The 57671-nt window shown below is 38.7% G+C and carries 49 protein-coding genes (1 of these 49 running past the window's edge); 44 read left to right on the top strand and 5 right to left on the bottom strand.

The features are described 5' to 3' along the window. The 26 genes from ACFE6N_RS10760 to ACFE6N_RS10635 form a co-directional block, all read left to right on the top strand. A protein-coding gene (locus ACFE6N_RS10760; RefSeq protein ID WP_378936313.1) for a Wzz/FepE/Etk N-terminal domain-containing protein crosses the window boundary here: on the top strand, nt 1-95 show its 3' portion. The gene continues 1000 nt to the left of window position 1, outside the view; only the last 95 of its 1095 coding nucleotides appear in the window; the start codon falls outside the window, past its left edge; it ends in the stop codon at nt 93-95. 5 nt (nt 96-100) lie between these two features. Beyond that, a complete protein-coding gene (locus tag ACFE6N_RS10755; RefSeq protein WP_145858740.1) occupies nt 101-1354 on the top strand; it encodes an O-antigen translocase in 1254 nt (417 codons plus the stop codon). Between the two features lie 17 nt (nt 1355-1371). Further along, the gene (gene wecB, locus ACFE6N_RS10750) at nt 1372-2487 is read left to right on the top strand and encodes a non-hydrolyzing UDP-N-acetylglucosamine 2-epimerase (RefSeq protein WP_378936311.1); all 1116 of its coding nucleotides are present in this window, start codon (nt 1372-1374) and stop codon (nt 2485-2487) included. Between the two features lie 13 nt (nt 2488-2500). Beyond that, nucleotides 2501-3553, top strand: coding sequence for a hypothetical protein (locus ACFE6N_RS10745; protein WP_378936309.1), 1053 nt, complete (start codon nt 2501-2503; stop codon nt 3551-3553). Nucleotides 3554-3556: 3 nt separating this feature from the next. Next, nucleotides 3557-4615 (top strand): EpsG family protein, encoded by a 1059-nt coding sequence (locus ACFE6N_RS10740; protein ID WP_145858745.1) that lies wholly within the window; start codon nt 3557-3559, stop codon nt 4613-4615. Continuing rightward, the gene (locus ACFE6N_RS10735; protein WP_145858749.1) at nt 4615-5517 is read left to right on the top strand and encodes a glycosyltransferase family 2 protein; all 903 of its coding nucleotides are present in this window, start codon (nt 4615-4617) and stop codon (nt 5515-5517) included. Before ACFE6N_RS10740 ends, ACFE6N_RS10735 begins: the two co-directional genes overlap by 1 nt. A gap of 3 nt (nt 5518-5520) precedes the next feature. Beyond that, nucleotides 5521-6399, top strand: coding sequence for a glycosyltransferase family A protein (locus ACFE6N_RS10730; RefSeq protein ID WP_145858752.1), 879 nt, complete (start codon nt 5521-5523; stop codon nt 6397-6399). After that, the gene (locus tag ACFE6N_RS10725; RefSeq protein ID WP_378936306.1) at nt 6386-7660 is read left to right on the top strand and encodes a right-handed parallel beta-helix repeat-containing protein; all 1275 of its coding nucleotides are present in this window, start codon (nt 6386-6388) and stop codon (nt 7658-7660) included. The genes ACFE6N_RS10730 and ACFE6N_RS10725 overlap by 14 nt, the downstream gene beginning before the upstream one ends. Nucleotides 7661-7731: 71 nt before the next feature. Continuing rightward, nucleotides 7732-8838 (top strand): glycosyltransferase family 4 protein, encoded by a 1107-nt coding sequence (locus ACFE6N_RS10720; protein WP_378936304.1) that lies wholly within the window; start codon nt 7732-7734, stop codon nt 8836-8838. Then, complete coding sequence (locus ACFE6N_RS10715; protein WP_378936302.1) at nt 8831-9982, top strand: glycosyltransferase family 4 protein; 1152 nt, start codon at nt 8831-8833, stop codon at nt 9980-9982. The genes ACFE6N_RS10720 and ACFE6N_RS10715 overlap by 8 nt, the downstream gene beginning before the upstream one ends. After that, nucleotides 9975-10580, top strand: a complete 606-nt coding sequence (locus tag ACFE6N_RS10710; RefSeq protein ID WP_145858762.1) for a sugar transferase — start codon at nt 9975-9977, stop codon at nt 10578-10580. Before ACFE6N_RS10715 ends, ACFE6N_RS10710 begins: the two co-directional genes overlap by 8 nt. 3 nt (nt 10581-10583) lie before the next feature. Beyond that, nucleotides 10584-11222: a hypothetical protein gene (locus ACFE6N_RS10705; protein WP_378936300.1), complete on the top strand. Its 639-nt coding sequence runs from the start codon at nt 10584-10586 to the stop codon at nt 11220-11222. Between the two features lie 13 nt (nt 11223-11235). Next, a complete protein-coding gene (locus ACFE6N_RS10700; protein ID WP_145858768.1) occupies nt 11236-11466 on the top strand; it encodes an acyl carrier protein in 231 nt (76 codons plus the stop codon). 5 nt (nt 11467-11471) lie between these two features. Continuing rightward, entirely contained in the window at nt 11472-12527 is a 1056-nt protein-coding gene (locus ACFE6N_RS10695) for a ketoacyl-ACP synthase III (RefSeq protein ID WP_145858772.1), read from the top strand. A gap of 6 nt (nt 12528-12533) precedes the next feature. Continuing rightward, nucleotides 12534-13628 (top strand): aromatic ring-hydroxylating dioxygenase subunit alpha, encoded by a 1095-nt coding sequence (locus ACFE6N_RS10690; RefSeq protein WP_378936297.1) that lies wholly within the window; start codon nt 12534-12536, stop codon nt 13626-13628. Next, on the top strand, nt 13628-14377 hold the full coding sequence (locus tag ACFE6N_RS10685; protein WP_145858777.1) for an SDR family oxidoreductase: 750 nt from the start codon (nt 13628-13630) through the stop codon (nt 14375-14377). The genes ACFE6N_RS10690 and ACFE6N_RS10685 overlap by 1 nt, the downstream gene beginning before the upstream one ends. Nucleotide 14378: 1 nt before the next feature. Then, entirely contained in the window at nt 14379-15389 is a 1011-nt protein-coding gene (locus ACFE6N_RS10680) for a ketoacyl-ACP synthase III (protein ID WP_378936295.1), read from the top strand. A 10-nt stretch (nt 15390-15399) separates the two neighbouring features. Continuing rightward, nucleotides 15400-16527, top strand: coding sequence for a DegT/DnrJ/EryC1/StrS family aminotransferase (locus tag ACFE6N_RS10675; RefSeq protein ID WP_378936293.1), 1128 nt, complete (start codon nt 15400-15402; stop codon nt 16525-16527). 156 nt (nt 16528-16683) lie between these two features. Then, nucleotides 16684-17502, top strand: a complete 819-nt coding sequence (locus ACFE6N_RS10670) for a glycosyltransferase family 2 protein (protein WP_378936291.1) — start codon at nt 16684-16686, stop codon at nt 17500-17502. Continuing rightward, nucleotides 17499-19001, top strand: coding sequence for a lipid II flippase MurJ (locus tag ACFE6N_RS10665; RefSeq protein WP_378936289.1), 1503 nt, complete (start codon nt 17499-17501; stop codon nt 18999-19001). The genes ACFE6N_RS10670 and ACFE6N_RS10665 overlap by 4 nt, the downstream gene beginning before the upstream one ends. A gap of 20 nt (nt 19002-19021) precedes the next feature. After that, nucleotides 19022-19909 (top strand): glycosyltransferase family 2 protein, encoded by an 888-nt coding sequence (locus ACFE6N_RS10660; RefSeq protein WP_378936287.1) that lies wholly within the window; start codon nt 19022-19024, stop codon nt 19907-19909. A 10-nt stretch (nt 19910-19919) separates the two neighbouring features. After that, nucleotides 19920-21059 (top strand): glycosyltransferase family 4 protein, encoded by a 1140-nt coding sequence (locus ACFE6N_RS10655; RefSeq protein ID WP_378936285.1) that lies wholly within the window; start codon nt 19920-19922, stop codon nt 21057-21059. After that, nucleotides 21056-22114, top strand: coding sequence for a glycosyltransferase (locus tag ACFE6N_RS10650; RefSeq protein WP_378936283.1), 1059 nt, complete (start codon nt 21056-21058; stop codon nt 22112-22114). The genes ACFE6N_RS10655 and ACFE6N_RS10650 overlap by 4 nt, the downstream gene beginning before the upstream one ends. A 21-nt stretch (nt 22115-22135) precedes the next feature. Beyond that, nucleotides 22136-23191, top strand: coding sequence for an MraY family glycosyltransferase (locus tag ACFE6N_RS10645; protein WP_145858793.1), 1056 nt, complete (start codon nt 22136-22138; stop codon nt 23189-23191). 47 nt (nt 23192-23238) lie between these two features. Continuing rightward, nucleotides 23239-24060, top strand: a complete 822-nt coding sequence (locus ACFE6N_RS10640) for a 2OG-Fe(II) oxygenase (protein ID WP_378936280.1) — start codon at nt 23239-23241, stop codon at nt 24058-24060. Nucleotides 24061-24103: 43 nt separating this feature from the next. Further along, nucleotides 24104-25786, top strand: a complete 1683-nt coding sequence (locus tag ACFE6N_RS10635; RefSeq protein ID WP_378936278.1) for a capsule assembly Wzi family protein — start codon at nt 24104-24106, stop codon at nt 25784-25786. 106 nt (nt 25787-25892) lie between these two features. On the opposite strand, the gene ACFE6N_RS10630 is transcribed toward ACFE6N_RS10635, so the two are convergent. The 5 genes from ACFE6N_RS10630 to ACFE6N_RS10610 all read right to left on the bottom strand — a co-directional run bounded on the left by ACFE6N_RS10630 (nt 25893) and on the right by ACFE6N_RS10610 (nt 28730). After that, nucleotides 25893-26378, bottom strand: a complete 486-nt coding sequence (locus tag ACFE6N_RS10630) for a hypothetical protein (protein ID WP_378936276.1) — start codon at nt 26376-26378, stop codon at nt 25893-25895. Beyond that, nucleotides 26368-26931 carry a peptidoglycan-binding protein gene (locus ACFE6N_RS10625; RefSeq protein WP_378936274.1) on the bottom strand — a complete coding sequence of 188 codons (564 nt, stop codon included), beginning with the start codon at nt 26929-26931 and terminating at the stop codon, nt 26368-26370. Before ACFE6N_RS10625 ends, ACFE6N_RS10630 begins: the two co-directional genes overlap by 11 nt. After that, on the bottom strand, nt 26850-27224 hold the full coding sequence (locus tag ACFE6N_RS10620; protein ID WP_134204630.1) for a hypothetical protein: 375 nt from the start codon (nt 27222-27224) through the stop codon (nt 26850-26852). Before ACFE6N_RS10620 ends, ACFE6N_RS10625 begins: the two co-directional genes overlap by 82 nt. Nucleotides 27225-27283: 59 nt before the next feature. After that, nucleotides 27284-27922 carry a DUF6266 family protein gene (locus ACFE6N_RS10615; RefSeq protein ID WP_378936272.1) on the bottom strand — a complete coding sequence of 213 codons (639 nt, stop codon included), beginning with the start codon at nt 27920-27922 and terminating at the stop codon, nt 27284-27286. A 529-nt stretch (nt 27923-28451) separates the two neighbouring features. After that, on the bottom strand, nt 28452-28730 hold the full coding sequence (locus ACFE6N_RS10610) for a helix-turn-helix domain-containing protein (RefSeq protein WP_134203701.1): 279 nt from the start codon (nt 28728-28730) through the stop codon (nt 28452-28454). Between the two features lie 225 nt (nt 28731-28955). Between ACFE6N_RS10610 and ACFE6N_RS10605 the strand changes: the two genes are divergently transcribed. The 18 genes from ACFE6N_RS10605 to ACFE6N_RS10520 all read left to right on the top strand — a co-directional run bounded on the left by ACFE6N_RS10605 (nt 28956) and on the right by ACFE6N_RS10520 (nt 56751). Continuing rightward, nucleotides 28956-29117, top strand: coding sequence for a hypothetical protein (locus ACFE6N_RS10605; protein WP_378936270.1), 162 nt, complete (start codon nt 28956-28958; stop codon nt 29115-29117). A gap of 737 nt (nt 29118-29854) precedes the next feature. Further along, nucleotides 29855-30592, top strand: a complete 738-nt coding sequence (locus ACFE6N_RS10600; RefSeq protein ID WP_378936268.1) for a tyrosine-protein phosphatase — start codon at nt 29855-29857, stop codon at nt 30590-30592. A 97-nt stretch (nt 30593-30689) separates the two neighbouring features. After that, a complete protein-coding gene (locus ACFE6N_RS10595; protein WP_378936266.1) occupies nt 30690-31499 on the top strand; it encodes a polysaccharide biosynthesis/export family protein in 810 nt (269 codons plus the stop codon). Nucleotides 31500-31510: 11 nt separating this feature from the next. After that, complete coding sequence (locus ACFE6N_RS10590; RefSeq protein WP_378936264.1) at nt 31511-33883, top strand: GumC family protein; 2373 nt, start codon at nt 31511-31513, stop codon at nt 33881-33883. Between the two features lie 111 nt (nt 33884-33994). Then, entirely contained in the window at nt 33995-35536 is a 1542-nt protein-coding gene (locus tag ACFE6N_RS10585) for a lipopolysaccharide biosynthesis protein (RefSeq protein ID WP_378936262.1), read from the top strand. Beyond that, nucleotides 35529-36683 (top strand): hypothetical protein, encoded by a 1155-nt coding sequence (locus tag ACFE6N_RS10580; protein ID WP_378936260.1) that lies wholly within the window; start codon nt 35529-35531, stop codon nt 36681-36683. The genes ACFE6N_RS10585 and ACFE6N_RS10580 overlap by 8 nt, the downstream gene beginning before the upstream one ends. Nucleotides 36684-36770: 87 nt before the next feature. Next, complete coding sequence (locus tag ACFE6N_RS10575; RefSeq protein WP_378936258.1) at nt 36771-37928, top strand: glycosyltransferase family 4 protein; 1158 nt, start codon at nt 36771-36773, stop codon at nt 37926-37928. Between the two features lie 29 nt (nt 37929-37957). Continuing rightward, on the top strand, nt 37958-39046 hold the full coding sequence (locus tag ACFE6N_RS10570) for a glycoside hydrolase family 99-like domain-containing protein (RefSeq protein WP_378936256.1): 1089 nt from the start codon (nt 37958-37960) through the stop codon (nt 39044-39046). Nucleotides 39047-39048: 2 nt separating this feature from the next. Continuing rightward, nucleotides 39049-39987 carry a glycosyltransferase family A protein gene (locus tag ACFE6N_RS10565; protein ID WP_378936254.1) on the top strand — a complete coding sequence of 313 codons (939 nt, stop codon included), beginning with the start codon at nt 39049-39051 and terminating at the stop codon, nt 39985-39987. A gap of 65 nt (nt 39988-40052) precedes the next feature. Next, the gene (locus ACFE6N_RS10560; RefSeq protein ID WP_378936252.1) at nt 40053-41219 is read left to right on the top strand and encodes a glycosyltransferase; all 1167 of its coding nucleotides are present in this window, start codon (nt 40053-40055) and stop codon (nt 41217-41219) included. 5 nt (nt 41220-41224) lie between these two features. After that, nucleotides 41225-42145, top strand: coding sequence for an NAD-dependent epimerase/dehydratase family protein (locus tag ACFE6N_RS10555; protein WP_378936250.1), 921 nt, complete (start codon nt 41225-41227; stop codon nt 42143-42145). Between the two features lie 50 nt (nt 42146-42195). Then, a complete protein-coding gene (locus ACFE6N_RS10550; protein WP_378936248.1) occupies nt 42196-43293 on the top strand; it encodes a glycoside hydrolase family 99-like domain-containing protein in 1098 nt (365 codons plus the stop codon). Nucleotides 43294-43309: 16 nt separating this feature from the next. Next, on the top strand, nt 43310-44416 hold the full coding sequence (locus ACFE6N_RS10545; protein WP_378936246.1) for a DUF1972 domain-containing protein: 1107 nt from the start codon (nt 43310-43312) through the stop codon (nt 44414-44416). Between the two features lie 363 nt (nt 44417-44779). After that, nucleotides 44780-46174, top strand: coding sequence for a UDP-glucose 6-dehydrogenase (locus ACFE6N_RS10540; RefSeq protein ID WP_378936244.1), 1395 nt, complete (start codon nt 44780-44782; stop codon nt 46172-46174). 173 nt (nt 46175-46347) lie between these two features. Beyond that, nucleotides 46348-47736: an undecaprenyl-phosphate glucose phosphotransferase gene (locus tag ACFE6N_RS10535; protein WP_378936242.1), complete on the top strand. Its 1389-nt coding sequence runs from the start codon at nt 46348-46350 to the stop codon at nt 47734-47736. Nucleotides 47737-52156: 4420 nt separating this feature from the next. Beyond that, a complete protein-coding gene (locus tag ACFE6N_RS10530) occupies nt 52157-53065 on the top strand; it encodes a sugar phosphate nucleotidyltransferase (protein WP_378936240.1) in 909 nt (302 codons plus the stop codon). A gap of 133 nt (nt 53066-53198) precedes the next feature. Beyond that, complete coding sequence (locus tag ACFE6N_RS10525) at nt 53199-55139, top strand: polysaccharide biosynthesis protein (protein WP_378936238.1); 1941 nt, start codon at nt 53199-53201, stop codon at nt 55137-55139. Nucleotide 55140: 1 nt separating this feature from the next. Continuing rightward, on the top strand, nt 55141-56751 hold the full coding sequence (locus ACFE6N_RS10520; RefSeq protein WP_378936236.1) for a gliding motility protein RemB: 1611 nt from the start codon (nt 55141-55143) through the stop codon (nt 56749-56751). Nucleotides 56752-57671 lie beyond the last annotated feature (920 nt).

Genomic DNA, 57671 nt, shown 5'->3' with positions numbered 1-57671 from the left:
TATTTTTGGTATTGGGTGGGATTTTGGGTGCCTTAGCTACAACAATAGTTCTAATCGGTAAAAGAGTGATCCGTAATTTGACAGCAGACGCCTGATCAATATGAAGCTAATTAAAACTTCCATATTCTCTGGGATAATCACTTTTATAAAGATTGGCTCTGGCTTTGTAGCTTCCAAGGTTATCGCAATGATTACCGGCCCCACAGGTGTCGCTATCTTGGGTCAGTTTGTCAGTTTTCTTGCAGTCATCCTCACCGTAGCTAATGGGGCGATCAGTAATGGAGTAGTAAAATATACGGCGGAATATGAAAATGATCCAGAACGGCTCAAAATCATCTTCAGTACAGCATTTAAAATTTCAGTTTATTCTGCACTTTCCTGTGGGATTATTGTCGGATTGTTTGCCACATTTTTCTCTAAATGGATTCTTTATAGTGATGACTATGCTAATGTTTTTAGGGCTCTTGCGCTTACCTTGGTTTTTTTTTCGGTAAATACCCTCATCATTTCAATACTTAATGGTAAGAAAGAGATTAGGATATATACTTTTGTAAATACCGCAGGTGCATTGTTTGGGCTGCTTGTTACTGTCGTTTTCGTTTATTTTTTTAAAATAAGCGGTGCACTTTACGCAATGGTTGTAGGCCAGACACTAGTCTTTCTCTTAAGTATATTCTTCATCCGAAAAGTAGATTGGTTTAAATTATCCTTTTTTACCGCGAGCTTTGATATGTTCTTTGCAAAGAAGCTGGCTGGTTATGGACTGATTGCCTTGGTTTCAGCGCTTACCGTACCGGTTTCGCAAATTCTCCTCCGTAACATCATAATAGATAAGCTGGGAATTGCTAGTGCTGGTTATTGGCAGGGGATGATGAGGGTTTCTGATGGCTACCTATTAATGATTACCACCTCGATCAATATCTACTACCTTCCAAAACTCTCTTCTCTCAAGACAGATGCGGAAATCAGGAAGGAGATAAAATATGGCTTCAAGATCATTGTTCCTTTCACAATGCTTGGGTGTGCTATGATATATTTCCTGCGTTTTTTTATCATTAGAACGTTATATACTCCCGAGTTTTTAGCAATGGAGCATTTGTTTTTATTTCAGTTGCTTGGCGATGTAATGAAAGTCGCCTCCTTAATGCTCGGTTACCTATTGATTGCTAAGTCAATGTTAAAGACAGCAATGTTCACTGAAACTATTTTTTCAATATTGTGGGTTGTATTAGGATACTTTTTTATAACTTATTTCGGATTGCAAGGGATATCGATTGCATTTTTTATCAACTACGTTATTTACTTTTTGATGATGGTTTTTCTATTTAGAAAACTCTTTTTTCCGTCCTCTTAATAATTTTATAATCGAAAATGAAAAACATTTTATTAATTTTTGGAACTCGGCCAGAGGCAATTAAGATGGCGCCCCTGGTCAAGGTTTTAAAAAGTGATGGTTTAAGTTTCTGCACCAAGGTCTGCGTAACGGCCCAGCATAGGGAGATGTTAGATCAGGTACTGGATTTCTTTGAGGTCGTGCCAGACTTCGATCTGAATCTTATGAGACCAGGACAAAATCTTTTCCAGTTAACCGCTGACCTGATAACGGGGTTAAAACCTGTAATGGAAAATTTCAAGCCAGATTATGTTTTGGTACATGGGGATACCACTACATCTATGGTCTCTGCTTTAGCTGCATTCTATAGTGGAGCTAAAGTATGTCACGTAGAGGCCGGCTTACGCACGCATGATAAATGGTCGCCTTTTCCCGAAGAGATAAATCGCCAGCTTACCGGCCGCTTAGCAGATATACATTTCGCGCCTACTGAGGTTTCCCAACAAAATTTGCTTGATGAAGGATGTAAAAAAGATTCAATAAAGGTTGTGGGAAATACTGTTATTGATGCGCTCCTTTGGGCCGTTGATAAATTAAAAGACTATACGGACAATGAAATAGATTCTCTTAAGAAAATTTTATCGGTAGAGAAAAAGGTGATTTTAGTAACAGGCCATAGGCGCGAAAATTTTGGGGAAGGATTTATTAATATCTGTAAGGCAATCAAAAAATTATCGTCAAGGCCTGATGTTCAGATCATTTATCCTGTGCATCTGAATCCAAATGTACAAGGGCCGGTACATGAAATCCTCAAAGACATTCCGAACGTCAAATTGATCAGTCCGCTTGGATATCCTGCATTTGTTTGGCTAATGGAAAAAAGCTATTTGATACTCACCGACAGTGGGGGGGTTCAGGAGGAAGCACCCAGTTTGGGAAAGCCCGTACTGGTAATGAGAGATAATACTGAAAGGCCAGAAGCTTTGCAGGCAGGTACGGTTAAGTTGGTGGGAACCGTCAAGGAGCAGATTACCGGGGCTGCATTTCAGCTGCTTGATGATCAGCATGAGTATTCTTTGATGAGTAAGGCACATAATCCTTATGGTGACGGCAAAAGCTCAATACGGATTTTAGAAGTATTGAAGAATGGATAGGTCAATTCTATTTATGGCAGAATACCCAAATCAGGAAACTGCCAAAGAGGGGATGTCTCAGCGTATGATTGCTGTGGATCGACAGTTTGCCGATGATAAGCGCGCTTATCTTTTTGTCTCGCACCGGCTTTATGCGAAAAAAGAACAAAAGGAGATTTTCCCAGGTGTTATACAATATAGATGTAATCTTTTTGTCCACTTTTTCTTTATTTTACGTCTTTTCAGGAGCAGCAAACTAATCTATTTTCATTCAATCCAAAATGCCCTGCCGATCCTGCCAATACTATTGATTCTTACCCAGTCAAAATACATTCTTGATGTTCATGGCATTGTGCCTGAGGAGCACCTCTTAGCCGGTTATGCAAGCAAGTCAAAATTGTATGCCTTAACAGAACGTGTGTTGTTTAAAAGGCTTTTTTTAGCCATTTCTGTTACGGAATCCATGGCAAATCATTTTAAGAAAAAGTATCTTGGTTTGAACTACAAGAATCTGATCTACCCAATTATGCCCAACAATATCCAAAATGGTGTCAATCAGCAACCTATTGAGGAGTCAGATATGATAAATGTAGTATATAGCGGCAATCTACAGAAATGGCAAAATGTTGATCTGATGTTGGATATAATCGCTGATAATTTAAGCCCAAAAATCACGTATACCCTGCTTACGGGCAGCCCTGAAGAAATGAAAGCCAAAGCTGCTTCCAAAGGATTAGATGAGAAAAAGAATGTTTTCATCTATTCCGTAGCACCCGATGAGCTGGTCGGATATTATAACCGCGCTAATTACGGATTTATTCTAAGAGATGATATCCCTGTCAATAATGTAGCCTGCCCGACCAAGCTCGTTGAATATATGTACTACGGGATCGTACCGATAGTTAAATCGCCGAATATAGGCGATTTTGGAGCTTATGGTTTTGAATATCTTAAGGTAAATGATTTTTCATTAAATGCGCTTAAAGCGGTCAAAAGTAAAAAAAACAAGTCAATAATATCAGAAATGCTGGTCAATAGCCAGGAGACTGATATTAGGGAGTATTTAGTTAGTTTAGAACAACTGTAGCAGATGTTGATATATTATATGATCTTTTCAGTAGCTTTTACTTGCACAATCTTCGATTATGTGCAGGGTAAGCTTCTCAAATCGATTATATTTTTGCTTTTTTGTTCGATAGTGATCTGCTTCCCTGCATTTCGTACAGTTGGTGTAGATAACGATAGTATTAACTATGTCGAAATATTTAATTCAACGATAAACTATTCCTTATCAGATATCCTTGCCGGTAACTACTGGGAGAATACTGAAAGAGGGTACATGTTGCTGAACAAAGTGATTTCAATGGCCGGTGGGGACATAAATTGGGTGTTTTTTATTATGGCCGTTGCTACAGGTCTTTTCACTTATTCTTTTATCTATAAAGTAAGCCCCTTGCCCTTCACTTCAGTTTTATTTTATCTGAGTTTCTTCTATCTATATCGGGATTTTACCCAAATAAGATATGCATTAAGTGCTTCTATAGCATTTTATGCGATATATTTTTTAGCAAATAGACGATTCATACTGTTTTTGTTAAGTTTCATATTTGCCATGCTGTTCCATAATGCATCAGTGGTAATTTTATTAATTGCCCCATTTGTATTTTTGGTTAAAAACAAATATGTTTACCTGATCATGCCTGTTTTTTGTACGATTGGATTGTTTGTGAATTTTTTCCCTTTGCTTCTTTCCCTCGCAGGTGTACCTCAATACATGTCCGTATATCTGGAGGAATCAGGGGGAGCTGGGTTGGTCGTTACGGTTTTTGGTTTAGCTATTATGGCGATCTATACGCTGTTTTACAAGCGTTTGCAGGACAATGATCTTGATCTCTCATTCTATTACAGGGTTTTTGCTCTGGGAGTGTCTCTGAATATGCTTTTTTTTCAGTCTCCTATATTTCAGCGGTTTACCTATCTGTTGTTTCAGTTCGGTGTGATACTTTTACCTACTATGCTTGCGCAATTACAGAAAGGGAAAGATAAGTACTATTTTGTCCTCTTGCATTTTTTGTTTCTTTGCTTCCTTTTATATTATTCATATAAGCTGATAGACCCTCATTTGATAAGACCTTATTTTGAAATATAATGAAGAGAGTAGATATCTTAATGGCAACATATAACGGTGCAAAATATATTGAAGAACAAATTCTATCGTTGATAAACCAGTCCTATCAAGATTGGACCCTGCTTATCCATGATGACGGTTCCCAAGATGGGACAGTCGATATTCTTGAGATGTTTGTGCAGAAGGACAATCGTATAAATTTTATCCAGGATGGTATCAGATGCGGTGGAGCTGCAAATAATTTTATTCATCTTTTCAAATATTCTACCGCCGATATGATCATTTTCTGCGATCAAGATGACATTTGGCTAGAACTCAAACTTGAAAAACTGGTTGCTCTGATTGCAGACGAGGAAATGCCCTGTGCAGGCTATTGTAATGCGTTTGCTTATCGCGAAGGTAGAGTAACGGCTGAAAAAGTGAATCTGTTTGATAGGCATGATCTGAGGGATAGTTTGTTCTTAAATAGCGGTGCACAAGGTTCTTCTTTGATTTTCAATAGGGCTCTCTTAAACGAGATTATCGATCCTCCCCAGTATGTTTTCATGCATGATCATCTTGTTACCATTGCAGCAGTAACATTCGGGAAGCTTAAGTGCTTGGATGAATCGCTAATGTTGTATAGGCAACATGATAACAATGTCACTGGTAATGTTTCGGTCAAATATACCTCGAGAATCCGGACATTTTTGGATCGAAACAATCCGGTCTTGGATAGAAAACATTATCAGGCTAACTTATCTTTTTTTGATCATTATTCGGATAAAATGCCCAAAGAATCACATAGGCTGTTCAAAGCTTATCTGGAATTTCCAAAATTGGATTTGGCAGGTAGGATCATGACAATCATTCGTAACTCCTTTAGAATAGGATCGAATAGTTGGGTTCTTTTGACCAAGACGATAATTAGAAAACCAATTTAATTGATGGTAACAATATTTACTCCTACCTATAATCGGGCGAAACTTTTGCCGCGGCTCTTTGAAAGTTTGAAGAATCAGTCAGTTTCAACCTTTGAATGGATTGTTGTGGATGACGGGAGTACGGATGAAACTCAGGCATTTTTCGAGAGTATCCAATCATCAAAACTTCCTTTTAAATTGAAGTATGAGAAGCAGGAAAATGCCGGCAAACACATTGCGATCAACAGAGGTGTTCAGCTTGCGGAGACAGATATTTTTTTTATTGTGGATAGTGACGATTTTCTGGTACCTGACACGGTGGAGGTAATTAAAAAGGAATGGCTAAGGATTGATCGGGACGATTCCTTTGCAGGAATAGCGTTCAATAGATGTTTTCCCTCTGGTGAGGCTATAGGCGCTCCACAATATGAAGAGCTTAACTGCAGTCCGTTGGAATTCCGATATAAATACAAGGAGATTGGAGATAAAGCAGAAATTATACGGACCTCACTATTTAAAAAGTATCCATTTCCGCTCACGAAAGGTGAAAAGTTCTGCCCGGAAGCACTCTTTTTTAACCGTTTGAAAGATTTCAATTTGATGTATCTCAACATGAACAAATATGTATGCGATTATCAGCCAGATGGACTAACCGCTAAAATATTTTCAATAAGAATGAAAAGCCCTGTGAATACCTGCTTATGCTATGCTGAACTCGCCTCAATGCCAATCCCTCTTTTCCAAAAGTTTCGAGCACTGGTTAATTTTTACAGGTTTAAAAGGTATACTGGAAAAAGCTTAAGTTTAGACAAAACATTGCTTTTAATGAAACCTTTCGCAAAAGTGGCAGCTTCTGTGATCTATGAACTAAAAGATAAAAAATCTGTAAATGTTGAACTTTAATTTCAGCCGAAATAAAATATACCTGCTGTTATTCTTAATACTTTATATTAGTACCGGATGTGCACAACAATCAAGTACTAAGGTTCTCAATGTTAAAGATTATGGGGCCAAGGGAGATGGTAAAAGTGAAGATTATGCAGCTATACAGAAATGCCTAACAGAGGCTAAAAAATTTTCTAAAGTAAAGGTAATTGTTCCGTTTGGAACTTATAAGATTGGAAAAATGCTTGTGATGGATTTTCTTAGAGGAGACGTGAGCATCCTGGGACGGCAAAAGGGAGGGCTAAACCCAACCTTTTTATCACAATCGCAAGATCATATGTTTGTGGTGGTTGGATATCTATTTAATGAGTCTTCAGGAAATTTCCGGATTTCCAATTTAAACCTAGTCGGTAACAATACCCCGTTTAATGCACAGCACCCCAAGATTAATCAACTTAAATGGTCTGCTGGTTTAGCAATTTTCGATAAACGAGAAGCATATATTGACAATGTTACGATCAGGGATTTTTATGGCGAGGGAATTTACATCAGTACAACAAAACAGGAGGGCATTGCTGCAACTTCATGTTTTCAACGTGTGGAGATTTCCAATTCAAAGATTATCAACGTTTGGGGTTTCAATCCCAAAACTGATAATTATGGGGATGGTATTTATGTTTCCAATGCACGCTCAGGTATAATAAAAAACAATTTTGTAGAAAATAATACCCAAAAAACGCGTCAGCTTGGCCGTGCTGGCATTGTTATTGAGTATATGTGTCGCAGTTTAACTTTACAGAATAATAAGGTAATTGAGGGATATGATCGTGCATTACATGTTGAACAGACCGATGGTGGTCACAAAATATTTAATAATACATTCAATGGTAGCGATCTGGGGATGATACTTTCTGAAGATAATGCCCGGGGTGAGTACCAATCTGTATACATTGAAGGCAACTCATTCTCAAATAAAAATTTTAAAAAAAATGTGGGTCTTAGAAAAAGCTTTGCAAAGGATAGCCCTCAAGACAGGGCACTGATGTATATCACCACCAAAAATATATCCCCTACAAAAGGGATATTTATAAATGGTAATATATTCGAGATAGACGGAAATTTCACCTATGATTCTAATGCTATAATTAACAACCGCTCAGATAATTTAACACTCTCTAACAATATCATCAAAGTTATCAATACATCAAAAAAACTTTTTCTTAAGAATTTCTCAAACATTTCGAGGGGGAATGACTGGTCTAAACCTGATTATAGATAGTTTGCTTGTGAAACATATTCGTGAATTATATTCTTAGATGATAAATAGATTACCCTTATAATGATTCCGCAATGAAAGTGCTTCACATCATAAATTCACTCTATATCGGAGGGGCAGAAAAACTCATTGTGGATGCTTTGCCCATTTTTAAAGAAAAAGGCATTGAGATTTCCCTTTTAACTATTGGGTCGAGTAGAACATTTTTGGATGAGACGGTTAATCGCTATGGCATACCTTTCCATAGTTTAAATTCCCATAATGTTTACAACCCTTTAAATGCAATAAGACTGATGCGGTATCTCAAAGACTATGATCTTATCCATGTCCACCTGTTCCCGGCACAATATTGGGTTGCCATGGCGTCCTTTCTCAAACAATCAAGCGTTCCTTTAGTTTTTACAGAACATAACACTGAAAATCGCAGGTGGAACAATAGCGTGTTCAAACTTCCGGAGAAATTTGTATATAATCGCTATAATACTATCGTCTGTATAACCGAACAGGTTAAGGCTGCTCTAATTAAACATTTGCCACAGCTAAAGGGGAAAGCGATTACCATAGAGAATGGCATTGATATTTCCGTCTATACTAATGCGGATACTGCTGACCGGAAACTTTTCCCTGGGATTGAACAAAGAGATTATCTTATCTTAATGGTTGCGGCCTTTCGAGCACAAAAGGATCATGATACATTAATAAGAGCTGCAAAGATGTTGCCTAACCATGTTAAAATACTTTTTGTAGGTACAGGAGAACGGCTGAGTTTGTGTAAAGATATGGTAAGAGCGGAAGGGTTGGAAAATAGAATTTTATTCCTAGGTAATCGGAGTGATGTTCCAAGTCTCTTAAAGATGGTCGATCTTTCAGTGTTGAGTTCCCATTGGGAGGGCTTTGGTTTGTTTGCCGCAGAAAGTATGGCTGCAGGCGTACCGGTTTTAGCGTCAAAAGTCGCAGGATTGGCTGAAGTAGTAGAAGATGACAGCCTTCTATTTGATCCTGGGAATGAAGAGGAGCTGAGCAGAAAGATTTTGCAATTAATCACAAACAAGTCTTTTTTTGAGCAGGTAAAGAACCGAGCAGCACTTCGGGTAAAGGTTTACGATATTTCAAGGATGGTTGACCGCGAAATTAAATTATATGAAGAGATATTAAATAGAAAAAAGATTGGCAATGCATAAAATAGTAAGAACCTCGACGATACCAGCATCGTTAGCCGTCCTACTTAACGGCCAGTTAAAATTTCTAAACGAACATTTTGAGGTCGTTGCTTTGTCAGGAGAAGGTCCTGACTTAGACAGAGTGCAATCAAGAGAGGGTGTTCGTGTAATTAGTGTTAATATGGAGCGAAAAATATCTCCCTTCAAAGATTTAATTTCTTTAATTAATCTCTATCGTGTTTTACTGAAGGAAAAACCTTTGATCGTACATTCAATAACACCTAAAGCCGGTCTTTTAACTATGGCAGCAGGGTATTTTGCTGGAATCCCTATTCGCATGCATACATTCACAGGGCTGATCTTTCCTACTCGAAAAGGAAAAATGCAAAAACTTCTTATAGCCATGGATCGGCTTTTGTGCAAATTCGCAACTCACATCTATCCGGAAGGGCAAGGGGTAATGAATGATTTGCGCAGGTTCAATATTACGACCAAGCCTTTGAGTGTAATTGGAAATGGAAATGTTAATGGAATCGATGAGAATTATTTCGATCCAGCCATGATAGGCAATGCCCAAAAGGAAGCGTTGCGCTCTAAATTGGGCATTGGATCAGATGACTTTGTTTTTGTTTTTGTAGGCCGTCTGGTTGGTGATAAAGGTATAAATGAATTGATAATTGCGTTTCAGCAGTTTTCCAAGGATACGCCCAATGCCAGGCTTTTGTTAGTTGGTGAACCCGAGCCTTTGCTCGATCCGCTGCGTAAGGAAACCATTCAGGAGATCGAGATGAACCACTTGATAATCTGTGTAGGATTTCAAGATGACGTCCGACCCTATTATGCTATTTCTCAGGTACTAATTCTTCCGAGCTGGCGCGAGGGATTCCCCAATGTTGTACTTCAGGGCGGAGCAATGGGCCTTCCTTGCATTGTTACCGATATTAATGGTAGTAATGAAATTATCAGCAATAATGAGAATGGACTAATTGTGGAAGTAAATGATCCGATTGGCTTGAAGAGGGCAATGGACATGTTTATAAATGATCAGAATTTTTATCAAAAAGCAGCATCAAAGGCACGGATTAACATTGTTGAAAATTACCGACGAGATTTAGTTTGGAATGCTTTATTGAATGAATATAATTTATTGATTGAAAATGTATAAAACTATAATAAAAAGGGTGTTAGATTTTTTAATTTCAGTTGTAGCTTTCGCGCTTCTTTCGCCTATTTTTTTAATTGTAACGATACTTCTTCTTTTTGCTAACAATGGTAAGCCCTTCTTTTTTCAGGTAAGGCCAGGCAAAAACGAAAAGCTGTTCAGGATTATCAAATTCAAAACAATGAACGACAGGTTAGATATCAAGGGACAACTATTACCAGACCATTTACGGCTTACTGCCGTTGGCAGATTTGTTAGAAACAGTTCTCTTGATGAGCTGCCGCAATTGCTGAATGTGATCATCGGCGACATGAGCCTAATTGGTCCCAGACCCCTTTTACCGCAATATCTACCGCTTTATAGTGAGGACCAAAAAAAAAGACATGCTGTGCGTCCGGGTATAACAGGTTGGGCGCAGGTCAACGGAAGGAATGCGATCTCTTGGAAAGAAAAATTCTTACTTGATTGCTATTATGTAGATCACATCTCTTTTGGTTTAGATTTACATATTCTTTACCTTACTTTTGTCAAGGTTTTCAAAAGGGAGGGTGTGAATGCGTCCGAGAACACCACTATGGAAGCTTTTAACGGAAATAACTGATCAATGAGAAATATTATAATTTATGGTGCCGGGGGATTTGGGCGAGAGGTACACGTACTTTTGAAGCAAATTAATTTACATGAGCCGACTTTCAATATCCTGGGGTTTGTTGATGATAATCCAGCTTTGGGAGAAGGTGAGGTTAATGGTTTGCCTGTTTTAGGAAACATTGAGTATTTAAAAGGCTATGAAAGGCAGGTGGAGGTTGTCGTAGCATTGGTTCACCTGACCAAGAACCAGCTTGTTGACAAGCTAAAGTCAAACCCCAATCTCATTTTTCCAAATGTTATTCATCCTGGTATTTACTGGGATGATACCAATCAAATCGGAGAAGGCAATGTATTATGTCATGGTATGAATCTAACCTGCAATATAAAGATCGGAAATTTTAATGTCTTCAATGGAAGAGTTGGTCTCGGTCACGATGTCTCCCTTGGAAGCTATAATCTGTTCGGCCCCAATTCATTCATTGCAGGTACCGTTACTATAGGAGATTTTAATATCTTTGCAATGAACTCTTCAGTTATACAGCAGAAAAAAGTTGGAGATTTTAACAAAATAAATTTAAATTCTGTCATAATCAGAAATACTGGAAACCATGGTGTATACTTTGGTGTTCCTGCAACAAAACAATCATTTTAATAAAAAATGCACTATGGATATTAACGATTTTATAAAAAACTTTGCAGACCAATTTGATGAAACGCCTTTAGAACAATTTTCATCATCTACCAACTTTAGAGATCTTGACGAATGGGATTCATTGACCTCATTATCTATTATCGCGATGGTAGATGAGGAATATGGTGTTAAACTGACAGGTGAGGACTTCAGGAATTCAAATACAATTGAAGACATTTTCAATTTAGTGAGTTCTAGGGTATAACTATTATGGCCTGTTTTACAATACCCAATGTTAAATTAGTCGGAATCTCAGCCTGCGTTCCTGAAAAGGTGATTTCCAATCTGGATCACCCCTATTTTTCAACTGAGCAGATGACTCCCTTTGTCAATAGTACCGGAGTGAATCAAAGGTATATTGCAACAGAAGAACAAACAACTGCCGATCTGTGCTACAAAGCTGCAGAAGATCTGATAGCAAAGTTAGGTTGGGAAAAGTCTGAAATTGATTTACTGATATTGGTCACCCAAACTGCCGACTATAAACTACCTGTTACATCCGCTATACTTCAGGATCGGTTAAATTTGCCAACAACTTGTCTAGCTATGGACATTCCCCTGGGGTGTTCTGGATATGTCTATGGTGTATCCACCATTGCATCTTTAATTAATGCTGGTGCGGCACGCAAAGGGTTGCTCCTTGTTGGCGAAACGAACTCAAAAGTAGTTTCTCCGTTTGATAAAAGTACTGAGCCACTTTTTGGTGATGCAGGAACAGCATCAGCATTTGAGTTTGATGCCAATGCTGTCCCAATACCTTTTTCTTTAGGTACTGATGGTAGTGGTTATAAGGCGATTATCATCCCTGCCGGAGGAGCAAGGACTAAAACTGATGAAACATCACTAAAATTTGAGCAAGTAGAAGATGGGATAAACAGGAACCAATGTTCGCTTGTAATGGATGGAATGGATGTGTTTTCTTTCGGAATTTCAAGAGCGCCATCGGCAGTCAGGGAATTATTGGAATATACGAATAAGGAAACCGAAGAGATTGATTATTTTGTTTTTCACCAGGCTAATCTTTTTATGAATAAAAAGATCGTAAAAAAACTGAAGATACCAGAAGAAAAGGTTCCGTATACTTTAGATAAGTATGGGAATACGAGCTCAGCAACCATTCCTCTTACAATTGTCTCTGAATTGAAGGATAAACTTTCTTCCGGAAGGCATCAGACGCTTTGCTGCGGTTTCGGAGTTGGGCTATCTTGGGGTACAATGGTATTGAATACAGAAAATCTTATTGTAACAGATATTACCCAAATTTAAATTGATATGCTGAAAAAGTCATATTATTATTCTGAGGATCATCTGCAGATAGAAAATGAAAAGATATTCTCCAATACATGGATATTTGCATGTTTAACTGAGGAAATCAAAGTAAATAGCGATTTTGTAACCTTGGAGATTGGTGGCAATCCGATAGTAATTCAAAATTTCAAGGGCGAACTCAGGGCATTCCAGAATATTTGTACGCATCGTTTCAATAAGATTCAAACACAGGAGTTTGGCCGCAGGGCTTTAACATGCGGGTATCACTGCTGGTCTTTTGATAAGGAAGGCGCTCCATCGTTTATGCCTAAAAAGGAAACTTTTAGTGCCTTTAAGGGAATACAAGCAATTCCCAGTGAATTTTGTTTAAAAAAATACCAGGTTGAAGTGTGCGGGCATTTTGTGTTTGTCCTTCTCAATGAAAACCAGACTATTGATCTTAGGTCACACCTGGGTGAATTTTATAATAAGCTGGAAGAACTTTCCGCTAATATCGGCAGCCGTACCCACATAGCTGATCTACCGCACAAAGCGAACTGGAAAATGCTAATTGAAAACGTACTCGAATGTTACCATTGCTCGGTTGTTCATAAAGAAACTATATATGGAAAATTAGGTATAGGGGGGCTCGCAATTTCTGATATTGAGCACTATCAAGCTCATTCAAGTTGCCACTTTCCAAAGACGGTAAAAAAAATAGACGCTAAAAAAAACAAAATCCTTGCTTTTTTAGAGGATAGAGCATACAAACATCAGTCTTTCTATCACTTATTTATCTTTCCCAATCTGGTTATTTCTTCCACGGAGGGAGCCAGTTTTTACGTTGGCCAGTTATTTCCGTTAACAGCTACCGAAACCAATTTAAAAATCAGATTTTTAGAGCCGAACATCAGTTATGACAGTGTTAATCCGAGCCTGAGGGCTGCATTAGCTGATGAATCCGTAAGGCTGGGCATCGAAATTCTACAAGAGGATAGACAGATACTGGAAAATATCCAAAAAGGTATTAGCCATTCAAGTAGTCCAGGTATAATAAGTGATGAGGAAGTTAGAATACAATATTTTTTTGACGCATATAACAAAGCGATAGCAGAGTAATGGAAGATATTTTCTCTTTACAAGGTTTGAGGATTCTAGTGACCGGAGGGTCTTCTGGGATAGGTTATCAAACATGTAAAACAATTGCCCAAATGGGTGCCACAGTCATTGCCTCAGGCAGAAATGAGGATAATTTAAGGAAACTTATTGGTGAGCTTAAAGCGGGTGACCATAGTTATATCCGAGCTGATATCACACAGGCTTCAGACCGAAGCAAGATTCTGGACTCTATTCCTTCAATTGATGGGTTTGTACATTCTGCCGGAGTGGTGATGCTTGCACCATTGAAGTTTATCAAAGAGGAAACCATGGATACAATCTACAATGTAAATTATAAGTCGGTCGTATTGTTACTTCAAGGTATGGTGAAAGCCAAAAAGATTAACAAAGGTGCCTCTTTAGTATTGGTTTCTTCGGTGGCGGGATTATTTGGAATGAAGGGAAATGGAATGTATGCCGGAACGAAAGGCGCATTGATTTCTGCAACAAAGGTTTTTGCAAATGAGCTTGCGGCTCAAAAGATCAGAGTAAACTGCATTGCGCCGGGAATGGTGAGAACAGCGATCACAGAAGAGACGATCAATACCCTATCTGCAGAAGTTGTTGCTATGGACGAAGCTAAATATCCGCTAGGTTATGGTGAGCCAGAGGATGTGGCAAGCCCCATCGCGTTTCTGTTATCCCCGGCAAGTAAATGGATTACAGGTCAAACCATTGTTCTTGACGGTGGCAGAACAGCCATAATTTAATATGATGAAAGCATACTTGAAGGCCATTTCCTACTATTTGCCACCTCAGGGTTTAGGTAACGAAAAAATCAATGAAATGTTTCCTGAATGGTCGGCAGACAAGATATCATCTAAGACTGGAATATATAACAGATATATAGCAGATGAAACCACCTTTTCGTCTGATTTGGGTGTTTATGCAGCCAAGAAATTATTTGCAGAACACCAGATCTCACCGGGTGAGATAGATTATATACTATTCTGTACCCAGAGCCCCGACTATTTTTTGCCTACAACGGCGTGTCTTGTTCAGGAAAGACTAGGCATTCCGATCAGCGCTGGTGCACTTGATTTTAATTTGGGATGCTCCGGATACATATACGGTTTGAGTTTAGCGAAAGGTTTGATTTCCTCAGGAGATGCATCAAATGTATTGCTTATCACCGCAGAAACATATAGCAAGTTTATTCATCCAAGGGATAAGAGTAACAGGACTATTTTTGGTGATGCCGCATCTGCTACGTTAATCTCCGCTACTGAAGGCTTAGCTGAAATTGGAAAAACTGTTGTTGGCACCGATGGCAGTGGAGCGGAAAATCTAATTGTTAAAAGAGGAGGAATGCGGTTTCCAAAGGATACAGACGAAAAAGTATCTGTGGATGAATACGGGAATTCCCGTAACGAGAATTACTTGCTGATGAATGGATCTGAAATCTTCAATTTCACCTCTGAAATGGTGCCTGGTCTGGTAGATAATACCATTTCGAAAAATCAGCTTACAAAAGATGAAGTTGATCTGTTTGTTTTTCATCAGGCGAATAAATTTATGCTGAATCACCTGAGAAAGAAAATTTCAATTCCAGAGGAGAAGTTCTTTTACTTTTTACAGCATTGTGGAAATACCGTTTCCTCAACCATTCCGATTGCGCTTTACCATGCAATTAAGGAAAACAAGTTTTTAGGAAATGTTTTATTGGCTGGTTTCGGAGTAGGTTACTCTTGGGGCGCTACTGTTTTGACTGTTACTAAATGATCTAGATAAATTGAAAAATAAGATATGGTTATCCTCTCCACACATGGGGGGACGTGAACAAAGTTATATAAATGAGGCGTTCTCTGAAAATTGGATTGCTCCCCTAGGCCCGAATGTTGATGGATTTGAAGCAGACCTGCAAGCTTATGTAGGAGTAAAGTATGCTGCAGCATTAAGCTCAGGTACAGCCGCTATACATCTTGCTTTAATCCTGCTGGGAGTAGGATATGGCGATGAAGTTATTTGTCAAAGTCTAACTTTTTCGGCCTCAGCCAATCCAATTGTTTATTGTGGAGCAGATCCTGTATTTGTAGATAGCGAGCCAGAAACCTGGAACATGAGCCCTGAGTATTTGGAAGAAGCAATAAAAGATAGAGTCGCCAAAGGAAAAACAGTAAAAGCAATTATCGTCGTTCATCTCTATGGCATGCCAGCAAAGATGTCTGAGCTAACTAAGATTGCTGACAAATACAATATTGCTATTATTGAAGATGCAGCAGAGGGCTTAGGATCTAAATATAAGGGCAAACCTCTTGGTTCTTACGGGGATTTTGGCGTTCTTTCATTCAATGGAAACAAGATCATCACCACCAGTGGAGGTGGCGCATTATTGGGTAATAATGAAAATGCCATTAAAAAAGCAAGATTCCTTGCTACCCAGGCCAGAGATGATGCACCTCATTATGAACATAGTCAGATTGGTTACAACTATAGAATGAGTAATATTGCGGCAGGTATTGGAAGAGGACAGATGGAGGTACTTGATGATAGGATCAGTCAGCGGCGGGCTAACTTTAAATATTATGTTGATCATCTCAAAGATATTCCAGCAATAAGCTTTCTGGAAGAACCTTCCGGTTTTTATTCCAACAGGTGGTTAACCTGTATTTTGATTGATCCATCTCAAGGCGTTAGTCCGGAGATGATCAGGGTAGCATTAACCAATGAAAATATTGAGTGCCGTCCCCTTTGGAAACCGATGCACATGCAGCCGGTTTTTAGTAAATATTCTTTTTATGGCAACGGGACTGCGCAAGGTCTGTTTGAAAAAGGTCTGTGCCTTCCCTCCGGATCAAATCTTTCTAAAGCTGATCTTGATAGGGTGATTACATCCATTCGTGAAGCGTTTCAAGTATAAGAAAGTTTTTGAAATAATAGCATGTATCTACTAAATATCCGGCAAGGTATTCTCATGTGTTATTAAAAACTGCTTGTCGCTGTTTTTTAAGAGATTGTAATAGATGAAAGATATGGCCTGTTCTTGAAATAGTTGGATGTTTATGTAGATTTGTAAATGAGCATAGCCATTTCAATTGTATTGTATGATAACGGTGATGAACTTATTGAGGCCATCGAATCGGTACTTGCGATAGAGGCTGATTTTCAACTATATTTAATTGATAACTCTAAAACAAACGTACTCAAAAAATATGCTGTCGATCCGCGTATTACCTACATCTTTAATGCTACAAACCTTGGCTACGGCGCCGCGCATAATATTGCCTTGAGAAAATCCATTGAGCAACGCATCAAATATCATTTAATCATGAATCCCGATGTCAGTTTTGAGAAGGGAACAATGGAGAAAATAACGGGTTTTATGGATGATCATCCGGATATCGGGGCGCTGATGCCAAAAATCTACTATCCACAAGGGCATCTTCAGCGGCTTTGTAAGTTGCTGCCCACCCCTTTTGACCTGATCGGAAGAAGGTTTTTGAGTAATACCCAATGGGCTGCACATCAGAATGCAAAATACGAACTTGATCAATTCGGTTATAATAAGATACTAAACACACCCGTTTTATCCGGGTGCTTTATGTTTTTAAGAACTGCTGCACTGGAGAAAACAGGTTTGTTTGATGAGCGTTTTTTTATGTATCTTGAGGACTATGACCTGGCAAGAAGGATCAATCGGTTTTACCGGACTGTTTTTTTTCCGGGTGTCAGCATTGTGCATGGTTTTAAGAAAGGTTCCTATCAGGATCCAAAATTATTAAGGTTTCATATACAGTCTGCCGTCCGTTACTTCAATAAATGGGGCTGGTTCTTTGACCAGGAAAGACAGCGGTTAAATGACAATGTTTTAAAACAGATTTCAGCACCATATTGAGAAAACAGGCGAGCTTTATATTTGGCATCCGTGTAGTCAGACTGGCTTTTGCCATTCTGAACCTTTCTTTTTCTGCAAGGTATTTTGGCGTCAGCCTCCAGCGCGATGTCTGGCTCCTGGCCTTAAATGCTATTGTTATACTGGATATTGCCGTTTGGGCCCCGTTGAATGATACGTTCAGAGCTAAGTTTTTATTCATTAAAGCAAAGGATGGGGAAGCGAAGGCATTACTGCATACCAGGTCATTATTGTTGGTTATTAACCTGATTACCTGTGTACTTGTTGTGTTAATTATGCTTTTTCCCGGGGTAATAGGCCAGCTTCTTGCTCCGGATTATGGAGAGCATGAGCAAATCACGTTAAAGTTTATGATCCGCATAGTAGCGCCGTCTTTTCTGATTAATCAAATCACAAAAATCCTGATCAGTATTCTCAATACCTATAATTCATTTATCATTCCAGAGATTACCGGATTCATTACACAGGTATTTACGCTGGTGGTCATCATTACCCTGGCCCCATCAATAGGTATTATTTCTTTAGCCATTTCCTATTATGCTGGTTTAATACTTTTACTCATCATGCTGCTTGTGCAGTTAAAAAAACGAAATATAAACCTGTTCGCAGGAATTTTTTCGGCAAATCTCCGTATAGCCTTACCCTTTTTCGCCTTTTCCCTCCCTTTTTTCTTACCTCATTTTACTTCTCAGATTAATGTGATTGCAGAGAAATCCTTAGCTACATCTGCTGCTATCGGTTCAGTTTCCATTTTAGATTATGCGCGGAAGTTTTCCGATATTCCTCTGGATGTACTCATTGGTATTCTGGTTTCACTCCTGGTGCCTGTGCTTAGCCTTAAATTCTCCACCGGAATGATGAAGGATTTTTTTGAAGCCTTCAAAAAGATTTATCAGTTTGGCTTCCTCATTCTGGCCCTGATTATCGGGTTGTTTACAGGCTGTTCAGGCGCTATTGTAGATTTTTTGTATAAGAAAGGAAATATCAGTGCGCTGTCGCTATCCAAAATCAGCGAATTAACAATGGGCTATAGCTGGGCGGCTTTCGGGATTTTTTTGTACCATATTTATGGTTTGTCTCTCCTCTCCTCTGGCAAAGGAAAGCTATTTGCCGTTTACGGTACGATGGCTCAGCTGGTGATGATTGGCATGAATTTTTATTTTTTTAAAGATTACAGCCTCTATATTTTTCCTTTTTCACTGGGGAGTTCCCACCTGATTGCGGCCATCGTTATGGCCTTTTACTTTCCGGTCAGAAACAACGGTTTATTAATCATTACCGTTAAATATAGTTTAGTGGTTTTAGTAACTGGTTTTTTGATGTACCTCCTGCATATTTATCTAAGTGATTTCGGAACGCCAATCTTGGTCATCATTTTTAATGTTATCGCGTTAAAACTTATCTTAGTAGCTATGATATTTATTGCCCGGTTAGAGGAACGCACTATTATTCTAAAATATCTGAAAAAAATTGTTCCCTAGCCTGTTGAACGCCTTAAACTATGGATCTTTCCTTTATTATCATCAATTACAACACAACGGCTCTTACTTTAGCTTGTATAGGATCGGTTTACCGGTTTACAAAAGATAATACATTTGAGGTTATACTTATTGATAATGCTTCTGCCGACCGATCGATTCTTGAGGTGAAGGCTTTATATCCGGATGTGATCTTTCTGGAGTTATCAGAAAATGTTGGTTTTGGAGGTGCGAATAACCTGGGGATTGCACATGCAAATGGTAAATACCTTTTTTTGCTCAATTCTGATACCCTTCTCACCAGTGATGCCGCAAGTGTCTTTTTTAAATTTATGGAAGAAGAAAGGCATAAGCAGGTGGGCTGCTGTGGTGCTGCTTTAATTGATGGCGATGGCCATGATCAGATTTCGTATGGCAACTTTCCATCCTTAAAAGAAGCTTTTTCTGCTTTAGGCTTCTTGAGGTTGTATCCCGGTTATTATAGAACAAAACTGAGCAGTGGGGTAAAGAACCACTCTGAAGAGACCAGGACTGTGGATTACATCTGTGGTGCAGATATGTTCCTGCGAAAGACTGTTTTGGAGACAACAGGTTGTTTTGATCCGGATTTTTTTCTTTATTTTGAAGAGGTTGAACTCTCGTTGAGAATAAAAAAAGCAGGCTATCTTTCCGTAATCTTACCAAAAGTGAAAATTATACACTATGAAAGTGCATCCTTGGGAGGTAGCCTGCTGAATATTCAAAAAGCAAAATACCTGGCCAGGAGCAGGTATCTTTATTTTAAAAAAAGCCGTGGTATGCTTTCCGCTATGCTGATTAACAAAGTATATGCCTTGCAGGCACTTGTATTTTTTATAGTAAAGCAAAAACTGTCGTATCTGAAAATAGCAGGCATTCTGTTTAGGGCTTAACAACGTTACCATGAAAAAAATACTATTGGTCTGTACAGTTCCGGCGCTTGAGTCTTATAATATAGGGATCGTGAGTGCAGCCCTTGCTGATAAAAATATGGGTTTTTATGCGGTTGTTTTTTTAAATGGTCAGGATAAGCGGAGCAATGCGGAATTGATGGCAGACTATGCTGTTGCTATGGATCGGCGTAACAGGATAAAATTTTACCACCTGCATAAGAATAAGGTGATCAGAATTCTTTCTAGTGGTAGATACCTGGACCTTGTTGCGGAGTTTGCCTGCAGGGAGCTCATTTCCAAAATTCATTTTATATCACAGGATGTGATGCTTTCTGCTCATCTTGCTAAATTCAAAAACTTCGAATTGTACTATACCGTCCATGATTTTGTAGCACATCCGGCAAAACTCAACCTGCTTCAGCGGGCCAAACACTATTATTTCAGGATCAGGAAAGACAAATTGTTAATTAAACAGATCAATAACCTGGTTACCAATAGCCGCTCTCAGCATCAGGCTTTGCTAGCGCATTATCCGGCAAAAAAAATATCATGGCACCGAATGCCGGGTATGGTCACCAGGAAAATCCTAAATGGAAATCAGGACATTCCCGAACTTAAGGATGTGAAAGACTATGTCCTTTTTTTTGGAAGGATTGAGGTGTACAAAGGAGTCGAAACTTTATATCACCTATTTTTAACCCGATCTGAATTACGCGGAACAAACCTCGTTATTGCCGGTAAGGGGGATGTTTATTTTAAACGCAACCCGGAAAAGGAAGATCATATTATATTCCTCAACCGGTTCATTGCCGAAGAAGAGGTAGCTGCTTTATTCAGAAAAGCAAAATTCCTGGTTCTCCCCTATCTGAGTGCCACACAATCTGCAATCAGTTCGATCAGCTATCATTTTAGAAAACCGGTTATTGCCTCATGCGTTGAAGGCCTTGCCGAAAGCGTGGATCATGAACGGACAGGGCTTTTATATTCGATTAAAGAACCTGATCAACTATTAGCTGCTATTTTGAGGTTATGTTCTGATGTGTCATTAATTGAAAATATCTCTGAAAATTTAAATAACGGCAATCAGCTATATGATGTATGTAAGTTGCAGGAGGAGCTGGCCCTGGTTTATCAAAATAATGCGTTATGAGAGTTGCGTTTTTAATTACCTCACTTGCCAATAAGGGTCCGGTGATTATGTTGCGTGCATTGGTACGGCATCTGGTGCAGTATGCAGGCTATCATTGCAAGGTTTATTATTTTGATGACCTGATCGATCTGGAATTTGATTGTGAGGTAAAACAAATCAGTTTTTTTGATCCCATTGAATTTCACTCTTTTGATATCATCCATTCACACCTGTTCAGGCCCGATCTATATTGTTTGTTTCACCATCAAAAAATAAAAAAATCTAATATAAAACTGGTGTCTACAATTCACACGGCCATTTATGATGATCTGGCATTTACCTATGGAAGATTTACAGCGAATCTTCTCATCCCTGCCTGGAAGTTGGCCTGGAAAAAAATGGATCATGTGGTGGTGTTGACCCAGGCTGCAAAAGATTACTACCGCAAAACTAAATTCAAGTCGCTGAGTGTAATCAGTAATGGAATAAATATTCCCTCGCCCGCAGAAAAAATTCCCGAAGCAGATCTTGCGGAACTGCTTGCGTTTAAAAGAAATCATATCCTTTTAGGTACAGTCTGTAGTATGGATAAGAGAAAAGGGCTGGAGCAAATAATCAAATTGCTGGCCATTAAACAGGAGTATGCTTTTCTTGTTATCGGTGATGGTATGGAAAAGGCAGGTTTAATGGAACTGGCCATAGCATATAAGGTTTCTGACCGGTTTAAAATCATGGGCTTTAGAGCAGACGGCTATCGTTACATCCCCCATTTTGATATGTATGTTTTACCTTCCAGATCAGAAGGAATGCCATTGGCATTGCTCGAAGTAATGGCTTTAAACGTTCCTGTGGTTTGTTCAGCTATTCCTTCGCTGGCAGAACAGTTTGGGGAAGATTTTTTTTATTATTTTAAACTTGATGATATCGCTGAGTTGAAACTTGCATGTGAATCAGCAGAAAAAGATGCAGGGTTTAGAAGCGGGATGTCGCTTAAATTTTATAGCATTAACTTCACAGGTGAAAAAATGGGTACAAATTATTCGAATTTATACAACTCTCTGCTTAATATACCTTAATTTGCAGATAAATAGTCTTTAATGCGTTGTTTTTTTATATTCCTGAGTAGTTTTTTGGTTGTATTTACCATTATTCCCCCGCTTATCAAGGTAACAGGCAGAAGCAGATTGTTTGATGCACCTTCCGAACTGAGAAAGATTCATACCAGTGCTGTACCAAATGCAGGTGGAATCGCCATTTTTATTGGGTTCTTGTTTTCCTGTTTGATATTTATACCATTAAATCTGTTGCCTCAGGCCAATGTTTTGATGGCCTCAGCTATGCTTATCTTTATAATGGGCCTAAAAGATGATATCGATAGCCTCGAACCTTATAAAAAGTTTGTGGCCCAGTTTGCGGCAGCGCTCATGATCGTGTTTTTGGCTGATATCCGGATTACCAGTCTATACGGAACATTTGGAATCAATGAATTGTCTTATCAGGTTAGTGCGGGATTAACTGTTTTTTCATTTGTGGGGGTGGTAAATGCCTATAACCTAATTGATGGTATTGATGGTCTTGCCAGTTCCTTAGGCATATTACTCTGTACACTGTATGCCTATCTTTTTTTTCAGGTAGAACAGCTTGGCTATGCTTATCTTGCAGCCTCTTTTGCAGGTGCATTAATTGGCTTTCTCTTTTTTAATTTTTCGCCGGCAAAATTATTTCTGGGCGATTCCGGTTCTTTATTACTGGGTTTTATAGCCGCCATTCTTAGTATTAAAGTATTAAATACAGATCTTGCCGGGCGTTTTGTTTCAGTGGAACCGCATATAGCGTCTATCCCGGGTTTAGTGGCCGCGATATTAATTATCCCTGTTTTCGATACATTGAGGGTTTTTACGATACGTATCCGAAAGGGATTATCGCCGTTTACAGCAGACAGTAACCATTTACATCACCGCCTGCTTTCATTAGGACTTAATCATATGCAGGCCACTGCGATTTTACTGCTAATCAATCTGCTATTTATTATTTTAGCCTTTTTGCTACAGGAATTGGGGAACAACCTGCTTATCATCGTGATTGCTCTTATCATGCTGATCATCAACAGTCTGTTGTCACTAATGATTTATCGTGCAAAAAAAAATATTTAGTGCTATGGTTTCTTGTCTATCGGTAACAAAAAATGAGTTAAAAGAATATGGGTTTTTTAAATGCCAGAACAGATCTTTTGCAATGGGCAAAAGCAAATAAGGCTGCTTATCAGCGTGCCCTTCCTTTTCCAAATATCGTTTTTACTGATTTCTTTGATGAAGAAATGCTCAGTCATGTATTGCGTGAATTTCCGGATCTGGCGAAAGCAAAAGAAGTTCAGCATTACGATAATCATAACGAGAAAAAATACCAGGCAAAAGGAGAAGCTGTATTTGGCGACACCATGAGGCAGCTTATGCATTATTTGAATTCACAGCCCATGCTTGAATTTTTACAAGAGCTCACCGGGATCAAAGAGGTTTTATTACCAGACCCTTATTTTGTTGGCGGCGGATGTCATGAAATCAAACCCGGCGGGCTGTTAAAAGTACATGCAGATTTTAATAAACACGAGCTTACCGGATTGGACCGGAGGATTAATTTATTGATTTATTTAAATAAAGACTGGGAAGAATCTTTTGGGGGGCATTTTGAGTTATGGAACCAGGAGATGACACAGGCGGAAAAACGTGTTTTGCCGGTTTTTAATACCGTAGCAATTTTTTCTACAACTTCCTTTGCTTACCATGGCCATCCCAATCCCTTAACATGCCCGCCCCACCGCAGCCGCAAATCACTTGCGCTATATTACTATACAAATGGCCGACCAGCGGAAGAGGTAAATCCGGATATTAAAGCGCATAGCACTATTTTTGTAGGCAGAAAGGATATCGCTGATGACGTAAAAAAAATAAAAAGACCCTTTAAAACCATTTTATTAGACTATATTCCTCCAATTGTTGTTAAATTGATGAAAAAAACACGGTAACTACCTATCAGCTACGTATATTTGCCGACAAAGTCGTGTATATATGAATAAAATTTTCCTCTTTTTATCGGTCGTACTCATTTCCGCAGGCGCAAAAACCTTTGCCCAAACACTACCTGTTGGTTTGTTAGACCATATTGAAGACAACCTGAGGAGGCAACAGCTGCTGGGCAACGATACCTCTAAAAGTTCATTTCTGGCTCGGCCACTAAATATTTCATCCGGAAATAACTTTCTTCTTGATGCTGCCGATGGGATTTATTTAGATAACTTCCGCAAAAAGATACTTTCCACTCCGAATAACATTTTCGCGCTATATGTTTTGCCGGTAACATGGCAGCAGCAAATCAATACCGATCACCCCTATGGCTGGAATGACGGGTCAATGGTTCAGGCCAGAGGCTACCAGACTCAGGTTTCTGCAGGTTTTTTTGCAAAACTAGGTCCTTTAAGTATCCAGCTTAAGCCAGAATATGTATACGCGCAAAATAAAGCCTTTACTGAGCTCTATCAGGCAGATAATGGCCCTGATTTTTTAAAAAAATATGCCCAGATGGCGAATTGGATTGATAATCCAGACCGTTTTGGCACAGGAACTTACTCGAAACTTACATGGGGTCAGAGTAACGTTCGCTTAACATTTGATCCGGTTTCCATAGGCCTCTCAAATGAAAATTTATGGTGGGGGCCAGGCGTTAGAAATTCTCTTTTAATGAGCAATACCGCAAGTGGATTTAAACACCTTACGCTGAATACAACACGGCCCGTAAATACCCCTATCGGCTCATTTGAAACTCAAATTATTGCAGGGAGATTAGAAAGTTCAAAAATAATTCCAAATAATCCTCTTTTTGTTTCCAAGCCTGATGACTGGCGATATTTATCCGGAATGGTCTTTACGTATCAACCCAAATGGATTCCTAACCTGTTCCTGGGTTTCGACCGGAGTTTTATCGTGTATAGAAAAGATATGGGAAATTCTTTTGGCGATTATTTTCCGCTTTTTGCACCTGTGGAAAAAGTTAGTGTCATAAATGGATCAAACGATGAAGACAATAGGAAACGTGATCAGTACGCGTCCTTTTTTGCCAGATGGGTAATGCCTGAAAGCCATTCAGAGGTTTATTTGCAATACGGTAGAAATGATCATCCCTATAATCTACGCGATGCCCTGCAAGAGCCCGAACATTCACGTGCATATATTGCCGGTTTCCGGAAACTCATTCCATTGAGAAAAGATGATGAATTTGTTCAGGTGGGTATAGAATTAACTCAATTGGAAGGTGCACGTACAGGAGTGGGGCGTGAACAACCAACATGGTATGTTCATCATCAGGTAAAAGACGGTTATACCAATATGGGGCAGGTTCTTGGCGCAGGAATTGGCCCGGGCAGTAACCTGCAGTCTTTAGATGTAAGCTGGGTAAAAGGCATGAAAAGAATAGGTTTACAAATTGAAAGGCTGGTGAATAACAATGATCTCTATTACGCTGCCATTACGACAGATAATAGAAGGAAATGGATTGACCTGTCTTTTTCGGGTAAGTTTGATTGGACTTATAAAAACTTTATACTGAATTCAGAACTGGGTTATATCCGTTCACATAATTATCAATATGTAATCAAGGGTGACTCATTTGAAAGGGATAAATTTTGGAATTGGGACCAACAGGATCGGGGAAACTTAAATTTGAAGGTTGGTTTGGCCTATATTTTTCAAAATTGATTGTTGTCGACTAAATTACCTTACACAGTGCAATTTTTATATCAGCACCAGTATACAGTAAATGCTCCCTTGTAGTTTAAAGGGAGCATTTTTATATTCAGGTCAATCATCGTTTTTTCATCAGCCGGTGGTAGCCTAATGTCAGGCAAAATAAAATTCCCAGTCCGATCAAAAGAGATGGTGACAGGCTTTTTCTCATTTTTTCGGTATACTGTACCTTCGTTTTTAATGCCGTACTTTTCACCCTGGTTTTTTGTTGTGCCAGCTCACGTCCTTTTTGCTGTTGCCCCTGCAGCATGCGCCTGTGGCTGGCCTTTCCTTTAATCACCACCTTCTCGGCCATCCCTTCAAAACCTTTTTCCGCACTGTAGAAAAATTTCCCCAATGGGGTAATTTGCACCACATATTCGCTGTTGCTGGTATCAAGCAAAAGGGTATTGCTTTTTGCCCAGCTTTGCTCACTGCTGCTTTCCCGGCTGTTATGTTTTACCTCAAGGTCCTGTTCATGCAACACTTTTTTGCTTTTTAGCGTTGCACATGCCGAAAGCAATAGGCTAAAGGCCGCCAGGTATTTGATCAATTCAGTTTTCATCTTCCACTCCTTTCCTTTTTGCCCAGTCGGCAAAGTATTTAACGGCTTTTAAATGCCTGCGTTTACGGTACACCCCATCTCCTTCCCTGCTTCCTGCCGTGTTGGTATTGCCCTCAATGGTAACCATCCAGTCACCGGCCTGCCGTTCAACCAGGCCACAATGGGCAATGCGTTTTAACTGGCTAAAGTAAATGCCAAACACTACCGCAGGCCTGATCTCTTTGGTGCGCTTGCTTAGCGGGAATAAAGCGGGGCTCCAGGCGGTGCGTGGTACCTGGTAACCGGCCTGGCCAAAAACCCAGCTCACAAAAGCTGCACACCAGGCATTGCCCTCCGGTACATGTACATAACTGAGGTATCCGGCAATTCGCGGGCCATCGTTTTTGCCCGAACGTTCGCGCACGCCCAGTTCCTTTTCAGCCACCTGCAACAGCCTTTTCCTTTCGGCAAGCGCGGGGTCTTGCCGCAGGTTTATACTATCGCCGCCAGGCAGGCTATCGCTGCCAGCAAGAGCAAGGCAAACGATGCCCAGAAAAAACTTAACTGTTGCCATGAGGTTAACTGCTTAAATAGTGAAACCATATCTGTTAATTTATACAGGCCGAGGCTTTGCCAAAAGCGTTGCAACAGCCACCACGATAGCTGCAACAGGGCAGCATAACAGAGCAGGGCCAGCAAGATCAGCTGCCATATGCCTGCATCAAGCAGGGCCGCGGTAGGCTCAATGGTTCTTAACACTTTCGGGAGGGTATGCCAGCCCAGCACCAGTATTACGGCCAGCATCAGTTTTTCAAGGATCTGCTTTTTCGGCAACAGCGCCGTTAAAGCCGGTTTTAATGTTTTCATATCTTTTTAGTTTAATAGCCCAAACCTGGCATGGCTGGGTTTGGGCTGGTTCATATTAGTTAAGGAATGGTATAGGTACCCAGGTATTGGCTGTTTGCAACCGCAGTGGCATCGCGGTTTACCGCAAAGGCCCAGGCGTGGAAAACATCGCCGCTAAAGTTTGTACCGATTACCGCCGTGTAGGTCAGCGCAGCGCGCTGGGCTTCCTCGTACACCATATACATGTTTTTGGTGACATTAAACAGCACAACCGTCAGCACATCATCCGCAAAGGCATTATAGCGGTTTATAATGCTCTGCCAGTTCAACAGCAGATCTGACCCCTGCAGGCTTCCGTTCAGGCCGTGCATTACCGAAAGCGAACCCTTGCTCAGCACCACCTTCGAAAAATCGATCTCAAAATCAGGGTAGTCACCTGTAACGGCCTGGTTTAAGAAAATTTTTACCGCGGCATTGTAACCGGTAATCTTGTTCAGCTGTTTATCCTTAAAGCCGATATTTAAAATATCCTTGATGGGGCTCAGGTACCGGGCCGCAAGGGCAAACCTGGTGCGCTGCGCCAATTGAGGTTCGGTACTGGCTTTACTGCTTTTTTTAGGGAGTCCCCTCAGGTAATCTACACTGCGCCAGGTGCTGCCGATTACACTGCCTACCTTGCCCGAGAATGCGCCGTTGGCGCCTTTTGAATACGTTGCCATAATTTTTGTTTTTTAAGTGAAAAAAATGTTTAATTCATCGGATTTCTGCTATACCGGTATGTTCAAATCCATGATCAAACCTAGGCGCTTTGAGGTAATGGCACCTCATTTTGGACTCAAATGAGCCAAATTGAGCTGATTATGGGCCATAATGAGCTAAAATGAGCCATGCCAATGCCGGCCATCCAGGCAAAGGAGCAACCGTAAACAACCGGCCTGCCCCCGGGCAGCATGGCCATAAACCCCGTAAATGTTTACCCTGAAAAAACCCATTGTTTACCTTTTAGGTAAGCAAAAGGTAACCAATAGGTAAGCAAAGGGTAACCAATAGGTAAGCAAAAGGTAAACAACAGGTAAGCAAAGGGTAAGCCAGGGGTAAGCCTGGTACCAGGAAAGGGTAAACAACAGGTGTCCTATACTGGAATAAGTTTACAGTAAAAAGTCTTATTACTGATTTGTGTTTACTATCGAATTTGTTTTTACTGTATTGGGTTTACAATGTAATGTTTTCTTTCTGATACAGTAAAAATCAGATACGGCCTTTGCGCTGGCTCTCCAGGTAGGCAGCCAGCAGGTCTTTCAGGTAAAAACGATCGCCGCCGGGCAGTTTGATGGGCTTTAAGGTGCCATCTTTCACTTTACGTTTGTAGGTACTTTCGCTGATGTTGAGGTAATCTTTTACCTGCTGCCGGGTGAGCTGCGTTTCAGGGTCGCCAAAAAGATCAATAAAGGTAAATTTTAACTGTTCTTTGTTCAGTACAAGGTATATGTTGTACAAGATCTGTACTAGTGCATCAAGGTTATTCATAGGGCGTAGAGTTTAAAAACAAAAACATATTGCAGCATGCTGATGAGGCATGCTGCAACCATATCTGGAAAATGTTCCTGTGCCGTTATCAGGGCGGCTAACCGATGGTGCCGGAGCGACTAAAATTGGTTAGAAAATTTGGGTATCTTAAAATTTTAGCGTCAAACAGCGCCAAAAGCTGTTCAACATTCCCAATAATATGGAGGTTAATTAATCGGTATGTAGATGATCATGAATGTACAGGGCACACAATGGCCAAAGCAATGGGTCGCCCCGGCTGGGGCACACCAGCCGCGGGTTAAACAGGCTACAAGCCAGCCTTTGAGGGTAGCTTTGCTGTGCATGTGCGAGCGTTATATGCACCGGGGTAAATACAAAAATGATTAGGGATGAAAAAGCAAACAGGTAAGGTTTTTCCATATTCTGTAAACTTAATCAGTAAATAAATTAGTATTATGGTTACATGTTATGCTTTATATAACGATAATTTATTTCAAATCGTATATCAATAGGATGTGCTACCGTAACCAGCAGCTTTAAAGCTGCCTCAGCAAAGTAAGGCTGAAGACCTTCGCGCGGACAATAAAACCGCCTGTGCAGGCAGATAAAACAATTTAGCTAAAGCCTATGTATGTGCCTCAAAATGGTCTGTCAGCGCATCGATATTGCGTAAAAAAAATTCGATCAGGCTCACCCGGCAGGCAAAACAGGCATTTTTATGCAAAAAAACGATCCAAAATTTCATTTTCATTCATGAGAAGGCGCCACCGGATACGGGGCTGCCATATTAAGCTGATAATCATCCTGAAAGCACTGCATTGATGGGTAAGCTTGAGGCGGCATATTTTCATCAGCCTTAGTCATCACCCGTCATGATTCGGTTTTTCTGCGCCTTAACTATCTCAATAATCAGAATCAGGTTAATATTTTTTAACATTGGCTCATATTAGCTTAACTTTAAGCACTTCATGCAAAATTATTTCGGTTAATGAATGAGAATTGTCAATATTTCCTGTTAAGAAATAATTAAAAAACCGATCGCTTTAAATATTTCTGCAAAAAAACTGTTAACTTGCGGCGGATTTATTCCTTGATTTATTATTTGCATGCTTCTAGCTTAATTGATGTTCAGCTTTTTCAAAAATAAAAAACCTATCGTTAGAGATTTGAAGTGGTTGGGAGTTGATATTCACTCACATCTTTTGCCGGGAATTGATGATGGATCACCGGATGTTGACGAGTCGATATCGCTGATTACAAAACTTACTGCGTTAGGTATTGATCAGTTTATTTGTACACCCCATATCTTTATGGAGTTATATCCCAATACTGCAGAAACGATAAATAAGGCTTTGGAACGCACCAAAGCCGCGCTACAAAAGGCTAATCTGCAAGTGGGGATTGCTGCAGCGGCAGAGTATATGCTCGATGAAAACTTCGAAATTAGCGATGTGATGATGTCTTTGCCCAATAAGCATATCCTTGTGGAGATGTCTTACCTGAATGAAACACCAAACATCGAGCAGATTATTTTCAATCTCCAGATTAAAGGATACACGGTTATTTTAGCCCATCCCGAAAGGTATAATTTTTACCATCAGGATCATGACCGGTTTCATCGCTTTCATGATATGGGGGTATTGCTGCAATTGAATCTGCTCTCCGTAACAGGCTATTATGGCAGGGAGGTAAAAAACACCTCCGAATACCTGCTCAAAAATCAGTTGTACAGGTTGGCGGGAACAGATTTACATCATCAAAAACACTACAATGCATTAAAGTATAATGTAGAAAACGGCTATTTATTTGATAAATTAGGAAAATATCCCTTTGAAAATGATAGGTTTTTACATTTAATATAAATATAGCCTGAACGTATATGTTTTCAATGTTTAAAATGTTAAGTTTGGCCGACCGACAAACAAAATTCTTCACTTTTAAAAATTTTCTCAATCGCTTATGAAAATGCCAATATGTAAGGTAAGGTTTTCTAAATTATGCTTGTTGATAGCCATCGCCTTTTTAACTTCCTGTGTAAGTACCAAAAATGTAGCTTACTTTCAGGATATCAGTGCATTGGGGCAATCAGAACTGGCCAATACGGCTAAATTTACTGATCCCGTTATTCAGGCAGATGATATTTTATCAATATCTATCTTCACCATTGATCCGGCAACCAACATGGTGGTCAACCAGGCAGCTAGCCAGGCCATCAGTACCAATGTAGGGTCGGTGGCAACATTAGGGGCTACCCCGCCTACGGCTGGTTTCCTGGTTGATAAAAACGGAGAGATTGATTTATCCGTGGTTGGAAAAATTAAAGTACTCGGATTAACTACGTTTGAAGCCAGAGATCTGATTAAAGAAAAAGCAGCCATTGTATACACCAACCCCAATGTACAGGTGCGCTTTGCTAATTTTAAGGTAACCATTTTAGGCGAGGTAAACAGGCCCGCATCATACGTGATTCCGAATGAGAAAGTAAGTGTATTGGATGCCTTGGGGCTGGCCGGTGACCTGACCATTTTTGGGAAGCGGGAAAATGTTACCCTGATCCGTGATAATAACGGGAAGAAAGAGTTTGCCAGGCTTGACCTGAACTCAAAGGAGATATTCAATAGTCCTTATTATTATTTAAAACAAAATGATGTATTGTACATTGAGCCAAATAAAGGAAAGGCAGCTTCTTTAAATCAGGCCAGAACCCAAACATACGCCTTAGTCGGATCACTTCTTTCAGTTTTAGTAGTACTTTTTACACGCCTTTAATTAATTAATAAATGAATAATAATTCTGAAGAGGCAATGAAACAGACCTCATCAATAGACACTAAAAAATTCATTGCAAGGCTTTTAGCAAATTGGCATTGGATTGGTTTCTCTCTTATTGTATGCATTCTACTTTCATACGTTTATTACATTTATAAGACTCCTGTCTATAGCATATCGGCCAAAGTTTTGGTTAATGATGAGAAGAAAGGTGGAGGATTATTGGGGGGAGCTGATATGCTAGGAGAGCTTGGTGGGCTTCTAGGCACTAAAAGTACGGTTGATAATGAAGCTGAAATTTTAAAGACAAGACTGCTGTTAGAGCAGGTTGTCAAGGACATGAATTTAAATATTAATTATTATTCTATAAATTCTTTCAAAACACGGCCATTATATAAATCTCCTTTGATTTTTAAGATTTTAAAATCACAAGATACTATCAAAAATACAACTATTGAAGCGGAAGTACTTGCAAATAATAAGGTTCATCTGAAAAGTAAATATTTTGACTCGGTCGTTGCGTTGAATAGAAGTTTTAAATTTCCTGACATAGGCCAGGTAGAATTGATCAAGAGTTCTGAAGTTATTAGTCTAGGAGCGAAATATAAAATTGGAGTAAGCTCGGTTGATGCAGCAGTTGCAGAATTAAGTGATGTTCTGAAAGTAGATGTCGCCAACAAACTTGTTACTATCATAGATTTATCAATAACAAATTCTATCCCCAAAAAAGGAGAAGACATATTATCAAAACTAATTGAAAAATATGTTTATGCGAATATTCAAGATAAAAATCAGGTGGCTGATAGTACCGTTAAATTTATTCAGAATCGATTAGCATATATTGGTAATGAGCTAGGAGATTTAGAAGGTAATATTCAAGGTTTCAAGCAAAAGAATAATTTAGCCGACATGTCAGAACAGTCTAAGCAATTGGTGCAAGTGACAGCTGAATATGTTAAACAATTGGCTCAGGTAGAAACCCAAATAAGCATTATGGAAAGTCTCCAGTCTTATTTGAAGGATAATGAAAAAAATAAGCGGGTTTTGCCAAGTTCTCTCATTCCAGCAGATTTGGTATTTAGTGCTGCGGTAAGTAAATATAACGAATTGGCATTAGAACGAGCAAGAAGATTGATTGGCGTTACAGAAAATAATCCTAGTATTATCTTGCTAGATAAAGAAATACAAAATGCCCGGTTAGATATCGAATCAAACTTAGCCACTACGCTTGATGGTTTTTTGATTACCAAAAGAAAGATCAAAGCGCAAATGCAGCAGGCGGAGAGTCAGGTTAAAGATGTACCGAAGATTGAACGCAGTTACTTAAACCTGGCAAGGCAACAACAGATTAAACAGGAATTGTATATCTTTCTGATGCAAAAGGCTGAAGAAACAGCAATATCAAAGACTTCAAATATTGCAACTTCAAAAACTATAGATCCCCCAAAGGCTGATGTTAAGCCCTTAAGTCCTAAAAAAGCTATATCTTTAATTATAGGTTGCTTTGTAGGACTTCTAATACCGGTGGGCTTGTTGTATCTTAAAGAGTTGTTGAATACAAAAGTTCACACTAAAGAAGATATCAAGAGTATAACAGATGTACCAATAATTGGCGAAATCAGTCACAATGATAATCAAGATAATCTTATTGTTGCAAATGCTTCTAGATCTTCAGTTTCAGAACAGTTTCGAGCTTTAAGAACTAACATATCTTTTATGCAGAAGACATCAGATGACAAAATAATTTTATTAACGTCTAGCATGTCTGGTGAGGGTAAATCTTTCGTGGCAATAAATCTTGGAAATATATTAGCATTGTCAAATAAGCGGGTATTACTGATGGAGTTAGATCTAAGAAAACCCGGCTTATCAACAAAGTTAAATATTGATAATTCCATAGGATTTACGAATTATATTATTGATACGAAACTTGGACTCGACTCGATAGTCAGACCGTTAGAACTAAACAAAAATCTATATATTGTTAGCTCTGGGCCGATCCCTCCAAACCCGGCTGAATTGTTATTAAATTCAAGAACTAAACTTTTAATTGACGAATTGAAAGAGAAATTTGATTATATAATAATTGATGCTCCTCCTATTGGTGTGGTTACGGACGCACAGCTTATTGCCAATTATTCTAATTTATCTATTTATTTAGTAAGGCAGAATTATACTCTTAAAGAACAGATAAATATTATTGAGGATCTAAACAAAAATAACAAAATGCCATCTTTAGGAATTGTCGTAAACGACATTGATGCAAAGAACGGCTATGGCTATGGCTATGGTTATGGCTATGGTTACGGCTATGGATATGGCAGTTACGGTGTAACAGATGAAAGCACTAAAAGTAGTTTTTCAAGATTGAAATTTTGGAAATAGGCTTGTCTAAAAGCTAATTGATATACATTAGAGCTTTGCTCTGATATTACTTCTATTAACCAGTTCAAATTTCGTTATTTAACGTTTTGTTTTAAAAGGCCCATTAGGTAAATGAAAGAAAGTAGTAACAAAAAAATCGCAGCAAATACGATTTTGCTATATATAAGGATGTTACTTACGCTGGTAATTTCTCTTTATACCGTTAGAGTAGTTCTAAAGACACTTGGTGTTGTAGATTACGGGATAAATAACGTAGTTGGGAGTGTAGTAACTATGCTCGCTTTCCTGAGCAATACGATGGCATCTGCCTCTCAAAGGTTTTTTGCTTTTGAAATAGGGCGAAATAATGTTGAAAACTTGAAAAAAGTATTTAGCACATCATTAATGATATATGCGCTAATTGCTTTAATTGTATTTATACTAGCAGAGTCAGTAGGAATTTGGTTTTTGGACAATTATGTTAACTTACCTTCCAATAGATTTGAAGCTGCCAAATGGGTATATCAGTTTTCTATATTTTCCTTCATTCTTACTATGTTCGCTATACCTTATAATGCGCTGATTATGGCGCATGAAAAAATGAAATTCTATGCTTATGTCGGTATTGTAGAGGTCAGCTTAAAATTATTTGTTGTTTTCGTATTAGTTTACTTCTCATACGATAAATTAAAGCTTTATGGCGCTTTAACTTTCTTGGTAACTCTAGTTATAACGCTAACCTACATTTTGTTTTGTTATTATCGATTTGCCGAATCGAAGTTCAAGTTCGCATGGGATTCAAAACTGTTTAGAGAAATAGCAGGCTACTCTGGTTGGAGCTTATTTGGTGCAACAACAACAGTCTTCAATAACCAGGGATTAAACTTGTTATTAAATATCTTTTTTGGTCCTGTAATAAATACTGCACGAGGTATAGCATATCAAGTTAATTCGGCAGTCTCTGCATTCGTTACTAATTTGTTCAATGCTGTAAATCCACAGATTGTTAAATCTTATGCTGAAAATGATTTAGATAGACAACGCAGCCTGATAATGTCGTCTACTAAGATTGGCTACGCTTTATTGCTAATTCTATCTCTTCCTATTGCACTTCAGGCTCGATTTATTTTGGAACTGTGGTTAGGAAATAAGGTTGATAATCATATGATAGTTTTCACGCAGCTTGTTCTCTTGTTTACTTTAATCAATGTTTTTGAAGGGCCGTTAAGTCAGGCTGTTAGGGCTACTGGTATAATAAAATCTTATCAGCTAAATATCGGAATTGTAACATTGGCTATTTTGCCAATTTCTTATGTGATTTTAAAACTTGGTGGTTCGCCCGAAAGTCCATTTTACGTAATGATAGCCATATATTTTTTGGCTATGTTTCTTCGACTAAATATTTTGTCAAAACTAATTGAATTTCCTGTTCGTTTATATCTGAATACGGTTTTTTATCGTGCGATCATATTGTCAATAGTAGCCGCAATACTTCCAATGATCATAAACCACTTTCTGACCACTACAGGATTTATCTCATTTTTGATAACTACAGTTTCATCATCATTATCAATACTCGTCGTATTCTTTTACGGTATGCTAGATAAAAATGAAAAGAGTTTGATTATACTTTTTGTTAAAAAAAATGTATTAAAAAGAGATTCTGATGGGTAAATTATTTGTCAAACGACTATATCAAGTAGCATTATTATTGGCTTTCTTGCGATCGCTAAATGCATGGTTTACTTGGGATATTAGCAAGTCATTTTTTATTTTTTCAGCTTTAGTAAGTGTTTTATACTTTCTTGTTCACGATAGGGAATTAGAAATCAGGAAACATTTGAAAATTATCTTATTGTACATTGCGTCAATTATATCTCTGGGCTATGGTAATAATTTAACTGAGATGTTGAATACAGTTCCTATAATTATTTTCTTAACGACAACCAGAGAATTTAAAACTCAAACGTTAAATTTAATTGTAAAACTGCTGTCTTATTTTCTTATAGTCTCTCTTATATTATTTCTATTATCTTTCTTTATTTCTTTGCCGAATCTCGGACAAATTGAACATCCTAGCTGGGATGAATATGTGTATACAAATTACATATTTTTTATAAAAGGTCAATTTTACGACATAAGATTTAATTCTATTTTCTTGGAACCTGGACATCTCGGCATGGTTCTGGCATTTTTGTTATTTGCAGTTCGATTTAATTTCAAGAGATGGGAAGTCTGGGTTATGATTCTTATTGAGATTTTCACTCTTTCTTTGGCTGGTTATATTTTGGTAGCAATTGGTTATTTTTTAAATATTCTAGTAAAAAGTAAATCTGTCTACAGATTTGTATTCTATGTGATTTTAATATTTGGCTCACTATATCTTGGTGGTAAATATTATAATAATGGAAATAACCTCCTGAATACATTGATTATTGCTAGAATGGAATATGATCAGGAAAAAGGCATCGCTGGAAATAATCGTGCTACTACAAATGCGGATGAATATCTAGATAGAATTATAAATAATGGAGATATATGGATTGGAATGCCACAGAATTATATCAAAGATGAAAACTTAGGTGCTGGATGGAAAATTTTTTTAATTAGATACGGTCTTTTCTCATTAATTGTCTTTGCTCTATTTTACTATCAAGCTACTGTAACTAATCTTTATGATTCCAGGAAGTATAATTTGTTTTTTTTGATGTTGATCGCAATTGCATTTTTACAAAGATCATATCCATGGTGGGAGAGTTGGATCATACCCTTTGTTAGCGGGATGAGTTATTTAGGTAAAAAAAATAAGAATTATTTATAAAGTTACTTTATTGTTAGATCCAATTGACCATGGGGTTAAGGTTTATGAATTTATTTATTTCACATTGCTGCTCTTAATAAGATTTAAATGAACGTACTCTATATAACTCATATATCTTCTTTTTTCACTGGGGCTAATAGATCCCTCTATCACATGTTAGTTGGGCTCAAATCGAAAGGGGTCAGACCAATCGTATTGTTGTCTCCTTATGCGGACATGACTCTGAAAGCTGAACTCGACAAAATAGGTATACAAAGCTATATAATTGAATATTATATGCCTGTGTTTCCAAATAACAATAATTTTAGAGATAAATTACTGTATTTACCCAAAATTCTGAGATCGAAATTTAGAAATTTATTGGCAAGGAGGAAGATATTTAAAATTGTTCAGTCAGAAAGCATAGATATCATCCATACTAATGTTGGTCCGTTACTGTTAGGGTACGAAGTAGCAAATAAACTTAATATCCCTCATATTTGGCATTTGCGCGAATTCCAGGATCTGGACTTTGATATGAAAACCTGGTATACTAAAAAAGGTTTTCTGAGCATGCTCAATCACGAAAATAATCACCAAATAGCGATTAGTCGGGCAATTTATGAATACTTTCACCTAAAACCGCCGTCTACTGTAATCTATAACGGGATTATGAAAAGTTCAGCAGCAAGATATTGTCCTTCAAAATCTGATTATTTTCTATATGTGGGCCATTTGAGTGAAAATAAAGGAATTCAAGTTTTATTGCAGGCCTTCAGTATTTTTTGCCAGAACAACAAGTCTCATAATTTATTAATTGCTGGTGATAGTACGCTACCATCTTATAAACTATCGCTTATCGACTTTCTTAATGAAAAGGAAATTGGAGACCGTGTATCATTTCTTGGACATCGCAATGATGTAGACCAGTTGATGCAATCGGCAACAGCACTCATTGTACCGTCGTTAAACGAAGCATTTGGAAGAATTACTGCTGAAGCGATGTTTAACGGTTGTTTGGTAATTGGCAAAAACACAGGTGGAACAAAAGAAATAATCGATTTAATAGGAACGGGTTTGCTTTACGATTCTGTAGAAGAACTGGCAGATCTAATGCTAAATTTAACCAAAGTCGGAATAGAAAATTATTCAGATGAGCTTGTTTCGGCTATGAATAAGGCCAAGATTAAATTTTCTGAAGAGAGTAATGCTGAATCGGTACATCGCTTATATCTCGAACTACTAAAAAATAGGGATGACAATTAGACATTTGTAATAGAAAATTATAAACATTTATGGAGAAAATTTTAAGGGCACTGGCAATATATCTACCACAATATCATCCGATACCTGAAAACGATGAATGGTGGGGAAAAGGTTTTACAGAATGGCGTAATGTAGTTAAAGGCAAGGTGATCGTTGAGGGTCAGTATCAGCCCCACTTACCGGCTGATTTAGGTTTTTATGATCTACGTTTGCCTGAAATCATGGAAGAACAGGCGAAGTTGGCTCAAGATCATGGCATACATGGTTTTTGTTTTTATCATTATTGGTTTAATGGCAAAAGACTATTAGAAATGCCTGTCAATAATTTTCTGCTTGCAAAAAAACCGGATATTCCATTTTGTTTATGCTGGGCAAATGAAAACTGGTCAAGGAACTGGGATGGTAAGTTTAATGAAAGTTTAATTAAGCAAGACTATTCAGAACAGGATGATCTTGATCATATTAAGTATTTGTGTGAGGATGTCTTTTCTGATGATCGGTATATCAAGATTGAAGGAAAACCAGTATTCGTAATTTACCGGCCCTCTTTGTTCCCTAACATTAACAAGACCATAGAAACCTGGCAGGCTGAGGCGAAAAAATACGGTTATCCGGGCATATATACCGTTTTTTTCTGGGGGTTTGATGCCGGTGTTGAACCGAAAAAGTGGGGGTTTGATGCAGCTGCTCAATTTACACCCAATAAGATGAGTTTTGTACGGAAACGAGCGATATTTTCTGAATTAATGCGTAAGCTAGGTGTTTTTGCACCACTGCGAAGCAGGTTTTTGGTTATAAAATATAAAGAAGTAGTAGACTTCTATAAAAAGTTTGTTTTTCCTAAAAATTTCAGATTGTTCCCATGTGTAACCCCGATGTGGGATAACTATGTTAGGCGCCGTGAAAAAGGCGGAACGATTCTAACACATTCTACCCCTGAACTCTATCAAGACTGGCTGGAGGATGTTTGTGAGAGGTTCGAGCCAAAAGGGGAAGAAAATCTGGTTTTCATCAATGCCTGGAATGAGTGGGCAGAAGGAAATCATTTAGAACCATGTGAAAAATGGGGAAGTAAGTATCTTGAAGCAACTGCAGAAGTCTTAAAGAAATATAAATAACAATGAACATCAATAGCGGACTCTCTATCGTTTTAACTTATTATAAGGGTGAAAAGTATATTTTTCATTGCTTAGACTCAATCTTCCGGTCTTACAAACAAAGTAGGCAGCTTTTAAAAAAAGAGGTGGTAGTTGTTATTGATTCGATGGAAGATGCCGAGAGAATAGCCGATGAGATAACAAAGAGGTATCTGGCTGAAGATATATTGCTGATCATCAATCCGGAAAACTTAGGTGTAGCAAACTCAAGGAATGTGGGGCTTAAAAAGACACAATACAGTTACTATACCATTATTGATCAGGACGATTATGTTAAGGACAATTACTTTACTATACTTGAAGAACAACTTGATCCATCGGTTGCATTGCACATCATTAACGGTGTCTTTCTTTATCACGAGCAGCAAAAAGAGATTCCGATTTATTATATCCCGCCAGATTTTAGGGTAAAGAGTATATTAATGCAAACCACTACAATTTACACTCCGGGTACAGTTATATTTAACAGCAATTTTATCAATAAAGATAATGCATTTATAGATGCCTCTGCGAAGTTTAAAGGTGCTGACGACTGGGCGGCTTACCTAGACATTATTTTCAGGCTTGATCGTGTAAACTTCAAATTTATTAAAGAAAAAATATTTGTATACCGGCTGCATCAAACTAACTATAGTAATAATACGGGGGAAATGGTTTTCTCTTCTATTGCGGTTCTGGATTATTTAGCCAAAAAATATACGATACATAAAGACTTGGTTTTGAGGGCTAAGGAAAGATATAATTTTTTATATGCGCTGAAAGTAGAAAAACAGCGCTCTTTACATATTTTCCGAAAGTTTCCGGGCATATTCATCTTTCATTATTTCACTTCTTTAATGAAGCGGGATAGGATTAATAGGCTGATTTTTCGTCTTGATAAAATCAGGCGGGGAATCAGATAAATACCGTGGTTTGCAATTCAATTTATCATCATCAAAAAACGCTTTAAAAAATAAAATTTAAATACATGAGAAAGAAAGTTCTTTACCTACATGCCAGTGCAGATCTCTACGGAAGTGATTACGTACTCCTTAATTTAATAAAAGGCTTGGACAAGAACATATTTGATACGCTTGTATTATTGCCTTATGAAGGCAGTTTATGTCAGGAGTTTCAAAAGAACAACATTGAATATCTGGTATGTGATTTACCTGTGGTTAGGCGTAGTATGTTTTCACCGATGGGTATCTTCAAGTTTATCATACAGAATTTTAGGTTCTATATTTTTATTTCGAAACTCATAAAAGATCAGCATATCAGTATAATACATACCAATACTTCGGCAGTTTGGATGGGCGGGTTTGCGGCTAAATTACACGGTAAAAAACATATATGGCAGGTGATGGAGCTGGTAGAGAAGCCCAGACCTGTAAGTTATGTAATCAGAAAGTTGGTAGGGATCTTTTCGAGCAAAGTCTTTACGATCTCCAAAGCGGTTAGAACTTTCTTTCTAAAAGTGAATAAAGGGAAAGAAGATAAATTTGAGGTATTATACCATGGCGTAGATTTAAAGGTTTATGATCCTGAGCATAATCATGCAAAAGGCATCAGGGAAAAACTTGGCATTACCGATGATACTGTTGTTATCGGGATGGCTGGGAGAATAAATGGGTGGAAAGGACATGATGTTTTTGTGAAATCAATTCCGCATGTGATCAATAGAATAGATCCAGCGGTAAAAGTGAAGTTTTTGATGCTTGGGGATACATTCAAAGGACAGGAACATTTCCAGGTGGAACTGGAGAAATTAATCTCATCATTGCCTGTATCTTCGTCATTGATGTTTATGGGTTTTCAAAGCAATTTTCAGGATTGGCTGGCTGCAATGGATATTTTTGTGCTTCCTTCAACCTTGCCTGAACCAAATGCAACAGTAACTATAGCGGCAATGGCAATGAAAAAACCTTTAATCGCAACTGCAATTGGCGGTACCACTGAAACAGTTATCGATAATCAAACAGGTTTCCTTATTCCTCCTGATGATGAGAAAGCTTTAGCTGATAAAATCATTTATTTCATAAATCACAATGATAAAATTCGCGAGTTTGGAGAAAATGGATACAAGAGAGCGGAACAATATTTCTCAATGGATAATTATGGAAAAGTAATATCAGAAGAATATCTTAAAAACTAAATAACATGAACAAAAATGTTTTAATTATAGGGGGAAATGGTTTTATTGGATCGCATTTAATTGACCATTTAATTGAGAAGAACTATAAAGTGCGGGTTTTTGATGTATCGTATGAAAGGTTTAGAAATCCATTACCAAATGTTGACTATAGGTTATCGAAACTCGACAATATCCCAGATTTATATGAAGCAATGCTTGGCATTGATATCGTATTCCATTTGGCAAGTGCTTCTGTGCCCAGCACATCAAACGTAGATCAGATAGCTGATGTAAATAATAACCTGATCCCGACATTGAACATTTTGAATTTAATGAATAGGCTTGGGATCAGGAAATTGGTATATTTTTCATCTGGCGGGGCAGTTTATGGCAATACACAACCTGGCTCAATAAATGAGGATGTACCGCTTAACCCCATATCTTCTTATGGTATCGTAAAAGCTTCAATAGAACATTATATCCACTTATATAAACGGTTGTACAACCTGGATTCGCTGATTGTACGCCCATCAAACCCATATGGGCCTAGGCAAGGCCATTTTATTGCTCAAGGGGTAATTTCGACTTTTTTGAGAAAAGTGAGCCAAGATGAAGAGTTATCTGTTTTCGGGGACGGTACTGCGACCAAAGATTATATCTATATCAAAGATTTTGTTGCCATTTTAACTAAACTTATAGAGGTTGAAGCAGAAGGCGTATTTAATTTAGGGAGTGGAACAGGAACATCAATTAATGAGATAATTGAAGAAGTAAATTCTGCTACTGGACGGATTAGTAGAGTAAGTTATACTCCTCAAAAATCTTATGACGTAAGCCATTTTATATTAGATATCTCAAAGCTAAAAGCTACAATTGGTGAGTATAAATTTACTGACCTTAGAGATGGTATAGCAGAAACGTGGAAGTGGATTGAGAGTTTAAAATAGATGTAGAGAAAAAAGATAATTATAGCTAATCCAACATAGATGATCTAGCAATGAATCCATTTGTTCATAGGTTTTCGAAACTTTTATCGGGCCTTCTATTATTTGTTTTTTTTTCGGGTAATAATTCAGCTTTCGCCCAAATAGCGCCCATAAAATTAGGCGCATATTATTTTGATGGCTGGACAGGTCAAACCAACCATATTACAAAAAGTTTAAAAGATAATTTTCCGGAGCGAAAGCCTAAATGGGGTTGGGTAACCAGTACACCTAAAATCATGAAAGCGCAAATAGATGAAGCGGCAAATGCCGGTATTTCATTTTTTAGTTTCTGTTGGTATTATAGTGATTCTGACTCTACCAAACTAAAAAGCAACCCATTGAACAAAGCCCTGGGATTATACCTTTCTTCGCCAAACTCCGGTAGGCTGCAGTTTAATCTTTTAGTGGCAAATCACTTGGGGAGTATCATTGGGCCTAAAGACTGGGATTTCGTCACTTCTGCCTGGATTAGATACTTTAAGGATCCTAAATACCTGAAGGTAGATGCTAAACCATTAATCACAATTTTTGACTTTAGAACGTTGATTCAAGAATTTGGTTCGACGGACGCAGTGAAGAGTGCGCTAAGCCAATTGAGGGCTAAAGCAGAGAAGAGTGGATTAATTGGGGTAACCTGTGCTGCTTGTATAAGCGGTGGGGTTTCTGATAGAATATTAGCTCAAAAATGTGGGTTTGATGTACTTACCGCTTACAATAATCACTCGGCCGGGTTTAAAGGTGCCGTAAAAAAATTACCTATTGATAATCTCACCAGGGCAGACTCGGCTGTGTGGGAGAGTTATAAGACAAGTGTACTGCCATATATCCCGGTGATCACTTTAAATTGGGATCCAAGGCCATGGGGAGATATAAATAAAAACAATTTATCATCGCCCATATACGTTGGCTACAGCCCTGGATCGGTTTACAGTCAAGTTATTGCCATTCGAAACTGGCTTTCCACAAATCCGGTTGCCACCAAAGAAAAAGTAGCCGTAATTTATGCATGGAATGAATATGGCGAGGGTGCATGGTTAACCCCGTCTATAGTTGACAAGGGCAAATACCTATATGAAGTGAAACGGGCATTGAATAAAAAATTATATTAACATTAACTAAAAGATAATGAAATTAGCAATATTAGGTACAAGGGGCATTCCCAATCATTATGGTGGATTTGAACAGTGTGCAGAATACTTGGCTTTGGGTTTGGTAGCAAAAGGATTTGAGGTTATCGTTTATAATTCTCATAATCATCCTTACCAGGAACATGAGTGGAATGGCGTTAAAATAGTTCATTGCTATGATCCTGAGGATAAGTTAGGAACAGCAGGTCAATTTATTTATGACTTAAATTGCATTTTAGACTTGCGTAAGCGTAATTGCGATGTGATTTTGCAATTAGGTTATACCAGCAGTTCCGTTTGGGGCTGGTTGATGCCTAACCATAGTGTAGTGACGACAAATATGGATGGCTTAGAATGGAAAAGAACTAAGTATTCGGAAAAGGTAAAGCGATTTTTAAGATGGGCAGAAAAGTTGGGTGTTAAATACAGTGATCATTTGATTTCAGATTCAATAGGCATTCAAGATTATTTAAAAGAAAAATACAAGAAAGAATCAACATTTATTGCTTATGGTGCTACGCTGTTTGATAACCCAAATGTTAGTGTTCTAAATAATTATGGACTTGAGCCTTATGGTTATGACATGCTAATTGCCCGTTTGGAACCAGAGAATAGCATCGAAGTTATTTTGAACGGTGTAGTTGAAGCTAACCTGGATCGGCCGTTTTTGGTTGTTGGTAAACACAATTCAAAATATGGAGAATACCTGAAGACAAAATTCGGCGATAGAAAAAACATTCAATTTATTGGTGGGATTTATGATATAGAAGTACTAAATAATCTGCGATTTTATTCTAACCTCTATTTTCATGGTCATACTGTAGGCGGCACTAATCCTTCTCTATTAGAGGCAATGGCTTCCAATAGTTTGATTTGTGCGAATGATAATCCTTTTAACAGATACATTCTTGAAGATGATGCACTCTATTTCAATAACTCAGAAGATGTAAAAAGACATCTGCAAACCGTTAGCAATTCCATCGAAAATTACTCGCATATGCTTGAAAATAATAATCGAAAAATCGAAAATATTTACGACTGGAATATCATTGTTGATCAATATGAAGCGCATTTGTTAGACGTTGTTGGTAAATTTAATAGATGATTTTAATAGTAAATTTACAATAGGATAACTGTAAATTTCTAATTTCGTTACCTAGTTTATCACTGAATTCCAAATAGCTTATATTATAGGCCACAGATTGGTGAAAATCGTAATGCGGTTATGTAGAAACTGCGTTTGTTTTATCAATTATGCAGAGAATAACGATAAGTTTAATACATGGGATACATTTGTATAAATATCTCCTTAACATTATGCTGATTAATTAATTTAATAGCCAGGACTTAGGTTAAAATTTGATTTTTGTATGTTTCCTTTTGAAAAAAAAACATTTAAACGTTAAAAAAAGAGTTTACCTTTACATATCTATTAATAAGATTCCACTTCAATCTAATAAACCATTAAATGAGAAAAATTACAAACATTTGTTGCATAGGTGCAGGCTATGTTGGCGGGCCGACTATGGCTGTGGTAGCAAAACAATGCCCGGATATTAAAGTTACCATCGTTGATTTAAACGAAGCGCGTATTGCCGCCTGGAACGATCCTGATGTAAATAATATTCCGGTTTATGAGCCTGGCTTAAGTGAGGTTGTTGCCGAAGCCAGGGGACGGAACCTCTTTTTTTCAACGGATGTAGATCAGGCCATTGCTGAAGCGGAGATGGTATTTATCTCGGTAAACACCCCAACCAAAACCTATGGTTCCGGTAAGGGAATGGGCGCTGATTTAAAATGGATAGAGCTTTGTGCCAGACAAATCGCAAGGGTATCTACTTCCGATAAAATTATTGTAGAAAAATCAACTTTACCTGTTCGTACGGCAGAAGCGGTACGTGATATTCTTCATAACACGGGCAGTGGCGTTAAATTCCAGGTTTTATCTAATCCTGAATTTTTAGCGGAAGGTACGGCAGTGGAAGACCTGTTGAGCCCTGATCGCGTATTAATCGGCGGTGATGATTCTGAAGAAGGCCAGGAGGCCATTGCTGCGCTTGTAGATGTTTACGCCAACTGGATCCCGAGAGAACGGATCCTCACCACCAATGTGTGGTCTTCAGAGCTTTCCAAGCTGGTGGCCAATGCATTTTTAGCCCAGAGAATATCCTCCATCAATGCCATATCTGAATTGTGTGAAAAAACGGAGGCCAACATCAATGAAGTTTCAAGGGCGATTGGTACAGATAGCCGCATCGGGCCAAAATTCTTAAAGGCATCTGTAGGTTTTGGCGGTTCATGTTTTCAAAAGGATATCCTCAATTTAGTCTATATTTCCAGGTCTTTCGGTTTACAGGAAGTAGCCGACTACTGGGAGCAGGTGATTATTATGAACAATCACCAGCGAAAACGTTTTGCTTTAAACATTGTAAAGAGCCTGTACAATACCGTTTCCGGTAAAAAAATTGCTTTTCTGGGCTGGGCCTTTAAAAAAGATACCAATGATACAAGGGAATCTGCTGCGATATATGTAGCCGATGAACTGTTGAATGAACAGGCGTTTATCCAGGTGTATGATCCTAAGGTACAAACAGCGCAGATCTACCATGATCTGGAATATCTGGAAACCCGGTCAGTTGAATCAAACCGGAATGGCGTAAGTGTATATCAGGATCCTTATGAGGCCTGTGATGGCGCACATGCCATAGCCGTTTTAACCGAGTGGGATGAGTTTAAAAACTACGATTGGCAAAAAATCTACGCTAAAATGCTGAAACCGGCGAAGATTTTTGACGGTAGAAATGTGCTGGATCATAAAGCGCTTAGGGAAATCGGTTTTCAGGTAAACGGAATTGGCGTGTAGCCATTCCGTTTACCTTGAGATTAAAAATAGCACTGGTGGTTTTTACATATCAATTTCCAGTTGCAGCGTGTGCGATTATTTACATTACAAATATCAATTACTTTTTACTTCTAATCGCGCTTAGTCCTGAAGATTTGTTTAAATTTGAATTTGTCTAATCCCATTCCTTAAGTATGACCCCAACGCGATACTTATACCTGCTCAAGTATATTTTGCCAGTTACTGACTTAATTATGCTTAACGTGGTGTACTTTGCTGCTTATCATGTTACGCCCTTGTTAGGTAAAAATGTACACAATGAAATGGATAAACACCATGTGGTGGTTTATAATCTGATCTGGCTTTTCGGTTCTGCCATTTTCGGGCTTTATTCATCTTATGGGGCACGAAAACTGGAGCGCATTTACAGGGGTACTTACCGTACCTTGGCGCTGCATTTTGTGTTATACCTCTCCTACCTGTTGTTTTCGGCAGAATACGAGTTTTCAAGAACTTTTTTAATTGTTTTTTATATCGGATTGGTCAGCGCATTTATTCTGAACCGGTTTATAGGCACGTTTATTCAATACGTGGTGATCAACAAATTTAACGCTGCCAAAAAAGTGGCCGTTATGGGGTCGAATGCAACGGCCATCAGGTTATCAGATTATATCCATAAGCAAAGAAGTTTAAATTTCTTTGGATTTGTGGGCGATGACGAGGATATATACGATTCGATGGATGGCAACGACAGGATATCGGCAAAGATACAAACAGCGGTAGAATCTGGCGTAAAAGAGATTTATGTGGCTATCGCACCGCACCGGATGAATGATGTAAGCAGATTGGTGGCGGTGGCAGATCAGCAATGTGTGCGGTTAAAGTTCGTACCTGATATTGGTGGCGCTCTGGCGGCCCCGTATACCATATCGTATATGGGGGGAGAATTTCCGATGATTACCCTGAGGAATGAACCCCTGGAGATTATGGGCAACCGGTTTAAAAAGCGTGCTTTTGATGTAATATTCAGTACTTTTGTAATTGTATTTGTCATGAGCTGGTTATATCCGATCATAGCGATTTTGATTAAAATTCAAAGCCCCGGGCCAGTGCTGTTCAAACAGCTGCGCAGCGGCAGAAATGACGAGCCCTTTTGGTGCTGGAAGTTCAGGAGCATGAAAGTGAATAAGGACAGTGATAAAAAGCAGGCGACCAAAGATGATGACCGCATCACCAAAATCGGGCACTTCCTCCGTAAAACCAGCCTGGATGAAATGCCCCAGTTTTTTAATGTTTTTTTCGGTTCCATGAGTGTGGTTGGCCCCAGGCCGCACATGCTGAAACACACTGAGGAATATAAGAAGATCATTAGCCAGTTTATGGTTCGCCACTTTTTAAAACCAGGAATAACCGGCTGGGCGCAGGTGAACGGGTTCAGGGGCGAAACCAAGGAGAATGATGCCATGGAAAACAGGGTGAAATTTGATATTTTTTACCTCGAAAACTGGACAGCGATGCTTGATGTGAAAATCATTTTTATGACCATTATCAATGTGTTCAGGGGTGAGGAAAATGCTTATTAAATTTTCACTTAAAATCTAAGGGCTCAGGATATTGCTTTTAAAGACGTGCAAAAATTAATTAGCCACAGAAAGACAGAAATCACGGAGGAGATAAAAATTTTTCCGTGTTTTTCGCGCTTCCGTGGCCAACATAACACTTAGGCATGTGCAGAAAGAGCTCGAGCTAACAGAGAAAAGTTAAAAGCGATTTCTCTGGCTAAGGGCTAATCCTGCCCTCAAATTTCAATATTTTTTCGCTTACCGGTGTTCAGCAAATCTGCCCGGTGAGCCTTTCTTTAGATTTATTTTGCTTCCGATCATCAACTTATGGTTTTTGAGTAACTCCTGATGGCTAACTGCCTTGCACATCACAGGCTGCTTAAAATCAATGATGAGGTGGATTCAGCATTTACGGTCCGTTTATCGTTTTCCTGATCCGATATCCATCGGATTTATTTCAGGGAAAGTTGCACGAAGTCAAACCGTTTAACTCAGGTTGAATAATACTAAAAATTGGTATTTTATCCTTTCCAGTATGAATGATAACATTTTCACTTAAAAGCTAGGGGCTCAGGATATTGCTTTTAAAGACGAGCAAAAATTAATTAACCACAGAAACCCAGAAATCACGGAGGAGATTAAAATTTTTCCGTGTTTTTCGTGCTTCCGTGGCAAACATAACGCTTAGGCATATGCAGAAAGAGCTCGAGCTGACAGAGAAAAGTTAAAAGCGATTTCTCTGGCTAAGGGCTAATCCTGCCCTCAAATTTCAATACTTTTTCGCTTACCGGTATTCAGCAAATCTGCCCGGTAAGCTTTTCTTTAGATTTTATTTTACTTCCGATCATCAATTTAAGATTTTGAGTAACTCCTGATGGCAACCTGCCTTGCACATCATGGGCTGCTTAAAATCAATGATGAGGTGGATTCAGTTTACGGTCCATTTATCGTTTTCCTGATCCGATATCCATCGGATTTATTTCAGGGAATGTCGCACGAAGTCAAACCGTTTAACTCAGGTTGAATAATACTAAAATTGGTATTTTATCCTTACCGGTATGAATAGATAACATGTTCACTTAAAAGCTAAGGGCTCAGGATATTGCTTTTAAAGACGAGCAAAAATTAATTAGCCACAGAAACACAGAAATCACGGAGGAGATAAAAATTTTTCCGTGTTTTTCGCGCTTCCGTGGCCAACATAACGCTGAGGCATATGCAGAAAGAGCTGGAACTATCAGAGAAAAGTTAAAAGCGATTTCCCTGGCTAAGGGCTAATCCTGCCCTCAAATTTCAATATTTTTTAGCTTACCGGTGTTCGGCAAATCTGACCGGTGAGCCTTTCTTTAGATTTATTTTACTTCCGATCATCAACTTATGGTTTTTGAGTAACTCCTGATGGCTACCTGCCTTGCACATCATGGGCTGCTTAAAATAAATGATGAGGTGGATTCAGTATTTACTGTCCATTGATCGTTTCACTGATCCGATATCCATCGGATTTATTCCAGGGAATGTTGCACGAAGTCAAACCGTTTAAATCACGTTGAATAATACTAAAAATTGGTATTTTATCCTTTCCAGTATGAATGATAACATTTTCACTTAAAAGCTAGGGGCTCAGGATATTGCTTTTAAAGACGAGCAAAAATTAATTAACCACAGAAACCCAGAAATCACGGAGGAGATTAAAATTTTTCCGTGTTTTTCGTGCTTCCGTGGCAAACATAACACTTAGGCATGTGCAGAAAGAACTAGAACTTACAGAGAAAAGTTAAAAGCGATTTCCCTTGCTAAGGGCTAATCCTGCCCTCAAATTTCAATATTTTTTCGCTTACCGGTGTTCAGCAAATCTGCCCGGTAAGCTTTTCTTTAGATTTTATTTTACTTCCGATCATCAACTTGTGGTTTTTGAGTAAATCCTGATGGCTACATGCCTTACACATCACAGGCTGCTTAAAATCAATGATGAGGTGGATTCAGTATTTACTGTCCGTTTATCGTTTCCCTGATCCGATATCCATCGGATTTATTTCAGGGAATGTTGCACGAAGTCAAACCGTTTAACTCATGTTGAATAATACTAAAAATTAGTATTTTATCCTTACCGGTATGAATAGATAACATGTTCACTTAAAAGCTAAGGGCTCAGGATATTGCTTTTAAAGACGAGCAAAAATTAATTCGCCACAGAAACACAGAAATCACGGAGAAGATTAAAAAATTTTTCCGTGTTTTTCGCGCTTCCGTGGTAAACATAACGCTTAGGCATATGCAGAAAGAGCTCGAGCTGACAGAGAAAAGTTAAAAGCGATTTCTCTGGCTAAGGGCTAATCCTGCCCTCAAATTTCAATACTTTTTCGCTTACCGGTATTCAGCAAATCTGCCCGGTGAGTCTTTCTTTAGATTTTATTTTACTTCCGATCATCAACTTGTGGTTTTCGAGTAACTCTTGATGGCTACCTGCCTTACACATCACAGGCTGCTTAAAATCATTGATGAGGTGGATTCAGTTTACGGTCCATTGATCGTTTCACTGATCCGATATCCATCGGATTTATTCCAGGGAATGTTGCACGAAGTCAAACCGTTTAAATCACGTTGAATAATACTAAAAATTGGTATTTTATCCTTTCCAGTATGAATGATAACATTTTCACTTAAAAGCTAGGGGCTCAGGATATTGCTTTTAAAGACGAGCAAAAATTAATTAACCACAGAAACCCAGAAATCACGGAGGAGATTAAAATTTTTCCGTGATTTTCGCGCTTCCGTGGCCAACATAACGCTTAGGCATATGCAGAAAGAGCTGGAATTAACAGAGAAAAGTTAAAAGCGATTTCCCTTGCTAAGGGCTAACCCTGCCCTCAAATTTCAATATTTTTTCGCTTAGCGGTGTTCAGCAAATCTGCCCGGTGAGCCTTTCTTTAAATTTATTTTACTTCCGATCATCTTGTGGTTTTTGAGTAACTCCTGATGGCTACCTGCCTTACACATCATGGGCTGCTTAAAATCAATGATGAGGTGGATTCAGTATTTACTGTCCATTGATCGTTTCACTGATCCGATATCCATCGGATTTATTTCAGGGAATGTCGCACGAAGTCAAACCGTTTAACTCAGGTTGAATAATACTAAAAATTGGTATTTTATTCTTACCAGTATGAATGGATAACATGTTCACTTAAAAGCTAGGGGCTCAGGATATTGCTTTTAAAGACGAGCAAAAATTAATTAACCACAGAAACACAGAAATCACGGAGGAGATAAAAATTTTTCCGTGTTTTTCGCGCTTCCGTGGCCAACATAACACTTAGGCATATGCAGAAAGAGCTGGAACTATCAGAGAAAAGTTAAAAGCGATTTCCCTTGCTAAGGGCTAATCCTGCCCTCAAATTTCAATATTTTTTCGCTTACCGGTGTTCAGCAAATCTGACCGGTAAGCCTTTCTTTAGATTTTATTTTACTTCCGATCATCAATTTAAGATTTTTGAGTAACTCTTGATGGCTATATGCGTTACACATCACAGGCTGCTTAAAATCAATGATGAGGTGGATTCAGTATTTGCGGTCCGTTTATCGTTTCCCTGATCCGATATCCATCGGATTTATTTCAGGGAATGTTGCACGAGGTCAAACCGTTTAACTCACGTTGAATAATACTAAAAATTGGTATTTTATCCTTACCAGTACTAATAGATGACGCTTAGGGTTAATTGTATCAGTTTTTTTTGGCAGCGACTGAGAGAAGTGATTTGACGGATGAGCGATGCGGATTGCGGAACCGGGTAGAAATCGATTCGTTAGGCTGCAGTTATTGTTTAGGTTTTACTGAAACGTTTTAGTAAATTTTAGTCAATTGATGGCGAGCATTTTGATCAGTGTTGCCCGTGATGAGGTTTTAACTGGTAGTTAAATGATATGGATAGATAGGCCCTGAAAAAGCGGTTTTTTAATGTTAAGAACCGATCCTATAAAATTTTCGTTTACACCGGTAACAGATGTAATGTTTAACGGGAATGAAAGGAAGTATTTTTTTAAAAATGAAATTTCTCGGAATTCGGTTCAGTTCGCTCTTGCATTTAGGACATTGATGCTCTTTTTTAACCACTTCTGCTACTGCCATGATAATAAGAATAGTTTTGTTTGACAAACAATTGGTAACGACATAAATATACTGCGAAGATACCAAAATTAAAGGTCTTTTTCAGGAAAATTGAAGGTTAAATAATTGTGTTTTTTGTGATTTTTAAAATTCTTGATGACTTTAGTCAAGAGTTTTTTTGAATTTTATCGGGGAACTGCTTTTAATATTAAATTATTGTTAATAATGTGTTTTTTTTAGCGTTAATACAGAATAATTGCATCTTTTTTAAGGGTATAAGCCCTTAAATTTGTTTAATTTGTTATTTTTGCGTTATATTTTTAAAAGAAAAGCTAAATGAATAATCTCAACCCCTCTTTGGTCATTCTCGCAGCCGGCATGGCGAGTCGTTATGGTGGCGCTAAACAAACAGAATCTTTTGGTCCGTCAGGCGAAACCATTATGGAATATTCTATTTTCGATGCCATTAAAGCCGGATTTGACAAGGTTGTTTTTATCATCAGGGAAGAGTTTGCTGAATCCTTTAAAGCGGTTATGGAGCCTAAGCTTCAGGGTAAAGTGAAAACCGAATATGTTTACCAGAGCCTGGACCAATTCAGGAACGGCCGGGATTTGCCTGTAGGCCGGGTTAAGCCTTATGGAACACAGCATGCTTTATTGTGTTGCAAAGATGTGCTCGACGCGCCCTTTGCCGTCATTAATGCTGATGATTTTTACGGCTTTGACGCATTCAAAAAGGCCTATGGATTTTTAACTGAAGCCGTTCAGGATGGTAAATACGCTTGCCTGGGTTACCAGTTAAAAAATACACTCAGTGAACACGGCGCAGTTACACGTGGTGAAATAAAAGTAGATGTAGCGGGTGATATTACAGGGATTACCGAGCGGAAAGAGATTTTTAAACGTGATGGTAAGGCATTTAGGGTAAGTGAAGGGGATCCGTTAGAGATGGATTTACTGACGCCGGTGAGTATGAATTTTTTCTGTTTTACACCCTCATTTGTGAGATGGAGCGAAGGTGAATACGATAAATTCCTGGATCGGCATGACGCCGATTTGAAGTCGGAATTTCTGATCCCTGAAGTGGTGGATAAACTGATCAGTGCTGGTGAAGGCGTAGTGAGCCTGGTTAAAACCGAAGCCAGGTGGTTCGGCGTAACTTTTAAAGAAGATGCTGAAATTGTGCGGGCTGAACTTGATCAATTGACCACAGGCGGGGAGTATCCAAAAAACCTTTGGGCATAAGTTGCAAATTAACCTTGCTCAAGGCCTTAAACTTTTTTAAGTGCCTTGAGCCGGCACAAACACTTAATGATAAATGGCAGGATTATTGCTGTTGGGTGTTTATCTTTGATATGCAAACTTAGCCTATAAAACATTGTTTACACAAATTAATATCGTTCCCCGTTGGATTATTTTCAGTCTTGATCTGACTTGTTGTTCACTGGCGATGATTTTCGCCTATATGTTAAAGTTTAATTTAAACTTAACATCTGTGGATATCTACCAATTGTCAAGTAATTTACTGCTGTTGCTGTTGATTAATTCGATAGTGTTCCTGTGTACCAAAAGCTATTCCGGTATCATCAGGTATACAAGCGCACAAGACTCCATCAGGATATTATCCTCAGTTTTGATCTCCACCGGCGCATTTTTCATATTCAATTTAGCCGCCATTAGTTTTTTAAAAAAGCCGCTGATCCCAAATACGGTACTGATTATTGGAGGCTTATTCAGTTTTCTTTTCCTGATTTCCTACCGGGTTTTTATCAAGTACTTTTTTATGTACATCAAAAATCTGAAACTGGACAAAAAAAAGGTCATCATTTATGGTGCTGGTGAAGCGGGTATGGCTACCAAAAGAACTTTTGACCATGATGATAAGGTTAATAAAAATATCGTTGCCTTTGTTGATGACGATCAACGTAAGATTGGTAAGGCCATTGATGGTGTAAGTATCCTGGATGCCCGAAATCTGGAGCATTTAATTGCCAAACATGAGATAGATGAAATTATTTTCGCATCTTATACCATACCTGCCGAAAAAAGAGATGCGATTGTAGACCTGTGTTTGGAGCATGACATTAAGGTATTGAACATACCCCCTGCTGATGCCTGGACCAATGGAAAATTACAGCCGGCACAGATTCAAAAACTGAATATTGAGGATTTGCTGAACAGGAAACCGATCAGGATAGATATTGAAGGGATTGGAAAGATGCTGCACAAAAAACGCATTCTGATTACCGGGGCTGCAGGTTCTATCGGGAGTGAAATCGTCAGGCAGTTATCAAAGTTTGATATAGGGCTGATCATCTTATGCGATCAGTCTGAAACCGCGCTGCACGAACTTTACCTCGAGCTGGATGAAAGCGACCGCACTAAAAATTACCAGGCTTTTGTAGGCGATGTACGGGATGAACAGCGCATGGACAAACTGTTTAACATGTACAGGCCGGATTACGTTTATCATGCAGCTGCGTACAAACATGTTCCTTTGATGGAGGATAATCCTGCAGAAGCCATAAAAGCAAATGTACTGGGTACAAAAACAGTTGCCGATAAAGCCGTTAAATATGGGGTTCAGAAGTTCGTCATGATCTCAACCGATAAAGCGGTAAATCCGACCAACATTATGGGGGCATCCAAAAGAATTGCGGAGATTTATGTCCAGTCACTCAATAACTCACTCGGACAGCGGGATTTTCTTTTCAGCAACGGACTCAGTTATATTAACCGGCTTGAAAAAAGACCTGCAACCAAGTTCATTACCACCAGGTTTGGCAATGTACTTGGGTCTAACGGATCGGTGATTCCGCGTTTCAGGCAGCAGATCGAAAAAGGTGGCCCGGTAACGGTTACCCATCCTGATATCACCCGGTATTTTATGACCATTCCGGAAGCCTGCAGATTGGTGCTTGAAGCCGGCTGTATGGGAAATGGTGGAGAAATATTTGTTTTTGATATGGGTAAATCTGTACGGATTTTTGACCTTGCCAAAAAAATGATCAAGCTGGCCGGACTTGAGCCGAACGTAGATGTTAAAATAGAGTTTTCAGGTCTTCGTCCCGGAGAAAAACTTTATGAAGAATTGCTAAACGATAACGAAAATACAATGCCTACCCATCATGAGAAAATTATGATTGGTAAAGTGAGGGAATATGTATTTGATGAAGTGGCCAGCAATATCGCCGAACTGATCAAATCTGCTAAACAGGATGATGATATGCAGGTGGTAACCAATATGAAGAAAATGGTTCCGGAGTTTAAGAGTATGAATTCGATATTCGAAGAACTGGACCATTTGATTAATGAATAAAATGAAGAAATTTTTTGTTCTGGCTGTAATGGCCTTTTCAGTGACGCATGCATGGGGTCAATCTACTCCAAACGTTAATATCCCTTATGATTACCAGTTTTACCAGAAATTAAATCAGCAGATTTATAGTCAGGACAATAAGTTCCATTCTTCGATCAAGGGGATTTATTCAGATGGAACTGAAATTGCCACACACTACGATTCGTTAATGAAAGTTGGTGTAGATACGCTAAACAGACGATCATGGGTACATAGAAAGCTGTTCAGTGAACATTTATTAGAATTTAATGGTGAGGATTATAAAGTTTATGCTGATTTTCTGCCCGATTTTCAGGTCGGTAGGGATTTTAGTGGTAAGCGAAGTACCTGGTTAAACACCAGGGGTTTCCAGGTTGGCGGGACAGTGGGTAAACAGTTCTCGTTTTATCTGAACGGATTTGAGAACCAGGGTAAATTTGTTGATTATGTCAATAGATACATCGTCGCTAATCAGGTTGTGCCGGGCCAGGGTTCCGGAAAATTAGGAACGGATAAACAAGACTGGTCATATGTAACTGCGTTATTATCGTATACCCCTAACGCACACCTTAACTTATCACTCGGCTACGACAAAAACTTTATTGGTGATGGTTACCGTTCCATGCTCCTTTCGGATGTATCTTCCAATTATTCGTTTTTTAGGGTAAGGGCCACACTTGGTGCCGTGCAGTACCAGACCATTTTCGCCTATATGCTTGATCCAGGAGCACCAAAACTGACTACAGACCGCAGACTGGGTGACCGGGGAAAATGGATGGCCGCACATTATGTAGACTGGAATGTGACCAAAAAATTCTCTGTAGGGTTTTTTCAGGCCGTTACCTGGGCAGATGCTGAAGTAGAAGGCAAACGTGGCTTTGATTTTAATTACGTACATCCTTTTATATTTTTAAGACCGGTAGAAAACACCAATACCACCTCACCAGATAAAATGAGGTTAGGTTTTAATGTAAAATATGAAGTTTTAAAAAATACCGCTCTTTACGGGCAGTTTATGTTTGATGAGTTTACCGCAAAAGAATTTTTTGCAGGAAACGGATACTGGGCCAATAAATATGCCGTTCAATTGGGATTGCGCGGTTCAGATCTTTTTAAGGTTAAACGGCTTAATTATCTGGCAGAATTTAATACTGCCCGCCCCTATACATACGCCCATTTCGACAGGTTATCAAATTATGCCAACTACAACCAACCCCTTGCTCACCCTTATGGCGCTAATTTCAGGGAATTTTTAGGGATTTTGAACTACAGTTACAAGCGTTTTGATGTACAGGGAGAAGCACTTTACTCGAGGTATGGTAAAGATCCTGCTGGTCTAAATTATGGCGGTGATATTTTTAAAAGTTACAATACACGCGCTTTGGACTATGGCAGTAAAATTGGCCAGGGGATCAAAACGAATCTGTATTATGCCCGTGCACAGGTTTCTTATCTTCTAAATCCAAAATACAACCTGCGCCTGGAACTGGCCGGAACGCTCCGAAGGGAAAGTAATGTTACTGCTGTTGAGAATAGTAGTTTAGTCACTTTCGGCATCAGAAGCAGTTTCAGAAATATATACCACGATTTTTAACAGACAAAGTTGCTGTTTAACCTGAGTTTTGGCTCTTAAGTTCGTCATTGCGAACTGAAGAAAGGATTCCGCCGGGGAGTGAAGCAATCTTTTTGATAAACTGTATCATCATTTGTATGTTAAAGAATGGCCATCCTTTCGACGTTAACGGAGAATCTATGGAGGATATTGCGACTAAATTCATTGTTATAGCGTTACGATGCAATCGTTAATTTATTGATGCACGCGTAAGAAACGCGCGCAAGCGTGGAATATATACCACGATTTTTAACAGACAAAGTTCCTATTTTAACCGGAGTTTTGGCTCTTAGCTTCGTCATTGCGAACTGAAGAAAGGACTTCGCCGGGGAGTGAAGCAATCTTTTTTGATCATAATTACATGATAGATTGCTTCGGCTCGCGCATATGCCACCTTATAATGACGAATTATATTTGTAATAACCTGATAGTCAACTATCAATATCCATCACTCACGTTATTCACCTTAGAGAGAAAAAGATAACTGAGGAGACTGTATCATCATTTGTATTTTATAGAATGGCCACCCTTTCTACCCTAACGGAGAAATCTATGGAGGCTATTGCGACTAAATTCATTGTAATAGCGTTACGATGCAATCGTTAATTTATTGATGCACGCGTTAGAAACGCGCGCAAGCGTGGCTGTATCATCATTTGTATTTTATAGAATGGCCATCCTTTCTACCCTAAGGGAGAAATCTATGGAGGCTATTGCGACTAAATTCATTGTTATAGCGTTACGATGCAATCGTTAATTTATTGATGCACGCGTAAGAAACGCGCGCAAGCGTGGAATATATACCACGATTTTTAACAGACAAAGTTCCTATTTAACCTGAGTTTTGGCTCTTAGCTTCGTCATTGCGAACTGAAGAAAGGACTTCGCCGGGGAGTGAAGCA

This window comes from Pedobacter sp. BG31, from assembly GCF_042464845.1.
Taxonomy (GTDB): domain Bacteria; phylum Bacteroidota; class Bacteroidia; order Sphingobacteriales; family Sphingobacteriaceae; genus Pedobacter; species Pedobacter suwonensis.
The sequence above is the reverse complement of the archived record's forward strand: the minus strand, read 5'-3'. Positions and strand labels throughout refer to the sequence as shown.

Excerpts from the sequence above, each read along its gene's own strand:
- ACFE6N_RS10540 (WP_378936244.1), top strand. The coding sequence starts at position 44,780 with ATGAGAAAAATTACAAACATTTGTTGCATAGGTGCAGGCTATGTTGGC.
- ACFE6N_RS10685 (WP_145858777.1), top strand. The coding sequence starts at position 13,628 with ATGGAAGATATTTTCTCTTTACAAGGTTTGAGGATTCTAGTGACCGGA.
- ACFE6N_RS10620 (WP_134204630.1), bottom strand. The coding sequence starts at position 27,224 with ATGAAAACATTAAAACCGGCTTTAACGGCGCTGTTGCCGAAAAAGCAG.
- ACFE6N_RS10520 (WP_378936236.1), top strand. The coding sequence starts at position 55,141 with ATGAAGAAATTTTTTGTTCTGGCTGTAATGGCCTTTTCAGTGACGCAT.
- ACFE6N_RS10570 (WP_378936256.1), top strand. The coding sequence starts at position 37,958 with ATGGAGAAAATTTTAAGGGCACTGGCAATATATCTACCACAATATCAT.
- ACFE6N_RS10555 (WP_378936250.1), top strand. The coding sequence starts at position 41,225 with ATGAACAAAAATGTTTTAATTATAGGGGGAAATGGTTTTATTGGATCG.
- ACFE6N_RS10630 (WP_378936276.1), bottom strand. The coding sequence starts at position 26,378 with ATGAAAACTGAATTGATCAAATACCTGGCGGCCTTTAGCCTATTGCTT.
- ACFE6N_RS10745 (WP_378936309.1), top strand. The coding sequence starts at position 2,501 with ATGGCAGAATACCCAAATCAGGAAACTGCCAAAGAGGGGATGTCTCAG.
- ACFE6N_RS10715 (WP_378936302.1), top strand. The coding sequence starts at position 8,831 with ATGCATAAAATAGTAAGAACCTCGACGATACCAGCATCGTTAGCCGTC.
- ACFE6N_RS10645 (WP_145858793.1), top strand. The coding sequence starts at position 22,136 with ATGCGTTGTTTTTTTATATTCCTGAGTAGTTTTTTGGTTGTATTTACC.
- ACFE6N_RS10710 (WP_145858762.1), top strand. The coding sequence starts at position 9,975 with ATGTATAAAACTATAATAAAAAGGGTGTTAGATTTTTTAATTTCAGTT.
- ACFE6N_RS10595 (WP_378936266.1), top strand. The coding sequence starts at position 30,690 with ATGAAAATGCCAATATGTAAGGTAAGGTTTTCTAAATTATGCTTGTTG.
- ACFE6N_RS10560 (WP_378936252.1), top strand. The coding sequence starts at position 40,053 with ATGAGAAAGAAAGTTCTTTACCTACATGCCAGTGCAGATCTCTACGGA.
- ACFE6N_RS10590 (WP_378936264.1), top strand. The coding sequence starts at position 31,511 with ATGAATAATAATTCTGAAGAGGCAATGAAACAGACCTCATCAATAGAC.
- ACFE6N_RS10650 (WP_378936283.1), top strand. The coding sequence starts at position 21,056 with ATGAGAGTTGCGTTTTTAATTACCTCACTTGCCAATAAGGGTCCGGTG.
- ACFE6N_RS10660 (WP_378936287.1), top strand. The coding sequence starts at position 19,022 with ATGGATCTTTCCTTTATTATCATCAATTACAACACAACGGCTCTTACT.
- ACFE6N_RS10545 (WP_378936246.1), top strand. The coding sequence starts at position 43,310 with ATGAAATTAGCAATATTAGGTACAAGGGGCATTCCCAATCATTATGGT.
- ACFE6N_RS10535 (WP_378936242.1), top strand. The coding sequence starts at position 46,348 with ATGACCCCAACGCGATACTTATACCTGCTCAAGTATATTTTGCCAGTT.
- ACFE6N_RS10705 (WP_378936300.1), top strand. The coding sequence starts at position 10,584 with ATGAGAAATATTATAATTTATGGTGCCGGGGGATTTGGGCGAGAGGTA.
- ACFE6N_RS10580 (WP_378936260.1), top strand. The coding sequence starts at position 35,529 with ATGGGTAAATTATTTGTCAAACGACTATATCAAGTAGCATTATTATTG.
- ACFE6N_RS10610 (WP_134203701.1), bottom strand. The coding sequence starts at position 28,730 with ATGAATAACCTTGATGCACTAGTACAGATCTTGTACAACATATACCTT.
- ACFE6N_RS10605 (WP_378936270.1), top strand. The coding sequence starts at position 28,956 with ATGATCATGAATGTACAGGGCACACAATGGCCAAAGCAATGGGTCGCC.
- ACFE6N_RS10670 (WP_378936291.1), top strand. The coding sequence starts at position 16,684 with ATGAGCATAGCCATTTCAATTGTATTGTATGATAACGGTGATGAACTT.
- ACFE6N_RS10600 (WP_378936268.1), top strand. The coding sequence starts at position 29,855 with ATGTTCAGCTTTTTCAAAAATAAAAAACCTATCGTTAGAGATTTGAAG.
- ACFE6N_RS10655 (WP_378936285.1), top strand. The coding sequence starts at position 19,920 with ATGAAAAAAATACTATTGGTCTGTACAGTTCCGGCGCTTGAGTCTTAT.
- ACFE6N_RS10585 (WP_378936262.1), top strand. The coding sequence starts at position 33,995 with ATGAAAGAAAGTAGTAACAAAAAAATCGCAGCAAATACGATTTTGCTA.
- ACFE6N_RS10720 (WP_378936304.1), top strand. The coding sequence starts at position 7,732 with ATGAAAGTGCTTCACATCATAAATTCACTCTATATCGGAGGGGCAGAA.
- ACFE6N_RS10740 (WP_145858745.1), top strand. The coding sequence starts at position 3,557 with ATGTTGATATATTATATGATCTTTTCAGTAGCTTTTACTTGCACAATC.
- wecB (WP_378936311.1), top strand. The coding sequence starts at position 1,372 with ATGAAAAACATTTTATTAATTTTTGGAACTCGGCCAGAGGCAATTAAG.
- ACFE6N_RS10725 (WP_378936306.1), top strand. The coding sequence starts at position 6,386 with ATGTTGAACTTTAATTTCAGCCGAAATAAAATATACCTGCTGTTATTC.
- ACFE6N_RS10755 (WP_145858740.1), top strand. The coding sequence starts at position 101 with ATGAAGCTAATTAAAACTTCCATATTCTCTGGGATAATCACTTTTATA.
- ACFE6N_RS10565 (WP_378936254.1), top strand. The coding sequence starts at position 39,049 with ATGAACATCAATAGCGGACTCTCTATCGTTTTAACTTATTATAAGGGT.
- ACFE6N_RS10700 (WP_145858768.1), top strand. The coding sequence starts at position 11,236 with ATGGATATTAACGATTTTATAAAAAACTTTGCAGACCAATTTGATGAA.
- ACFE6N_RS10730 (WP_145858752.1), top strand. The coding sequence starts at position 5,521 with ATGGTAACAATATTTACTCCTACCTATAATCGGGCGAAACTTTTGCCG.
- ACFE6N_RS10625 (WP_378936274.1), bottom strand. The coding sequence starts at position 26,931 with ATGGCAACAGTTAAGTTTTTTCTGGGCATCGTTTGCCTTGCTCTTGCT.
- ACFE6N_RS10635 (WP_378936278.1), top strand. The coding sequence starts at position 24,104 with ATGAATAAAATTTTCCTCTTTTTATCGGTCGTACTCATTTCCGCAGGC.
- ACFE6N_RS10575 (WP_378936258.1), top strand. The coding sequence starts at position 36,771 with ATGAACGTACTCTATATAACTCATATATCTTCTTTTTTCACTGGGGCT.
- ACFE6N_RS10640 (WP_378936280.1), top strand. The coding sequence starts at position 23,239 with ATGGGTTTTTTAAATGCCAGAACAGATCTTTTGCAATGGGCAAAAGCA.
- ACFE6N_RS10680 (WP_378936295.1), top strand. The coding sequence starts at position 14,379 with ATGATGAAAGCATACTTGAAGGCCATTTCCTACTATTTGCCACCTCAG.
- ACFE6N_RS10530 (WP_378936240.1), top strand. The coding sequence starts at position 52,157 with ATGAATAATCTCAACCCCTCTTTGGTCATTCTCGCAGCCGGCATGGCG.
- ACFE6N_RS10690 (WP_378936297.1), top strand. The coding sequence starts at position 12,534 with ATGCTGAAAAAGTCATATTATTATTCTGAGGATCATCTGCAGATAGAA.
- ACFE6N_RS10615 (WP_378936272.1), bottom strand. The coding sequence starts at position 27,922 with ATGGCAACGTATTCAAAAGGCGCCAACGGCGCATTCTCGGGCAAGGTA.
- ACFE6N_RS10550 (WP_378936248.1), top strand. The coding sequence starts at position 42,196 with ATGAATCCATTTGTTCATAGGTTTTCGAAACTTTTATCGGGCCTTCTA.
- ACFE6N_RS10695 (WP_145858772.1), top strand. The coding sequence starts at position 11,472 with ATGGCCTGTTTTACAATACCCAATGTTAAATTAGTCGGAATCTCAGCC.
- ACFE6N_RS10735 (WP_145858749.1), top strand. The coding sequence starts at position 4,615 with ATGAAGAGAGTAGATATCTTAATGGCAACATATAACGGTGCAAAATAT.